This is a genomic window from Pseudomonas sp. HP_08, from assembly GCF_055284095.1.
The window spans coordinates 519,044-573,649 of record NZ_JBTOQC010000012.1; the positions used below are offsets into that span (position 1 = coordinate 519,044).

Annotated in this window: 48 protein-coding genes and 1 pseudogene (1 of these 49 running past the window's edge); 30 read left to right on the top strand and 19 right to left on the bottom strand. The window is 57.6% G+C overall.

The annotated features are described in order from the left end of the window. A protein-coding gene (locus ACYAS9_RS13910; protein WP_463568868.1) for an OprD family porin crosses the window boundary here: on the bottom strand, positions 1 to 261 show its 5' end (the start). It extends 996 nt beyond the left edge of the window; the window shows 261 of its 1,257 coding nt (coding positions 1–261); it begins with the start codon at positions 259 to 261; its stop codon lies off the left edge, out of view. A 388-nt stretch (positions 262 to 649) separates the two neighbouring features. On the opposite strand from ACYAS9_RS13910, the gene antA reads away from it, so the two are divergent. From antA to ACYAS9_RS13950, 8 genes are all read left to right on the top strand, one after another. Then, the gene (gene antA, locus ACYAS9_RS13915) at positions 650 to 2,053 is read left to right on the top strand and encodes an anthranilate 1,2-dioxygenase large subunit (protein WP_463568869.1); all 1,404 of its coding nucleotides are present in this window, start codon (positions 650 to 652) and stop codon (positions 2,051 to 2,053) included. 2 nt (positions 2,054 to 2,055) lie between these two features. Continuing rightward, positions 2,056 to 2,547 (top strand): anthranilate 1,2-dioxygenase small subunit, encoded by a 492-nt coding sequence (gene antB / locus ACYAS9_RS13920; protein ID WP_463568870.1) that lies wholly within the window; start codon positions 2,056 to 2,058, stop codon positions 2,545 to 2,547. Between the two features lie 18 nt (positions 2,548 to 2,565). Continuing rightward, positions 2,566 to 3,591 (top strand): anthranilate 1,2-dioxygenase electron transfer component AntC, encoded by a 1,026-nt coding sequence (gene antC / locus ACYAS9_RS13925; protein WP_463568871.1) that lies wholly within the window; start codon positions 2,566 to 2,568, stop codon positions 3,589 to 3,591. Between the two features lie 124 nt (positions 3,592 to 3,715). Continuing rightward, the gene (locus ACYAS9_RS13930; RefSeq protein ID WP_463568872.1) at positions 3,716 to 4,861 is read left to right on the top strand and encodes an ABC transporter substrate-binding protein; all 1,146 of its coding nucleotides are present in this window, start codon (positions 3,716 to 3,718) and stop codon (positions 4,859 to 4,861) included. A gap of 63 nt (positions 4,862 to 4,924) precedes the next feature. Next, on the top strand, positions 4,925 to 5,836 hold the full coding sequence (locus ACYAS9_RS13935) for a branched-chain amino acid ABC transporter permease (RefSeq protein ID WP_463568873.1): 912 nt from the start codon (positions 4,925 to 4,927) through the stop codon (positions 5,834 to 5,836). A gap of 9 nt (positions 5,837 to 5,845) precedes the next feature. Then, the gene (locus ACYAS9_RS13940; RefSeq protein WP_463568874.1) at positions 5,846 to 6,865 is read left to right on the top strand and encodes a branched-chain amino acid ABC transporter permease; all 1,020 of its coding nucleotides are present in this window, start codon (positions 5,846 to 5,848) and stop codon (positions 6,863 to 6,865) included. After that, positions 6,862 to 7,611 carry an ABC transporter ATP-binding protein gene (locus ACYAS9_RS13945; protein WP_463568875.1) on the top strand — a complete coding sequence of 250 codons (750 nt, stop codon included), beginning with the start codon at positions 6,862 to 6,864 and terminating at the stop codon, positions 7,609 to 7,611. The genes ACYAS9_RS13940 and ACYAS9_RS13945 overlap by 4 nt, the downstream gene beginning before the upstream one ends. Beyond that, the gene (locus ACYAS9_RS13950; protein ID WP_463568876.1) at positions 7,604 to 8,290 is read left to right on the top strand and encodes an ABC transporter ATP-binding protein; all 687 of its coding nucleotides are present in this window, start codon (positions 7,604 to 7,606) and stop codon (positions 8,288 to 8,290) included. The genes ACYAS9_RS13945 and ACYAS9_RS13950 overlap by 8 nt, the downstream gene beginning before the upstream one ends. Here the strand turns inward: ACYAS9_RS13950 and ACYAS9_RS13955 are convergent, their stop codons facing one another. The 4 genes from ACYAS9_RS13955 to ACYAS9_RS13970 form a co-directional block, all read right to left on the bottom strand. Continuing rightward, on the bottom strand, positions 8,291 to 9,571 hold the full coding sequence (locus ACYAS9_RS13955; protein WP_463568877.1) for a putative bifunctional diguanylate cyclase/phosphodiesterase: 1,281 nt from the start codon (positions 9,569 to 9,571) through the stop codon (positions 8,291 to 8,293). 397 nt (positions 9,572 to 9,968) lie between these two features. Continuing rightward, positions 9,969 to 10,916: a SphA family protein gene (locus ACYAS9_RS13960; protein WP_463568878.1), complete on the bottom strand. Its 948-nt coding sequence runs from the start codon at positions 10,914 to 10,916 to the stop codon at positions 9,969 to 9,971. Positions 10,917 to 10,962: 46 nt separating this feature from the next. Then, on the bottom strand, positions 10,963 to 11,730 hold the full coding sequence (locus ACYAS9_RS13965) for a coniferyl-alcohol dehydrogenase (protein ID WP_463568879.1): 768 nt from the start codon (positions 11,728 to 11,730) through the stop codon (positions 10,963 to 10,965). 56 nt (positions 11,731 to 11,786) lie between these two features. After that, the gene (locus tag ACYAS9_RS13970; protein ID WP_463568880.1) at positions 11,787 to 13,262 is read right to left on the bottom strand and encodes a benzaldehyde dehydrogenase; all 1,476 of its coding nucleotides are present in this window, start codon (positions 13,260 to 13,262) and stop codon (positions 11,787 to 11,789) included. Positions 13,263 to 13,545: 283 nt separating this feature from the next. Here ACYAS9_RS13970 and ACYAS9_RS13975 point away from each other — a divergent pair, with 283 nt between their 5' ends. After that, the gene (locus ACYAS9_RS13975) at positions 13,546 to 15,285 is read left to right on the top strand and encodes a sigma 54-interacting transcriptional regulator (RefSeq protein ID WP_463568881.1); all 1,740 of its coding nucleotides are present in this window, start codon (positions 13,546 to 13,548) and stop codon (positions 15,283 to 15,285) included. A 13-nt stretch (positions 15,286 to 15,298) separates the two neighbouring features. On the opposite strand, the gene ACYAS9_RS13980 is transcribed toward ACYAS9_RS13975, so the two are convergent. From ACYAS9_RS13980 to ACYAS9_RS14010, 7 genes are all read right to left on the bottom strand, one after another. Further along, complete coding sequence (locus tag ACYAS9_RS13980) at positions 15,299 to 18,958, bottom strand: hypothetical protein (protein ID WP_463568882.1); 3,660 nt, start codon at positions 18,956 to 18,958, stop codon at positions 15,299 to 15,301. A 60-nt stretch (positions 18,959 to 19,018) separates the two neighbouring features. Further along, entirely contained in the window at positions 19,019 to 20,851 is a 1,833-nt protein-coding gene (locus ACYAS9_RS13985; protein WP_463568883.1) for an ABC transporter ATP-binding protein, read from the bottom strand. Positions 20,852 to 20,957: 106 nt separating this feature from the next. Beyond that, positions 20,958 to 22,232, bottom strand: a complete 1,275-nt coding sequence (locus ACYAS9_RS13990) for a DegT/DnrJ/EryC1/StrS family aminotransferase (RefSeq protein WP_463568884.1) — start codon at positions 22,230 to 22,232, stop codon at positions 20,958 to 20,960. 94 nt (positions 22,233 to 22,326) lie between these two features. Beyond that, positions 22,327 to 23,058: a PIG-L deacetylase family protein gene (locus ACYAS9_RS13995; RefSeq protein ID WP_463568885.1), complete on the bottom strand. Its 732-nt coding sequence runs from the start codon at positions 23,056 to 23,058 to the stop codon at positions 22,327 to 22,329. Continuing rightward, on the bottom strand, positions 23,055 to 24,305 hold the full coding sequence (locus ACYAS9_RS14000; protein ID WP_463568886.1) for an aminotransferase class III-fold pyridoxal phosphate-dependent enzyme: 1,251 nt from the start codon (positions 24,303 to 24,305) through the stop codon (positions 23,055 to 23,057). Before ACYAS9_RS14000 ends, ACYAS9_RS13995 begins: the two co-directional genes overlap by 4 nt. A 1-nt stretch (position 24,306) precedes the next feature. Next, on the bottom strand, positions 24,307 to 26,106 hold the full coding sequence (locus ACYAS9_RS14005; RefSeq protein ID WP_463568887.1) for a hypothetical protein: 1,800 nt from the start codon (positions 26,104 to 26,106) through the stop codon (positions 24,307 to 24,309). A gap of 132 nt (positions 26,107 to 26,238) precedes the next feature. Beyond that, positions 26,239 to 27,390: a 2-deoxy-scyllo-inosose synthase gene (locus ACYAS9_RS14010; protein ID WP_463568889.1), complete on the bottom strand. Its 1,152-nt coding sequence runs from the start codon at positions 27,388 to 27,390 to the stop codon at positions 26,239 to 26,241. Between the two features lie 466 nt (positions 27,391 to 27,856). Between ACYAS9_RS14010 and ACYAS9_RS14015 the strand changes: the two genes are divergently transcribed. The 5 genes and pseudogenes from ACYAS9_RS14015 to ACYAS9_RS14035 all read left to right on the top strand — a co-directional run. Continuing rightward, a complete protein-coding gene (locus ACYAS9_RS14015) occupies positions 27,857 to 29,443 on the top strand; it encodes a GMC oxidoreductase (RefSeq protein WP_463568890.1) in 1,587 nt (528 codons plus the stop codon). A 35-nt stretch (positions 29,444 to 29,478) separates the two neighbouring features. After that, complete coding sequence (locus tag ACYAS9_RS14020; RefSeq protein WP_463568891.1) at positions 29,479 to 29,742, top strand: DUF6137 domain-containing protein; 264 nt, start codon at positions 29,479 to 29,481, stop codon at positions 29,740 to 29,742. Between the two features lie 95 nt (positions 29,743 to 29,837). Continuing rightward, positions 29,838 to 31,073 (top strand): glycosyltransferase, encoded by a 1,236-nt coding sequence (locus tag ACYAS9_RS14025; RefSeq protein ID WP_463568892.1) that lies wholly within the window; start codon positions 29,838 to 29,840, stop codon positions 31,071 to 31,073. 73 nt (positions 31,074 to 31,146) lie between these two features. After that, a complete protein-coding gene (locus ACYAS9_RS14030) occupies positions 31,147 to 32,037 on the top strand; it encodes a phytanoyl-CoA dioxygenase family protein (protein ID WP_463568893.1) in 891 nt (296 codons plus the stop codon). A 48-nt stretch (positions 32,038 to 32,085) separates the two neighbouring features. Further along, positions 32,086 to 32,271: pseudogene (locus ACYAS9_RS14035) on the top strand (helix-turn-helix domain-containing protein); the annotation flags it as partial. Positions 32,272 to 32,277: 6 nt separating this feature from the next. Here the strand turns inward: ACYAS9_RS14035 and ACYAS9_RS14040 are convergent. Continuing rightward, complete coding sequence (locus tag ACYAS9_RS14040; protein WP_463568894.1) at positions 32,278 to 33,213, bottom strand: AraC-like ligand-binding domain-containing protein; 936 nt, start codon at positions 33,211 to 33,213, stop codon at positions 32,278 to 32,280. Positions 33,214 to 33,522: 309 nt separating this feature from the next. Here ACYAS9_RS14040 and ACYAS9_RS14045 point away from each other — a divergent pair, with 309 nt between their 5' ends. From ACYAS9_RS14045 to ACYAS9_RS14080, 8 genes are all read left to right on the top strand, one after another. Then, positions 33,523 to 33,690: a hypothetical protein gene (locus ACYAS9_RS14045; RefSeq protein ID WP_463568895.1), complete on the top strand. Its 168-nt coding sequence runs from the start codon at positions 33,523 to 33,525 to the stop codon at positions 33,688 to 33,690. 40 nt (positions 33,691 to 33,730) lie between these two features. Next, positions 33,731 to 34,789 carry an aliphatic aldoxime dehydratase gene (gene oxdA, locus ACYAS9_RS14050; protein WP_463568896.1) on the top strand — a complete coding sequence of 353 codons (1,059 nt, stop codon included), beginning with the start codon at positions 33,731 to 33,733 and terminating at the stop codon, positions 34,787 to 34,789. A 65-nt stretch (positions 34,790 to 34,854) separates the two neighbouring features. After that, complete coding sequence (locus ACYAS9_RS14055) at positions 34,855 to 35,721, top strand: transporter (RefSeq protein WP_463568897.1); 867 nt, start codon at positions 34,855 to 34,857, stop codon at positions 35,719 to 35,721. Between the two features lie 57 nt (positions 35,722 to 35,778). Then, positions 35,779 to 37,293: an amidase gene (locus ACYAS9_RS14060; protein WP_463568898.1), complete on the top strand. Its 1,515-nt coding sequence runs from the start codon at positions 35,779 to 35,781 to the stop codon at positions 37,291 to 37,293. Between the two features lie 45 nt (positions 37,294 to 37,338). Further along, positions 37,339 to 37,938, top strand: coding sequence for a nitrile hydratase subunit alpha (gene nthA, locus ACYAS9_RS14065; protein ID WP_463568899.1), 600 nt, complete (start codon positions 37,339 to 37,341; stop codon positions 37,936 to 37,938). 42 nt (positions 37,939 to 37,980) lie between these two features. Then, positions 37,981 to 38,637: a nitrile hydratase subunit beta gene (nthB, locus tag ACYAS9_RS14070; protein WP_463568900.1), complete on the top strand. Its 657-nt coding sequence runs from the start codon at positions 37,981 to 37,983 to the stop codon at positions 38,635 to 38,637. Then, positions 38,634 to 39,857: a GTP-binding protein gene (locus tag ACYAS9_RS14075; RefSeq protein WP_463568901.1), complete on the top strand. Its 1,224-nt coding sequence runs from the start codon at positions 38,634 to 38,636 to the stop codon at positions 39,855 to 39,857. The genes nthB and ACYAS9_RS14075 overlap by 4 nt, the downstream gene beginning before the upstream one ends. Positions 39,858 to 39,866: 9 nt before the next feature. Continuing rightward, on the top strand, positions 39,867 to 41,093 hold the full coding sequence (locus ACYAS9_RS14080) for a methyl-accepting chemotaxis protein (RefSeq protein WP_463568902.1): 1,227 nt from the start codon (positions 39,867 to 39,869) through the stop codon (positions 41,091 to 41,093). An 8-nt stretch (positions 41,094 to 41,101) separates the two neighbouring features. On the opposite strand, the gene ACYAS9_RS14085 is transcribed toward ACYAS9_RS14080, so the two are convergent. After that, positions 41,102 to 42,013 (bottom strand): LysR family transcriptional regulator, encoded by a 912-nt coding sequence (locus tag ACYAS9_RS14085; RefSeq protein WP_463568903.1) that lies wholly within the window; start codon positions 42,011 to 42,013, stop codon positions 41,102 to 41,104. Between the two features lie 171 nt (positions 42,014 to 42,184). On the opposite strand from ACYAS9_RS14085, the gene ACYAS9_RS14090 reads away from it, so the two are divergent. Further along, positions 42,185 to 43,195, top strand: a complete 1,011-nt coding sequence (locus ACYAS9_RS14090) for a zinc-dependent alcohol dehydrogenase family protein (RefSeq protein WP_463568904.1) — start codon at positions 42,185 to 42,187, stop codon at positions 43,193 to 43,195. 215 nt (positions 43,196 to 43,410) lie between these two features. After that, positions 43,411 to 43,743 (top strand): hypothetical protein, encoded by a 333-nt coding sequence (locus ACYAS9_RS14095; RefSeq protein ID WP_463568905.1) that lies wholly within the window; start codon positions 43,411 to 43,413, stop codon positions 43,741 to 43,743. Here ACYAS9_RS14095 and ACYAS9_RS14100 read toward each other — a convergent pair. Further along, positions 43,737 to 45,356 (bottom strand): ATP-binding response regulator, encoded by a 1,620-nt coding sequence (locus ACYAS9_RS14100; RefSeq protein ID WP_463568906.1) that lies wholly within the window; start codon positions 45,354 to 45,356, stop codon positions 43,737 to 43,739. The two genes, ACYAS9_RS14095 and ACYAS9_RS14100, sit on opposite strands and share 7 nt — an antisense overlap. A gap of 130 nt (positions 45,357 to 45,486) precedes the next feature. On the opposite strand from ACYAS9_RS14100, the gene ACYAS9_RS14105 reads away from it, so the two are divergent. From ACYAS9_RS14105 to ACYAS9_RS14120, 4 genes are all read left to right on the top strand, one after another. Next, positions 45,487 to 46,089, top strand: coding sequence for a LuxR C-terminal-related transcriptional regulator (locus ACYAS9_RS14105; protein ID WP_463568907.1), 603 nt, complete (start codon positions 45,487 to 45,489; stop codon positions 46,087 to 46,089). A 99-nt stretch (positions 46,090 to 46,188) separates the two neighbouring features. Beyond that, a complete protein-coding gene (locus ACYAS9_RS14110) occupies positions 46,189 to 46,719 on the top strand; it encodes a sigma-70 family RNA polymerase sigma factor (RefSeq protein ID WP_463568908.1) in 531 nt (176 codons plus the stop codon). Beyond that, a complete protein-coding gene (locus ACYAS9_RS14115) occupies positions 46,716 to 47,660 on the top strand; it encodes a FecR family protein (protein ID WP_463568909.1) in 945 nt (314 codons plus the stop codon). The genes ACYAS9_RS14110 and ACYAS9_RS14115 overlap by 4 nt, the downstream gene beginning before the upstream one ends. 60 nt (positions 47,661 to 47,720) lie before the next feature. Next, positions 47,721 to 50,135, top strand: a complete 2,415-nt coding sequence (locus tag ACYAS9_RS14120) for a TonB-dependent siderophore receptor (protein WP_463568910.1) — start codon at positions 47,721 to 47,723, stop codon at positions 50,133 to 50,135. 288 nt (positions 50,136 to 50,423) lie between these two features. Here ACYAS9_RS14120 and ACYAS9_RS14125 read toward each other — a convergent pair whose 3' ends face one another. The 4 genes from ACYAS9_RS14125 to ACYAS9_RS14140 are packed head-to-tail and all read right to left on the bottom strand — an operon-like array spanning position 50,424 to position 53,435. After that, positions 50,424 to 51,323 (bottom strand): transporter substrate-binding domain-containing protein, encoded by a 900-nt coding sequence (locus ACYAS9_RS14125; RefSeq protein ID WP_463568911.1) that lies wholly within the window; start codon positions 51,321 to 51,323, stop codon positions 50,424 to 50,426. 27 nt (positions 51,324 to 51,350) lie between these two features. After that, positions 51,351 to 52,133 (bottom strand): amino acid ABC transporter ATP-binding protein, encoded by a 783-nt coding sequence (locus tag ACYAS9_RS14130; protein ID WP_463568912.1) that lies wholly within the window; start codon positions 52,131 to 52,133, stop codon positions 51,351 to 51,353. Further along, complete coding sequence (locus ACYAS9_RS14135) at positions 52,130 to 52,789, bottom strand: amino acid ABC transporter permease (RefSeq protein ID WP_463568913.1); 660 nt, start codon at positions 52,787 to 52,789, stop codon at positions 52,130 to 52,132. Before ACYAS9_RS14135 ends, ACYAS9_RS14130 begins: the two co-directional genes overlap by 4 nt. Next, a complete protein-coding gene (locus ACYAS9_RS14140; RefSeq protein ID WP_463568914.1) occupies positions 52,770 to 53,435 on the bottom strand; it encodes an amino acid ABC transporter permease in 666 nt (221 codons plus the stop codon). Before ACYAS9_RS14140 ends, ACYAS9_RS14135 begins: the two co-directional genes overlap by 20 nt. Positions 53,436 to 53,678: 243 nt before the next feature. Here ACYAS9_RS14140 and ACYAS9_RS14145 point away from each other — a divergent pair, with 243 nt between their 5' ends. Together ACYAS9_RS14145 and ACYAS9_RS14150 are read left to right on the top strand one after the other, a co-directional pair. After that, complete coding sequence (locus tag ACYAS9_RS14145) at positions 53,679 to 53,846, top strand: hypothetical protein (RefSeq protein WP_463568915.1); 168 nt, start codon at positions 53,679 to 53,681, stop codon at positions 53,844 to 53,846. Then, positions 53,843 to 54,481: a helix-turn-helix domain-containing protein gene (locus ACYAS9_RS14150; RefSeq protein WP_463568916.1), complete on the top strand. Its 639-nt coding sequence runs from the start codon at positions 53,843 to 53,845 to the stop codon at positions 54,479 to 54,481. Before ACYAS9_RS14145 ends, ACYAS9_RS14150 begins: the two co-directional genes overlap by 4 nt. The last annotated feature ends 125 nt before the right edge of the window (positions 54,482 to 54,606 follow it).

A 54,606-nucleotide genomic window follows, 5' to 3' on the forward strand; every position in this document is an offset into this window, starting at 1 on the left:
CTGCATCGAGGCATCAAGGCCAAATTGCAGCGGCCCCTCGGTGTAGCCCGAGATAAAGCGCAGGTCGAACCCCTGGCTCCAGCTACCCACGCGCGACCGGGTCGGGTTGTCCTCCTTGAAGTCGCGGTCGATATAAAAGTTGCGCAAGCCCAGCGCCAGATGGCTGTCTTCGGTGAAATCCGCCTGTGCCATCATCGGTGCAAACAGACCTGCCACACCGGCCGCTTGCACACAACGGGTTAACCAACTCGCTTGAAACATGACGTGTCCCTCTCGATTAATGTGCGGGCACATTAGGTACGGCGCAACCAAACCGGCTGCCCCAATCGTTGGCAGTTGCTTGTTTATTAAAATATTTAACGTCAGTCATTATTAGCCACCGTGCTGTTCGGCACGATGGCAGTGATTAAGCAGTATTAAGGCTCGCGCCTCTATCCCGTTATTTGCATATTCATATCCAGTTACTTGAAGTGGGTGCTGATATCGCTGAGGGCCCTGTACCACAGGCCCCGCGAAAAAAGGCAGCCAATTTTATGGACTGTGTTCGCCCACAAAGCGGATAGACCCGTCAGCGGGCGCCTTGTCTAATGCCAACACACAACAACTTGTTGACCCTACGCATTAGCCCGATGCAACGAGGTATCGTTTAATGAACAGTACAAAGAGCGTCGAACAGTGGAAAAGCTTTATTGAAGGCTGCCTGGACTTCCGCCCCGCCGATGGCGTTTACCGTATTGCCCGGGACATGTTTACCGAGCCGGATCTGTTTGATCTGGAAATGGAACTGATCTTCGAAAAGAACTGGATCTACGCTTGCCACGAAAGTGAAATCGCCAACAAGCACGACTTCATGACGATGCGTGCCGGGCGCCAGCCGCTGATCATCACCCGCGACGGCGAAGGCCGGCTCAATGCATTGATCAATGCCTGCCAGCATCGCGGCACCACCCTGACCCGCGTCGGCAAGGGCAACCAGTCGACCTTCACCTGCCCCTTCCATGCCTGGTGCTACAAGAGCGACGGGCGCCTGGTCAAGGTCAAGGCGCCGGGCGAATACTCCGAAGGCTTCGACAAAGCCACCCGCGGCCTGAAAAAAGCCCGCATCGAAAGCTACAAGGGTTTTGTCTTTGTCAGCCTCGATGTCGACGGCACCGACTCGCTGCAGGATTTCCTCGGCGACGCCAAAGTGTTTTTCGACATGATGGTCGCCCAGTCGCCTACCGGCCAGCTCGAAGTGCTGCCCGGCAAGTCGGCGTACACCTACGACGGCAACTGGAAACTGCAGAACGAAAATGGCCTGGACGGCTACCACGTCAGCACCGTGCACTACAACTACGTGGCCACCGTACAGCATCGCCAGCAGGTCAACGCCGAGAAAGGCGTGGCCGGCGCCGACACCCTGGACTACAGCAAGCTGGGCGCCGGCGACAAGGAAACCGATGACGGCTGGTTCGCGTTCAACAACGGCCACAGCGTGCTGTTCAGCGACATGCCCAACCCGGCGGTACGCCCCGGCTACAGCACCATCATGCCGCGCCTGCTCGAAGAGTACGGCCAGGGCAAGGCCGAGTGGATGATGCACCGGCTGCGCAACCTGAACATCTACCCGAGCATGTTTTTCCTCGACCAGATCAGCTCGCAGTTGCGCATCATTCGCCCGATTGCCTGGAACAAGACCGAGATCAACAGCTTCTGCCTGGGCGTGGTCGGCGAATCCGATGCGGACCGTGAAAACCGTATCCGGCAGTTCGAAGACTTCTTCAACGTCTCCGGCATGGGCACCCCCGATGACCTGGTGGAGTTTCGCGAGGCACAGCGCGGCTTTCAGGCGCGCCTGGAACGCTGGAGCGACATCTCTCGCGGTGAAGGCAAGTGGGTCGAGGGTGCCACGCCCAACAGCGAGACCATTGGCATCTCGCCTGCGCTGACCGGCACCGAGTTCACCCATGAAGGCCTTTACGTCAATCAGCACAGCAACTGGCAGCGCTTTCTGCTTGAAGGCCTGGCGCGCAAGGCCGCCGAAGAGCAACCGTTGAAACTGCGTGAGGTGTGACCATGGATTCGCAACTGCAATACCGTATCGAGCAATTTCTTTACCGCAATGCCCAGGCCTGCGACAGCCAGGACTGGGACGCCTACCTGGCCATGTTCAGCGAAGACAGTGAGTTTCACTTGCCGCAATGGGACTCGGAGCATGTCTACACCACCGACCCGAAAAAAGGCATGTCGCTGATCTACTACCCCAACCGTGGTGGTCTGGAAGACCGGGTGTTCCGCATTCGCACCGGCAAGGCCGCTTCGACCATTCCGATGCCGCGCACCCTGCACCTGATCAACAACGTGCGCATTGCCGCACTGGACGGTGGTGATCTGGAGGTGCGGGTCAACTGGCACACCCTGTACTACCGCCTGCAAAACGCCGAGAACTTTTTCGGCCACGCCACCTACCGTCTGCGGCCCGATGGCGAGAGCTGGAAAATCAGCCGCAAGCACGTGGTGCTGCTTAACGACACCATTAATTCGGTGCTCGATTTCTATCACCTCTGACTGACGGAAGTCTGGATCATGAGTCATAAGGTCGCGTTCAGCTTTGCCGATGGGAAAACCCTGTTTTTCCCGGTGCAATCCCATGAAATCCTGCTCGATGCGGCGTTGCGCAACGGCATCAATATTCCTCTCGATTGCCGCGAAGGCGTATGCGGCACCTGCCAGGGTCGCTGCGAGTCGGGCCAGTACAGCCAGGAGTATGTCGACGATGAGGCGCTGTCGGCCGAGGACCTGCGCCAGCGCAAGGTCCTGACCTGCCAGACCCGGGTCGAATCTGACGCGGCGTTTTACTTCGACTTTGATTCCAGCCTGTGCAATGCCGCAGGGCCGACCCGTCTCAAAAGCATCGTGCGTGCGGTCGAGCAGGTCTCGCCGAACACCGCCATCCTGCACCTGGATGCCGGCGTCGACGGTCAGAAGCTCGACTTTTTGCCCGGCCAGTACGCCAGGCTGCAAGTGCCGGGCGGTGAAGGCATGCGCTCCTATTCGTTTGCCAACCGGCCCAATGGCAGCAACCAGTTGCAGTTTCTGATCCGCTTGCTGCCTGACGGCTTGATGAGCAACTACATCCGCGAGCACGCCGTGATCGGCGATGAAATCTCGCTCGAAGCACCGCTCGGGGCGTTTTACCTGCGCCATGTCGACAAGCCGCTGGTACTGGTGGCCGGCGGCACCGGGCTCTCGGCCTTTCTCGGCATGCTCGACGAGATCGCAGAAAAAGGCGGTTGCGGGCATCCGGTGCAGCTCTTTTACGGCGTGCGCAGCGCGGCCGACCTGTGTGAAACGGCGCGCATCGCCGTCTACGCCGAACGCATTCCGGGCTTCAGCTTTACCCCGGTGATCAGCGACCCGACCCCGGACTGGGACGGCAAGCGCGGTTATATCACCGAGCATTTCGACCTCGCGCAATTCCGTGACCAGGACCTGGACATGTACCTGTGCGGCCCGCCGCCGATGGTCGAGTCGATCAAGCAATGGCTGGCCGATCAGTCGCTGGAACGCACGCGCCTGTACTACGAGAAATTCACCGAAAGCAACACCTGATGCCGCAAGCCCGCACTGGAAACAAACAACCAAAACGATGTTCCAGTGCGCCCCCGTGATTCGGACTTTTTTACTGCCCTCGACTAACAACACCATTAAAGGCGGCACTATGAAAAAACTATGGATGGCATCCCTTTTGGTAGCCAGCACGGTGACCAGCCTCGCGGCCTGGGCACAGGACCCGGTGCGCATCGGCTTCATCACCACCCTGTCGACACCGGCAGGCTACCTGGGCGAAGACTCGCGCGACGCTTTCCAGCTGGCCATCGACCAGGAAAACGGCACGCTTGGCGGTGTGCCGGTCAGTCTGGTGGTCGAGGACGACGGCCTGCAACCGGCACGCGCCAAGCAGATCATCGACCGCATGAGCCTGGATGGCATTTCTCTGTACACCGGGGTGATCTTCTCCAACGTACTGGCGGCCGTGGTCAATACGGCCACCAAGAACGGCTTCTACATCAGCAACAACACGGCCCCGTCGAACCTGGCCGGCAAGCAGTGCAAGCCCAACTATTTCGTCGCCTCCTACCAGAACGACACCCCGCACGAGATGGCCGGCGTTGCCGCCAACGAGCTGGGCTACAAGAAGATGGTGATTCTGGCGCCCAACTATCAGGGCGGCCGCGATGCGCTCGAAGGCTTCAAGCGCACCTTCAAGGGTGAAGTCACCGAGATCTACACCAAGCTCAACCAACTGGACTTCTCGGTCGAACTGGCGCGGGTACGCTCGCTGGCCCCGGACGCGATCTTCGAGTTCCATCCGGGCGGCGCCGGCATCAACTTCGCCAAGCAGTACGGCAGCTCGGGCCTGAGCAAAACCATTCCGATGGTGGTGCCGGTGTTCTCGATGGACGAGCGCATGCTCGCCGCCACCGGCGATGTGGCCAAAGGCACCAACATCGTCAGCCTGTGGAACCCGACCTCCGACAATCCGGCCAACCAGGCCTTCGTCAAGGCATTCACCGACAAATACAAGCGCGTGCCGACCGTCTATGCCGCGCAAACCTACGACACCGCACGCCTGATCGGTACCGCGCTGAAAAGCGTCAACGGCAACATCAAGGATCAGGATGCGTTTCGCAACGCGCTGCGCAACGTCAAGTTCGACTCGATTCGCGGCAACTTTGCCTTCGGCAAGAACCAGCACGCCGTCATCGACTGGTACTTGCTGCGCGTAGAAGCCGACGCCAACGGCAAGCTGGTGCAGGTGCCGGTGAAAACCCTCGCCACCTCGCAAGTGGACAGCTACGCCGCCGAATGCGCCCTGTGACCCGCACCTGGATCTCGTACCGGGCACCGTGCGTGCCCGGCACTTTGCGTAGGACTTCCCAGCATGCTGCTACTTGAACAAATCCTTAATGGCCTGCAGTACAGCGCCTTGCTGTTTCTGCTGGCGTCGGGCCTGACGCTGATCTTCGGCATCATGGGCGTCATCAACCTCGCCCACGGCGCCTTCTACATGGTCGGGGCCTTCTGCGCGGCCTATACCGCCTCGCTCACCGGCTCGTTCTGGCTGGCCGGGCTGGCCGCCATCGCAGGCTCTGCCCTGTACGGGCTGCTGATCGAAACCAGCATCATGCGCAAGCTGTACAGCCGCGATCACCTCGATCAGGTGCTCGCAACGCTGGCCGTGGTGTTTTTCACCAACGAGCTGATCACCGTGCTGTTCGGCCGCAGCCCGCCAGCCATGCCGACACCTGAATGGTATGGCGCCTTCGTCGAGGTGTTGCCGGGCCTGATGTACCCGGTCAGCCGCCTGCTGTTCATCGGCGCCGGTGTGCTGGTGGCGATTGCCATGTGGCTGCTGATCAACCATACCCGCCTGGGCATGCTGATTCGCGCCGGCGCCGACGACCATGAAATGGTCGGCGCGCTGGGGGTCAACATTGCGCGCCTGTACACCCTGGTGTTCGTGTTTGGCTGCGTGCTGTGCGGCGTTGCAGGTTTTATGGCAGCGCCGCTGCTGTCGGTGGAAATCGGCATGGGTGAAAAAGTCCTGATCACCACCTTCGTGGTCATCGTCGTCGGCGGTGTGGGTTCTGTGCGCGGCGCCCTGGCCGGTGCCCTGCTGATAGGCATGGTCGACGGACTGGGCCGAGCCTATATCCCGCAATTGCTTGACCAGCTATTTCCCGCCGAAGTCAGCGGCACCTTGAGTGGCGGGCTTATTTCCGCCAGCGCCTACATCGTCATGGCCGTTGTGTTGCTGGTCCGTCCACGCGGCCTGCTGCCTGCGCGCGCCTGAGGAGCAACCATGTCTCGTCGAATAGTGATTGATCTGTTGTGCCTGGCGACATTTGCCCTGCTGCCGCTGCTGGCCTCGTTTCTCAATGAGCCGTTTCTGGTCAGCCTGTTCACCCGCCTGGCGATCTACGGCATGGCCGCCGCCAGCCTTGACCTGTTGATCGGCTATGGCGCGATGGTCAGCTTCGGCCACGCGGCGTTCTTCGGCCTGGGTGGCTATGTGGTCGGCGTCATCGGCTTTCATACCTCCCAGGCGATGCCGCTGTGGGGCTGGGAAGGTTCGAGCAGCGCGCTGATTGTCTGGCCACTGTCGTTGCTGGTCTGCGCGCTGTTTGCCCTGGTGATCGGCTATCTGTCACTGCGCACCAGCGGGGTGCAGTTCATCATGATCACCCTGGCGTTCGGGCAGATGCTGTATTTCGTGCTCAGTTCGCTGTCGCTGTACGGCGGCGACGACGGCATCCTGCTCACCGAGCGCAATACCTTGCCGGGGCTGAACATGGACAGCCCGGTGCAGTTCTATTACCTGTGCCTGGGCTTGCTGGTCGCCTGGCTGTTGTTTTGCCGACGTCTGGTCAACTCGCGTTTCGGCTATGTGCTGCGCGGCCTCAAGCAAAGCGAGCGCCGCAGCATCAGCCTGGGCCTGCACCCGCTGCGCTACCGCTTGACCGCATTCGTGATCGCAGGCACCGGCGGCGGTCTGGCCGGCATCCTGTGGGCCAACTATGCGATGTTCGTCAGCCCCGACATGGGCGCCTGGCACAAGTCCGGTGAATTGATGGCGATGGTGATTCTGGGCGGCGTCGGCACCCTGCTCGGCCCGGTTCTGGGGGCGGCGGTGTACCTGGGCCTGGAGCAGGTTCTGAGCCTGTGGACCGAGCACTGGCTGCTGATCTTCGGCCCGGTGCTGCTGGCCGTGGTGCTGTTCGGCAAAAAAGGCCTGTACGGGCTGCTGCTCAGCCCGCTGCCCGCCTGGCGGCGCAAAGCGGCAGCGCCATCTGTCAGCGTCAATAGCGAGGTGCACCCATGAATGCGCAACTGTCGATCCAGAACCTGGAAAAAACCTTTGGCGCGGTCAAGGCCACCAACAACGCCAGCTTCGAGATCGCCCCCGGTGAACTGCACGCGATCATCGGCCCCAACGGTGCGGGCAAGTCGACCCTGATCGCGCAGATCGCCGGCGAGATCACCCCGGACAAGGGCCGGATTCTGCTCAAGGGTGAAGACATCACCCACGTGCCGGCCCACCGGCGTCCGGGCCTGGGCCTGGCACGGGCCTTCCAGGTCAGCCAGCTATACCCGGAATTCACCCTGCTGGAAAACGTCGCCATCGCCATCGCCGCCAGAGAGGGCAAGACCTTTGGCATGTGGAAGCCACTGGGCAGCGACCCGCACCTGATGCAGTCGGCCGCCGGCTACCTGCAACGAGTGGACCTTGGCCCCCGCAGTCAGTCACTGGTCAGCGAACTGTCGCACGGTGAGCGCCGGCAACTGGAGATTGCCCTGGCGCTGGCCCAGGAAGCCTCGGTGTTGCTGCTCGACGAACCGATGGCAGGCATGGGCGCCGAAGAGTCGGCGCGCATGACCCAACTGTTACTGGAGCTCAAAGGCCGTTATTCGATTCTGCTGGTCGAGCACGACATGGACGCGGTGTTTGCCCTGGCCGACCGCATCACGGTGCTGGTGTACGGCCAGACCATCCTGACCGGCAGCGTCGAGCAGATTCGCAACGACCCGCAAGTACGCGCCGCCTACCTGGGAGAAGAACATGCTTGAAGTCAGTGGATTGCAGGCCGGCTACGGCCTGAGCCAGGTGCTGTTCGACATGCACCTGAAGATTGAGCAAGGCCAGGTGGTGTCGCTGATCGGGCGCAACGGCATGGGCAAGACCACCACGGTCAAGTCGATCATGGGCCTGCTCAAACCCACGGCCGGCAGCATCCTGATTCATGGCCGGGAAATGCGCGGTGCAGCGCCCTATCGCATCGCCCAGGCCGGCCTGGGCCTGGTGCCCGAAGGCCGGCGCGGCTTTGGCAGCCTGAGCGTGCGCGAGAACCTGCTGGCCACCGCCACCAAGGGTAAATGGGACCTGGCACGCATCTACCAACTGTTCCCCCGGTTGCAGGAGCGCCAGGATCAACTGTCGAAAACCCTGTCCGGTGGCGAACAACAGATGATGGTGGTCGGTCGCGCACTGCTGACCAACCCGCAACTGCTGATTCTTGATGAAGCCACTGAAGGCCTGGCGCCGATCATTCGCGAAACGATCTGGAGCTGCCTGGCGAGCCTGAAACAGGAAGGCGAGACGATTCTGGTGATCGACAAGAACCTGAAAGAAATGGCCCGGGTTGTCGACTGCCATCACATCGTCGAAAAAGGCCGCCAGGTCTGGCACGGCACACCGGCGCAACTGGCCGAAACGCCAGAGTTGTCACAGCGGTATCTGGGTGTGTGATCAACCATAGTGGCGGGAGCGCGCTCCTGCCGTTCCGATGTTTGTCGTACGGCAATCATGCGCCTGGAAAAACTCGATAACCGGAACCGGGCGGCCGAACAGGTAGCCCTGGAACGCGCCGCAGCCCATCTCGGTCAGGCAGGCGCGTTGCTGCTCGGTTTCGACCCCTTCGGCAATAGTCGTCACGCCCAGAATGGCGGCTATTTCTATGATCTTTTTCACCAGTTGGCGTTTGCTGGCGTCACGCTCGATGTCGTGGACGAATAACTGGTCAATCTTCAGCTCATCCAGCGGCAGCGCTTGCAGCAATGACAGTGAAGAGAAGCCTGTACCGAAATCATCCAGCGACCAGGAAATGCCGTCATCGCGCAAGGCGTTCATTTTCGATGCAATCGAGGTCAGGTCACTGGCCAGCGATGACTCGGTAATTTCCAGGCGCAGCCTGTTCGGCGGCGCGCCGACTTTATGCAAAATCGCCCGCACATCCTCGACAAACGTGGGGGATGCGAGCTGCAACGGGCTGACATTGACCGACAGCACAAACTGGTCGAGCCCAGGCAGCCGGGACCAGGTTTTCAGGTGTACGCACGCCAGTTCCAGCACCATCAAGCCGATCTCGTGAATCAGGCCGGTTTCTTCTGCCAGGGGAATGAATTTTGCCGGGGACTGAATGCCATGGCCGGGTCGGTCCCAGCGCAGCAACACCTCGGCGCCAACCACCTTGCCATCGGTCGAAACCTGGGGCTGCAGGTACGCACACAGTTCCTGTTGAGCCAGCGCGCGGGCCAGTGCCGAATATTGCTCCACCTTGGTACTGAGATCCTCGCGAAAGATCGCCAGCACCCCGACGGTCAGCAGTATCGCGGTGATGCAGTTCAACCCGTGACCGAGCCCGCGTATATCGGCGGGCAATAGTTCCAGTTGCGCCCCGAAACTCAACGGGTTGATTGCCAGGAACACCATCGCGCCAAAACAGGCGACCGGCAATAACCAGCGCAGGTAAACACCCTCGCTGCGGAACAGGAAAAATGTCGCAATACCAATCGGCATCAGAAACAAGTGCGTTGACCTGGCCACTTGCGCCGTGGGTGTGTCCGCCAGGCTGGCAAATACGGTGAGCAACAGCAACACATGGGTGATCACGAACAACGAGACGCGCTTGAGCTCCCTTGACAAGTAAAGGCACCCGGCGCCAAGCAGCATCAGTGCGAACAGCACCAGGGCCAACACCGCCATGCCGTGCATGACGTAATAACTGCCCCACGCCAGACCATGCAACACGCAGACGCCGCCGCCAAAACGCAATAGCCGCTGAACGCGAGGCCACTGCGTATGATCCGGAAACTTGCGTACGACCCACTCCCTGCTCCAATTCGCTCCGACTTCTTTCACACCCGCCCCTTCATTGCTGTCTCGTTTCAGCCACTCGAAGCCATGGTAGAGCGTAGAGCATCTGAAGCAAGTTAGGAGTCGTTATTCTTGAATATGAAACGGCACCATAAAGATGCCGTTATTTGCAATATTTGTGTGCGTTGTCAGGGTCTGTACAAAAAGTCGGCGAGCGAAGGTCAGGCAAGGCAAAAACCGGCGAGGAAGCGGAGTTTACGTGTTGTAAATGAGCATTCCGAGCCGGTTTTTAACGCAGCATGACCGAGCGCAGCCACTTTATGTACAGAGCCTAAAACTTGTGCAGCCAATTAAGCACCATCTTGTTGCCCTCAGTACGGTTCTCGGCATCCTGTTCGAAGTACGCGTTCACCGACAGCACATTTTCCTTGCTGAACGCATAAACGAGCCCTGGCCCGATGGCCCAGACTTTTTCCTTGCGGCCGCTGACCGTGTCGCCATCCACTCGGGTGTCGGTGATCTGCTTCAACCAGTAGCCATTCAAGCCGACACTCAATGACTGGCTGAGGGCGTATTGCAAGGTCAGGTTGGCATGCAGCGCCTGGCCGGCCTGGGTATCGCTGACGTCACCGAAGCCTGCTTGCGGGTCGTCGTTCTTGCCGTTCCACAGGTACATGAAACGCCCGCTGGCCGACCATTTCGGGCTGAACCAGTAGGTGGCGGCGTAATACGGGTTGAACGACCAGAAGTTGCTGCCGGGGTTGATCGAACGCTGGCGATCGTAGCTGCCCACCGGAATCGACACATCGGCCTCGATACGCTGGGTCAGCAACGGACTGCCATCGGCACGGGTCAGGGTCGGCAATTGCACAAAGGCGCCGACAATCAGGTCGCCAAAGCCTGCGCGAGAACTGAGTGCGGCGTTATTCAGGCCATCGTCGACATCGACATGCGCCAGCGAGGTGTTGATCAGGGTAAAGCCGGGCATCGCGCCGTTGGCCCGTGGCTGGCCGACATAGATGATTTGCGTGGTGGGCGCCACGACCGTCAAATCCTGTTTGGGCAACGGCAGTTTATTGCCGTTGGCATCATTGAAGCGGCTGGCCCTGGAATAGGTCAGGTACTCCTCCAGATACCAGCCAGGCCCGGCCGGTGCCGGTGAGCCGTCATAGAAGCTGGTGCTGCCCAGATTGAGTCCAGGCAAGTCATAGGCCTGCGCCGCAGGTGACAGGGCGATAAAAGTCAGGGGCGCAACGATCCGCAAGAATGGCTTGAGCATCTTGTATGTCCTGTTTTTTTCTTGTTGTTGTTTTGCTGCGCAGTATTTACACGTAGGTGGCGGCCAGCCCGCCATCCACCGGCAGGTTCACGCCATTGATCCAGCGCGCCGCGTCCGAGCACAGAAAGGCGATCACCGCGGCCACCTCATCGGCCAGCGCCGGCCGGGTCATGCGCTGGCTGTCCTGCGCCACGCGCTCCGGCCCGAGCATGCTGACGAAATCGCCGAGAATGGGCGTGAACACCGGCCCCGGCGCCACGCAGTTGAGGCGCACCGAGTGGTCGCGGAACCAGGCTTGCGACTGCTGAAAGCTCCAGACGATCAGCGCCTCCTTGAAGTACTGGTAACAGCTGGCCTGCTCCACCGGGTTGGCGGCCAGCCACTGCTGCCCGGCGGCGTAGCTGTCGGTGGCGGCCAGGGCCTTGTGCTGCTCGAGCCGTTGCGGCCATTGCGCGCCCAGGACCGAGGCGACATTGACGATGCTGCCACCGGCCCGGATGCGCGGTAGCAACGACGCCGAGAGATGGCGCAAACCGAGGTAATTGACCTCGGCTACGCTCTTGACCGGCGCGGTGCCGGGCACGCCGGCGATATTGCACAGCGCATCGATCTGCGCCGGCAGGCGCGCTACCAGCGCATCGATACTGGCCGGGTCGCCCAGATCAGCCTGGAAAAAGCCATCCAGCGTCAATTGCGGTTCATGGCGATCCACGCCGATCACTTTGGCGCCTTGGAAACGCGCCAGCCGTGCGACTTCGGCACCAATGCCGGAGGCGACACCGGTCACGATCAGGGTTTTGTTGTTCAGGTTCATGTTCAAGCCCTCTTGGTTATTGTTTTAAGGCGTACAGAGCATTCAGAAGGGATGGCTCAGAAGGGATAGCGCGGCGGCGTGTTTTTCACGGTTACCCATTGCCACTGGCTGTATTCGTCCCAGTCGGCCGGCCCGCCGACGCTGCCGCCATTGCCCGAGGCGCCACGGCCACCGAAGGGGTTGGTGCAGTCGTCGGCCACCGTCTGGTCGTTGATGTGCAACAGCCCGCACTCAAGCCGGTCGCCGATGGCCATGGCGCGCCCGACCGAGGGTGAGATGATCGCCGCCGACAGACCGTATTCGGTGCGATTGGCCAATTCGATGGCCTCCTCGTCAGTCTTGAAACTGACCACCGTGGCCACCGGGCCGAACACTTCATTCTTGAAGGCACGCATGCCCGGACGCACCCCGCTGAGCACCGTCGGCTGATAGAACAGCCGCTCAAAGGTACCGCCCGCCTCCAGCCGGGCGCCGGCCTGCACGCTCTCGGTGACGATGTCGTGTACGCGCTGCAACTGGCGCTGGTTGATCAACGGGCCAAGCGCCGCTTCGCCTCGGGCGGCATTGCCAACGGTAAGTGCCTGGGCTTTTTCGACCAGCTTGCGGGTCAGCTTCTCGGCGATGGACTCATGCACCAGAATCAGGCCGGTGGCCATGCAGATCTGCCCCTGATGCAGCCAGGCGCCCCAGGCCGCGTTACTGGCGGCGAGGTCGAGGTCGGCGTCTTCCAGAATGATCAACGGGTTCTTGCCGCCCAGTTCCAGCGCGACTTTTTTCAACGTTTGCCCGGCCACTTCAGCGACCTTGCGCCCGGCAGCGGTGGAGCCGGTGAAGGCAATCATCTTCACATCGGCATCGCGGCACAGCGCCTCACCGGCCGCCGCAGCGCCAGGCAACACGTGCAGCAGGCCTTTGGGCAAGCCGGCGGCCTCGAACAGCCGGGCAATGATGAAGCCGCCACTGACCGGGGTTTGCGGGTCAGGCTTGAGCACCACCGCATTGCCGGCCGCCAGCGCCGGTGCCACCGAGCGCAGCGACAGGATCAACGGGAAATTGAACGGCGAGATCACCCCGACCACGCCATGCGGCTGGCGCCGCGCATACGACAAGCGCCCCGCCTCGCTGGGCAGCACCAGCCCGTGCGGTTGCGATAACAGGCCCGCGGCCTGGTGCAACAGGACAATGGCCTCGCGCACTTCATGCTCGCCCTTGAACAGCGCCCCGCCGGTTTCGCGGGCGATGTACAGCGCCAGCTCCGCGAACGACTGCTGGGCCACCGCTGCCGCCTTGCGAAACACCTCGGCACGCTCACGCGGGCCCAGCGCCGCCCACGCTGGCTGGGCCCGCGCCGCACTGCGGCAGGCGCTGGCAATGTCGTCGGCATCGGCCATCGCGCAGCGCATCAAGGGTTCGCCGGTGGCGGGTTCGATCACAGGCGTCACGGGCCCCGAGCCGGGTATCCAGTCGCCGTTGAACAGGCATTCGGACGCAAGCGCCCGCTGCAAAAAAGAGGTGGTTTCAGACACTGACATGGGCAACTCCGGTTCTTGTAATTGTCATCGCCTGTACAGCCACAGGAGCTGTGCAAACGCCGCATCAAGGCCTTGAGCAAAGGCTGTGCCGCTGACCGTAATGGACCGGGAGATAAATCATCGAACGCTCTGCTTCGGTACTTTCCGGCAGATCTACCGAGTCTGTGTACGGCCTGAATGCCTACGCGGCGCATGACGCACTTGTTCAATTGATAAGGTTATGTTTAATAACTATCTCGACCGTTGCTCATATCGTTAACTCACGCGTTGCAGGGGAATAACAATGACTCACCCCAATCCTGCCGATTACCATCCGCGCGGCGACAGCCGCCAACTGAGCGACAGCAGTTCGCCGACGCCCGCCGAATTGACCGATTGCCTGTTTTTCTCGCCCGAAGACGGGCGCATCTGGCTCAACGACCAGCGCATGCTGCTGTTGCACAGCTCTGCATTGGGCGCCCTGCGTGCAGAGATCATCGAGCGCCTGGGCCTGGAGCAGGCACGCGGCCTGTTTACCCGCACCGGTTATGCCTCCGGCGCCCGTGATGCGCGGCTGATCCGCGAACGCTGGCCCCACGCCGATGCCGCCGCCGTGTTTCGCGCGGGCACGCACTTGCACACGCTGGAAGGCATGACCAAGGTTGAACCCCTGCACTTCAAGTTCGACGCCGACTCGGGCTTTTATGAGGGCGAGTTTCTCTGGCACCACTCCTGTGAAGCCGACGAACACGTGGCCGCCTACGGCATCGGCCAGGACCCGGTGTGCTGGACCGAGACCGGCTACGCCATCGGCTTTGTCAGCGGCCTGTTCGGGCAGATGGTGATTTTCCGCGAGGTGCAGTGCCGTGGCATGGGCCACAGCTGCTGCCGGGTGATCGGCAAGACCGCCGAGCAATGGGGTGACGCCGAGCAAGACTTGAGCTACCTGAATGTCTCGCACACCGTCACCAGCCCCCCAGCCGCGACCGTGCCCGGCACACCGCTGAGCCGCAGCACCGGCGTCAGCCTGCAACAACCGTTGATTGGCGCCAGCGCCGCCTTCAACGCGGCGACCCAGGCACTGCAACGGGTGGCGCTGACGCCCGCCACGGTGTTGATCATGGGCGAGTCCGGCGTCGGCAAGGAACGCTTTGCCCGCCAGTTGCACCAGCTCAGCCATCGCCAGCAAAACCCGTTTGTGGCGCTCAATTGTGCGGCCATCCCGGACAACCTGATCGAAGCCGAACTGTTCGGTGTCGAGCGCGGTGCCTTTACCGGTGCCACCCACTCACGGCCTGGACGCTTCGAGCGGGCCCAGGGCGGCACGCTGTTTCTCGATGAAATCACCTGCCTCAGCCTGCCAGGACAAAGCAAACTGCTGCGCGCCTTGCAGGAACGCGAGATCGAGCGAGTCGGTGGCGTACGCGAGATAAAGGTCGATGTGCGCGTGGTCGCCGCCACCAACATTGACCTGCGCAAAGCGGTGGCCGATGGCACCTTCCGTGAAGACCTGTTCTACCGCCTGAATGTCTATCCGATCGCCCTGCCGCCGCTGCGTGAACGCCGCGACGACATTCCGTTGCTGATCGATGCCTTTCTCAAGCGCTTTTGCCAGGACTACGCACGCACGCCGGTGGGCCTGAGCATGCGCGCCCTGAAAGTGCTGCTGCGCTACGACTTTCCGGGCAATGTGCGCGAGCTGCAAAACCTGATCGAACGCGGCCTGATCGCCAGCGACGAAGGTCAGGTCATTGACCTTGTGCACCTGTTTCGCAACGAACCCATGCCGTCCGATCCCTATGGCGTGGACGACCACGGCAGCCTGTCGACCGCTCAAGGGCGTCAGGCCGCCTCTAAGACAGGCGCGGCCTTGCTGGAAACGCTGGGGCAACACGACCCCGGTTTCTCCATCGACGGTCTGGAATCGCGGCTGATCAATGAAGCGTTGCAGCAAAGCACCGGCAATCTGGCGGCAGCGGCCAGGTTATTGGGGCTTAGCCGTGCGCAGTTTGCCTATCGGTTGAAGAAGCATCAGCGCCAGTGAAGTGGCGTTGGGCTTACCTCTTGCCCAGCGCAGTCCAATCAATGCCTTTTTCCAACTCGAATCGACAAACTGGCTGATGCATCGATAGCTGCATCTGAATGGCCTGCTCAATATCGGCAGTTGCTCCCCACGGAACCGTGTCCAAGTCACCCAGTATTCCCGTCAATAATTCCGGGCCAAGATGATTGCCGAACCGAGCGACCAGAAAATGCTTGGCGCGGCGAAACCGGCCTCCTGTACCGATCAGTTGCGCAGCCAAAGGCGATGCGCCACAGCTTTGCACAGCCATTTCAGGCGCATGCCGCACGATCATCCAGAGCATGCCCGACAGCGTTGAAGATCCGGCCGTAGCCATCTGTCGAAGGTCATCCGCCAGATCAACACGTTTGAACAGGCACGCCGCGATCAAGTCATCACCGACATTGAAGGTAGCCCGCCCGGCGAGCTCCAAAAGCGCTTCTCTGGGCCACATGACTGCCAGGAAGAGGCTTGCCTGCCGAAGGTACTCGTAGCGATTCGACCACAGCGTGTTGTTCCCGGATGCGTCGTTCAGCCAGTATGAATACGTGTCAATCAAACCTCGGCAATACGCGAATCCTTTGCGAAAACAACGCAACAACAAACCACGAACAACTCGGCTGCGAGCAATTGCAGCGATTGTCGAAGACATCGGCAACGCATGCAGAGCAACGTATTGCGAGGCGTCTTCAATTAATGCCCGATGCCGTATCAGCGCGACGATTATCGCTTTCCATTCCAACCCATGAAAATGCTCAGCGAAATCATCGACAACTTCATTGGCGACATATGAAAAATCGTAAGAGGCGTCGAATAGTAATCGCGTGGCAACGACAAAGTGCCTGAGCTGATCATATTCCCAAGGGTCTGAGGTTGGTGGGCTGAGGCGGATGTTCAAAGTCCATGTTCCCAGCACATGTTCGCGTCGGAAAGTCAGGCCGGGAAACATCCAAGTGCGTAGTCGATCCAGAAGCACCTCAAATGCGAGAATTCGGGCTATTTCCGCACCAGAGCAATCTGGTGGCTCCGTCCACTCCACCGAGATGAGCCGTGGCGTGAATACATAGCTCACTTTGTGCGTTCCCATCGGAATTTGAATCTCAAGCAATGCCTGCTCGAAGCGTAGAACTTTCGTCGAGCGACTGCTGAAGGTTGAGCAGAAATGTTCAAGCGTCTGAATGCGTTTTGGGAGCAGCAACGTCTCAAGTTGCAGCTCTGCCAAGGCATATTGATGAAGGAGATTGTGCAGCACATGTGGATTTTCGTAACGCGGAGGTACCCCGCAGTGGGTGAACATGGAATCGAATTCAAAGCGCCAGTTTCGGTCCTGTATCTCGAATGAATCTACAATTGTTTCGTCGGCCCACTGACATAACCAGCGTTGAAAATACTCAAGTACAGTAGTATCACGCTCAGGAAGCTGTTTAAGTGCGATAAAACGGATCCATCCCTGCATGACCTTCAGATAGCAACGGTAGGTATCAAAGTGGCACTCATCTACCGTACGCGCCAGCAGCGCTTTCAAAGAGGCATCGTACGTTTCGATCAGCGACCCTTCAATTTGTGCCGCTATATGATCCAGTCCTCTGTCGCAGAGTGAGTTTCGCAGTACCAACCAAGCATCGTTAAGTTGAGCAGGAAGCTGTTCGCTCATATCCCCCCCCGACAAAATTCCTCGGAACGACGCTATCGTTTTACGGAATACATTGACCGACTCAAACATATCGGGGCTTTGGAGAGTTTGCCGCGCCAGCAACACCTCACTGGAGATTGGCAACTCCAGGGAGCGGATAGATCTCAACACATCCAATGACAAGCCACCGCCAAGATCGTGTGCCAAGGCATTAAGGTACGAGACTGTTTCGTCTGGCTCATAGATCGGCAACTGGGCACATTGCTTACTGACAAAAGCTATGCTTTCAAGAATCAGAACGGCATTGTCACATTGCTGTTTTGCCAACTGTAAAGCGGCTGAATCAATCAGTCGGCGCAACGTATGCGGCGGCACCCAAGATGCTGCAGAGCCACAATCGAGCAAAGCCATGACGATTCGCAGGTCTGCACTCCCAGCCAACCCGCGTGCCTGGAATGACAGCGCGATCAAAATGTGCGGCTCATGCTGGAGTAAAGATTTTGATATCTGAGTGGCCCGTTCATAATTCTTCGCAAACTCAGTAAGTTCAGGTCGTTTCGCGACAAACGCCAAGGTGTTTGAACGCAAGATGGCCCCCAGCAGAGAAGGTGACTCGACAACGTCATTTGCGCGCTGCAACCATCTCGTCGGTAGTGGCTGTTCGGTGTAAGCCATCAGCCGCTGCTTGTCTTCTCCCGCGATTGGCAAACGACGTAACCGAGACAATGCTTCAACACCGTATGGCAGCAGCTCGCCATCAGGTCCCAGCACCTCATCAGTGAAGACCAGCGCGCAGCCATCAGGCAAGACCAACTCTCGGCGAGGCTCACTCTTAACGGATCGCAACATCGTCGAATCCCCGAAAATACAGAGGCCTCGGTCGAATACAACGCAGTCCGCCGTAGCCGGTATGCGTCGTGTCTCCATAGAGATACAGGTGATGTTCTGTTGACGAAACATGATTCCTGCGTGTTCCTGCGCAGAGCCCTCGTCCACGATCACCACCGCGATATCAGCTTGCTCTCGCGTACTGAGTGCAAGATACCGACGCCAAGCGTTCATCAGATCAACAGCTACCAAGGCTCGCCCCGAGGTCTGCCCCCCTAACAGCAATAAACTGGCTTGCACAGCATCGTATTGCCCGACCAGTGCTTCACGACAGGCATCGGTCAACACTTCACGATCGCGAAAAGCATCATCGCAATACGCCGGCCTGACTTGCAGCAGATGTAACCGTTGCACCGTCGTCTCTCGCAAATGGCGTCCGCGCCAGAGCCTCAGGTCTGAGGATGCTGGACGTAAGGCAAGGGACGTCGACTGTGATCCGGTATTCTGCGCGCTAGAAAAACCGAAGCCGAGCGTGTGTGCCGTATTCATTTGCTGTGGGTTTACTGGCATCACGGTAGTCGCGGATACGAAACCAAGGCTTGTCTCAAGACCCCATTCACAATCGATTGCCACGAAATCAAACATCTGCATGAGTTCGCTACCTATCGCCTCCATGCGAGCCAGTACAGCTGCATCCAAGTATGGCGAGTGATCGTGACCGATCTTATTGAGCACATTAATATCAAGGAGCGGCTGAACGAAGCATGGAATGGGTTCCGGGTGATCGTAGCGTTCGGAAAGGGCCAACTGTCGGCGAGCATGTTCAGTCGACCCGCTTAGGGCTACAGCGGCCACGCATTGGATCAAAGCTTCCGGTTCGTAACAGATAAGACTTTCGTAACCGCCTGCATTGACTAGATCCGCCAGATCCTCATTGCCTGAGCTGCGCACGATCCAGGGTGCTGGACCGCATACCTCCTCTACAGATTTTTCCAATTGCGCAAAAGCTGCCTGCAAAGCAACTACGTAGTTCGACGCCGCATCGTCCCCCGGCTTCGTGCTGTAGGGAGGTGCAACTGACAATGGGGCAATTGGAAAGACAGGCAGGACAAGTTCGCGCAAGGATTCGATTCTGCGAATCTGCAGAAGGCGATCCGCCTTGAGTCCATAAAATTTTTCTTTGTGGGTTGTCATGAGTAGGGATGAGTCCGATGAGTGGCGTGATGCAGGATTTAGATATAACTGCGTCATTTTTTACTTAGGATCGCCTAGGAACCCTCCGCTTTGGTGTGCCCAAAGCTTTGCATAAAGACCTCCTTGGGCCAGGAGAGTCGAATGACTGCCCTGTTCAACAAGCTTCCCCCCATCAAGCACGATCAAGCGGTCCATTGCTGCGATGGTTGAGAGGCGATGCGCAATTGCGATAACAGTTTTATCTTTCATTAGCTGGTTAAGACTTTGCTGGATTACGACTTCAACTTCAGAATCGAGTGCACTGGTCGCTTCGTCGAGTAGCAAGATTGGTGCGTCCTTCAGCATCACACGTGCAATGGCTATACGCTGACGCTGACCACCAGAGAGCTTGGCACCACGCTCTCCAACATGTGCTTCGTATCCGGAGTGTTTGCCTACTTCGCCAAGCTCGTGAATAAATTCATTTGCCTCTGCACGCCGTGCAGCCGACTCAACCTCCATTAACGTCGCTTCAGGCCTACCATAGAGAATATTTTCATTTATGGATCGGTGTAATAACGATACATCCTGCGCAACCATGCCGATCAGACTACGCAACGAATCCTGTGTAACAGATGCTATGTTTTTTCCATCAATGAAAATTCGACCACCATCTAAATCATAAAATCGCAGTAACAAATTAAACAATGTTGATTTACCAGCCCCTGAGCGACCAATCAAACCAATTTTCTCACCTGGCTTTACGGTAATATTTAGACCATCGAGAATTCGACGACCGCTTTTGGAATAACTAAAGCTCACGTGTTCAAAGCAAATCTCCCCATGTGTCACTACGAGAGGGACGGCATCAGGTGCATCAATAACTGTAGGTGGGGTAGACAGCGTCTTGATACCATCCCGAACTGTGCCAACGTTTTCGAATAAACTAGCCATTTCCCACATCAACCATTGCGACATGCTTAGCAATTTCAATGCCATAGCAGTGCTGGCGGCAACAGCTCCAACCCCCACTGTACCTATCGAACACAACCATAACGCAGTAACCATTGTGCCAATCGTCAGCCCCACGCTTAAGAAATAATTGACTATCTCAAAGGCACTCACTAATCGCATCTCGCCATAGCCAGTACGTGTGAATTCGAGCATCGCCTTACGTATAAACCTTGCCTCATGTTGCGCATGCGCAAACAATTTGACAGTAGCAATATTGGTATAGGCGTCTGTTACACGTCCTGTTAACAAAGCTCGCTGATCAGCCTGTTGCTGACCTAACTGAGCAAGACGAGGCACAAAATATATCAATGCAGAGGTGTAGAGAAGTAGCCAGACCGCAAATGGCCATATTAATTTTTCCTCAATAACACCAAGCAGGATGACTATGGTAGTGAGGTATACACTCATCGCAACTATCACATCAGCTAAAACAAAAACAGTTTCACGCACCGCAATTGAGGTTTGCATAACCTTAGCCGTGACACGACTCGCAAATTCATTCTGATAGAAGGCCATACTTTGGCCTAACATTAATCGGTGAAAATTCCATCTCAGTCGCATGGGCAGATTCACAGTAATAGCCTGATGCTTAACGAGCGTCTGCAGAGCCACCACCCCGATGCTAACTATCATTACAGCACCCAGACATAACAGAAGCTTGCCTCGATCAACCCACAGACGTTCCGGTGGCTGAACACTAAGCCAGTCAATGACCCGTCCCAGCACGGCTATTACTATCACATCTAGAGCAGCCATAATCATAGTGAGTACTGCCAATGCGACGACCTTGCCACGAACGCCGTGCATGCACACCCACATAAAAGCAAAGAATCCGCGAGGGGGTAATGACGGATTAACCGTAGGAAACGGACAAAGCATTTTTTCAAAGAAACCAAACAAAATATAGCCTCACTGATATTTCATAATTCACGTAGAACGCCCTCCTCAATGGAGGGCAACACTATGAAAAACAAGCTGCAACAATATATTTCTATTATAACTCTGTTCAAGGACTTGTGTTATTAAGCAGTCGAGCTACCTTTTCGAAAGCAGCAGCTACGCACTCTATTGAGTTTTTATCAGCTAGCAACATACGATGAGGTAGGGCAATACATGACCTAGAAAAATCTTGCGCTATAGGCAAATGATAGCGGGCCGGATCGACCGCATCGGTAAACTCTTTGTCTAGCATAAAACGGTTTCGTGACAAAGGCTTGTAGAGACGACTTTGATTTAGCGCACTGTACATTGTCTTGCAGGGCAACCGAATTTCTGCCGAAAGCGCTGCTGCAAACTGTTCAGCACCATACTTTTCGACAATTGACTGCGGCAAGCGTACTACGTAAGAGTAATATGCACGCTCTGTGGTTCCGAGAGCAGTAGCCTGTGGGAAGAAACCGAGAGAGGTCAGAAAGCTGTCAAGCATAGCGGCATTACGATTTCGGCGCGCTGATTGATCATTCAAAATTTCGAGCTGCGCCACTAGAATGGCTGCATGGAATTCAGAGAGACAATAATTATTACCCATAATTTCGGCAGTCTCTATCAGCGCCATTTCGTCTATTCGAGGCGGTTTTGCAGAGACTGTCCGACCATCGGCTCGTAAATGTTCCAGGCGGCGTGCGAGTTTTAGATTATCAGTAATTACTGCTCCACCCTCACCACTTGTTAGCAGCTTACTGTGCTGCATCGAGAAAGTTCCTGCAACACCGAAACGCCCTACATGTTGACCATTATAACGAGCACCATGTGCCTGAGCACAATCCTCAATCAATGGTATTGAGTGCGCCTGAGCAATGGCTACCAATCGGTCTAAATCAGCCACCGCTGACCCAAGATGTACTACAGTAATAGCTCTCGTACGCGAAGTGATTGCACCTTCGAGTGCCACTGGATCAAGGCAACCGGTTTTGGGATCAACATCGGTAAGTACAGGAATGGCATTAACCCCAAGAACCGCAGATGCTGATGCAATCCAGCTCATACCTGGTACGATAACTTCATCATATGCCCCAACCTCGCAGGCTTCTAAAGCCATGCTTAAACTGGCGGTGCCCGTTGAAGAGGGCACGCAACGTTTAGCGCCAGTGTAGCTCGAAAAGGCCAACCCGAAACGCTCTTCCCAAGACAACTCACCACGGTATTGCCCACTAACCGACCATCGATGACTGTCCAGTACAGCATCGATATTACGCTTTGTATTTTCAGTACTTTGCGGCCAATTAGGCCATGTACCATCATGCACTGCAGCACCGCCACAAATAGCTAATTTCTCTAACATAAACACTTCCTTCAATAAGGGATAATCAAAATAAAATAAAATAAAAACTCAGAAAACATAAATTCTTTCATACTGCTAATTTTAATTTAAACCACTAGCCTGCCCGACACCACAGACGCTCAACACATCCTTCCAAATCATTGCCAATACGTCTAGCATGAAACAACATCCCCGAAACATCAGATATACTGACTTGAGAAGTGTAACCACACATATCCTTGTACTTCTTTCCTAACACTGCATCAATACCAACTTTCATGTATAGTCTTAGACCTCGAAAGGCAAGCTGCGCTTCAAGTTCTGTAAGCGACAAATACGAGCAGTAAGGAATATCTTCATAATAGATAACCTGAAAACCATCCAACGTATCAGCGGCGTACCTAACTATCTGATGATCCACGTGCCCGCCAAGACCGCATGGTGCAAACACCACTTGCGGTGTCCAAGAAAGTACAGCGCTCCGGATCAAACTTACAACTTTCTCAAGCCTGGGATCATCGACAGCGGTACTGCTCAGCTCGGCCGCATCGTCGTACCCCATAATAAAGCTATCAGCACAAGATAAAGCACCGTAAAGAATATTTCGCCGGACACAATATGCGCGATCCTCCTGCTCACGCTGTGCAGATATTACGTCTATTGAATTTTTACGCATCGACTCAGACAGCATCCATCCACTACGACCAAAAATAGTTAATAGATGTAAATCCGCTCGCATTGAAAGGCGTGCAACAGTACCCCCTATCGAATAGGCGATATCATCCGCATGTGGTGATAAAAATAAAATTCGCTTTCCAAACATTGGCTCTAAACATTCCGTGCTCATCGCTCTTCCTTTATCCATCTAATCGCTTTATCAACAGAAACGAAATCGCCAGCTCCATCCATCATTTTAAAAGCTGCTTGGAAACGTCTCTTCTGGCTAACGGTAGTGGGATAAAAATTTTCTCCTAACTGCTTCGAAGTATTAGTTAGCGCCACCTCGAAACGTTCAAGCAACTCGTCAAATACATTGATAGTAGCAAGCGAGACCGCTTGATTATCTCCTTCATAGAGAAGCAGGCCTGCCATAGCACAATTTGCATATAGGGTTTGATCAAGAGCGTGAGTCGCACCTACGATCTGCAAAAGCGGGCCGTCACCATAGATTTGGATTGGTAACTCTAAGTACTGAATGATACGACGTAGCTCCACAGCCAAAGTTATTCCGCACCTGACCAAGCGTTGATAACCATTATGGCTATCCATGAATTTTAGAGTAGCCAAAGCCGCTACTATTGGAGTAGTGTCGAAATAAGCCGTATAGGTGAACTCTTTACCACTCGCCATAACGTCGCTTTTACCCAACAAACAAGACAATCGATAACCATTTGCTAGTCCCTTAGCGAAAACATATAGGTCCGCATCGAAGCCGACAGCTAGTGAAAATTGAGAGCCACATGTTGATCGATACCCTTGCTTGACGTCATCGCAACAAAGCAGTACACCTTCGCTCCTCGCCATCTCCGCTAGCCGACGAACCGTATCCGACTGCAAGTGCACATAGTCAGGCGACAAAATCATTAGTGCTATTTTTCCACGGTAACGTTCAAGAACCTGCTCAAGTAATTGAGGCACAAAGTAGAAGTCGACGATCCCACTTCCATTAATCTCTAGTAGATCATCACTTCTGTCCCAGTAATCTCCCCATCCGTGATAACCAGCACTCACAACGATGTGGCGACCCGTGAATTTCCGAGCAACCTGAACAGCCGCACGGCAGGCCTCCGTCCCCGTACTGAATAGAGCAACCTGTGTATCTTTGATTCCGAGGTTGCTAATAATCCGATTGGTTAGTTCCTCATGCACATTGCTCCAGCAAGTTGCAGATGCAGCATTACTATGCAAATGATGAGTTAACGCACCATTTACTGCTGGATGATGATGTCCGAGCGTAACGCTACCCTTGCCATTCATCAAATCAATATATTGCTTACCATCTGATAGCAGTACTTTGGCATCTTTTGAACTGACAGCCCGCAGCTTGGGTAGCGCCGTGTAAATATCAGTAACAATGCTATGAGGTCTGTCCATATTATTCCCACAATGGGATGAGGCTCCCAGACAAGTTAGATACAGTCCGAATTAACAGATTAAAATCTTTGCAAAAGGAAATTCGCCCAGTGTTACTCAGCTTCCTTACACCGTGCACCCTTGATTCCAGAATCGTCAGCACTGCTAAAGACAAACTACTCTGAATGCTCGACCAACTGAGATTGCAAAAAAATGCGAGCCGCTCGGCATGTTCAATATTCAAATTATTGTCGAGAATAAAAACCGCCACTTCCAACTCAGAAAAGCTGATCCCTCCCCAGTTTGCATCCAACTGAAAGCGGTGAAGCCTTCCATATAAATCAACTTGCCAATGCCATCCACCACAACTGTATGGCAATGAAGAACGAAACATAATCCCTTCGCGACCTGGCCAAGAGACTGGCATCAACATAAACACACTCAATGGACCTGAAACTTCAAACAGAGAATCACAACTGCAACGTTCGCGCATGACATGTGCCAATCTAGACCAACGCCGCTCAAGAGAAAACACTAAAGGGCTATCGTATGTATGAGCGATAGGTTTCGATGCAGGAACCATTAACCAGTTCGCTGCCTGGCGTAACAAATCAGTCCGCTCTTCGCACTTCGCCAAATAAAACTTCGCGCTAAATGATTGCGCGAACCCAATATCTACAGTAATTAAATATCCATCAACTAGCCAGTTCATACCTACTGGGTTCATTTCCCGCACGCGTTCAAACTCAGCACGACCAAATACGCCTTCACCGATAAAATGTAAGTGCAATAGTATTCTATTATCAGACCCTAAGATCTCGACCGGCGTCTTGCGTGGGTTAACCAAGGACCGATGTTTGTTTATAATCTCTGGATCATTCCAAGGAAGCCAAGCTCGACCGAAGCCGTAACGTACTTCATTTTGCGAGCATCGGAAGTTTAGCCGGGCCTGGACCGGCATCGGCGGTATGCCAGGGATGGCTCTGAGTCTAGCCATAAACTTGGAATGTTTATCTGGTAGTAAGCACTCCCAAAGCCGCAAAACTCGTGGTTCGTGTGTCACACATGCTGGCGTTGACAAGGTGATTGGAGGCGCGGCCAAACTACGCCAAAGATTTCCGATACTAGAGAACCACAGATCCACATGGAAATTAAACAGGCGCTTTGCTACGCGCATCATAGTTATCCCGGTATCAGGACGATCATCAACTACTACCACAACTGGAGCATACCACTGTTTCAACCAAGCCAGACCTGAGTTCAAGCTATCCGATATTGTATTATCTTCGGTCGGTCGTGTCGTACACCAATGCACATTGGTAACGCCTAGGTTTCCTAAAGCTGCCTTCCAAAAGGGAGCAAGATATACTCCACCGGTACGAATCCCAACAATTAGAAATGCTCGACCAAGGCCCACCTGCAAAGAAAGTTTTTTAGCATCGTAGGCAATCAACTCCAGATCAGCAAGATCATAACCACAGCATTCAGGCATTGGAAGATGGAGTACTTTACTCAACACATCAGGCAATATATTTTTATTCAGCGTGAAACTTATTGAGCACTCACGCCTAATACCTTTTGATGTCAGCACTGTACGATCCAACAAAGCATGTGCAGCATGATCGGCGTCAGATTCAGAAAGACAAAGTTGCTCTTCAAATACTTTAATTTTTTTAGCGACGAAATTTTTGTCTTTTTTAATAGCAGCGATCAGATCAGCCCAAAACTGCACACTGGCGCATGCGACTAGATATTTATCCATAGGCTCCGCTGAAGAAACCTCATAAAGATGATTAAGCGCTGATCCTATTTCAATACGCATATTTCTGGCAGCCCCACTTTAGCAGACATATTAAGCTCCAATTCTTAGCCACAATACAAAACCATGACATATAAACTACAAAGCTTCAAATCGACCACAAGTGAAATCTTCGACATTTCAACTTATATAACTCTAAACCCAATTAACACCCTCACACAGGCCACCCCTCACGACCTTAACCAAACAACACTCAATACAAGCTTGAATAAGCGAAGATTCAACCAACACCAAAGGCCTTTCAATCGGTCCAGCCGGAAATCCTATACGCTCCAAAAGAATCATAGCAATTTGGTTTGGGCGAGCGCGGATATAACCTCGCTTATTATCATTAGACAATAAGGCCATAACCTCTGAGACAGTAACCTTAAGCGGCAAACTTACCGAAAGCCCATTACACTGGAGCAGATGATAATGAAGCTCTAGGTCTTTATTACTTAACATTCCAAGTCTATTTGAGATTTCTGCTGCCACAATCATTCCTAGACCAACAGCATCTCCATGAGGCAATCGACCTTCTGCTGAAAGTTCGATTGCGTGACCAACAGTGTGCCCATACTCAAATACTAACGCTTCCTTTCGCTCAAACCTATCAAACCTCATTACTTTCTGTTTCGCTAGTAAACCTGCTTCGACAATCAGCATGAGTTCCGAATCAGAATAATTAGCGTCTAACCTCAAGCCTCTTTCGAGCAGTGGAATATTCTCCACAGCGACAGTAAGTGCATTTTTTATAATCTCACTCATACCAGATCGAATTTGCGCTGCTGGTAGCGTTCGAAGATAGCTAATATCGATCAGAACGACTGTAGGTTTATGAAAACACCCCAACAGATTTTTCCCTTCAGGAAGATTTACAGCCTGTTTAAGCGAGGCGACAGAGTCCGCCGCTGCTATTAATGTCGTCGGTACATGTACAAAGCGAACTCCACGAAAAAATAAGCCAGCAACTAATCCAGCAAGGTTTCCTATGACCCCCCCCCCAACAGCGATAATCACACCGCTGCGATCAAACCCCGCCTGTATCATTCGACGAGCTATCCCTTCCACTGCCTCCAGCGTTTTTGAGACCTCACCATCCTCAACTACCCACAAGCTGGCACGATTTTTATCTGAAAGCTGCTCATACAAAATTTTTGTATGTAGTTCATTAACGGTTTTATCAGTAATGAAATGATAGCTTGAAGCGCCTATCTCGTGCAGTCTAGATACGACTTCATCTAGGCACTTAACACCAATCCATATCGGGTAGCAATCATCTTCAAACTGAAGCTGTAAATTGCGCATAAAAGCCCCTTAACTATTTAAAAGCCGCATTCGAGAAATCAACATCCAAAGCTAACTCAGCCGACAATCAATAATTGCAACCACGCAACGTGAACAATTTTTTCCCCAAGCAATACCTCTATAAAACAGAGAACACTCTTAGAGCACCAGCCAGTAAACTCACAAGTCAGAAAACCATGAATATCAAACTAAAACCAAAATCATTACGTCGTCAATACTTAATTCAGCGCACATTACAAAAAGGGAAAATATCGGAAGATTCCTACAATTATAGAATATAGAAAAATCCTACAGATATGGAAAAGTCCTACAAACTAGAAGCCCCCTACAAACTCAACAGAGGAATACCACACAATCTGTCAACATTAAATAATTATAAGACTTCAAACCTACTGCTAGGATTACTTTACTGCTTGAGGCAGGCACATAATCCGCCTTCATAAAGCCAAGCCAAAGGATATTAAAAATGTTCTATTTGCCGAAGTCTCATGTCGAAGAATCACCGCTTGGCGCTTCCCATATACATGGCCTGCAGTCAAAGGGTTTAGTAGATGATTTTTTCGATGTAATTGTTATAGGTAGCGGAGCAGCTGGTGCAGTTGCTGCTGATACTTTTGTTCAGGCAGGGCTTCACACGCTTTTGCTAGAGGAAGGTGCGAGACTTAATGCCAACACAAAGAATTCAGAAGTCGACGCGCAAACCGAACATGCTTGGGCTGGAAACTCTACACTTGGCTGGTCTAAAGAAGGCTGGCCTTGGAGTACCCGCAATCTTGGGGGGGGTACCGTTTTCTACGGTGGTGCTTCATTCAGATACACGGACTTCGATTTTGACCCCAGTGATCGCATTCGTGTTGATGGACTACCCGTAAAATGGCCTATTAATGCTGCCGATCTCGCCCCTTATTATTTAGAGATCGAGTCACGCTTATGCGTAGACCATGCTGGATTTGAGCGCAAACTTATACAGCCACCTCATACGTTAAGCCTACCTGCTGAATATCTTTGGGCAGGTGCCATCCGCTTGGGATTATCTCCTCGCTCAACTCCTGTAGCAATTGATCGTAGACTCTGCGACAACTGCTCTTTATGTATTACAGAGCAGTGCACTCGCGGAGCCAAACGTGATGTGGTGAGCACATTATTAAGCCCCTTGGCCAATATGGCCAACTTTGTTCTACTCACCGGAGTCAAGGCATTAGCACTGAAACAAAAAAAATCCAGCCATGCGAGCGCTATCGAATGTACAGATACTGAGACTGGACAGACCCGATTGCTCCATGGGCATCGATTCGTACTGGCGTGCAATGCAATTCAAACCGCAGCATTACTACTACGCTCTATTACACCTTACGCCCCAAACGGTCTTGGCAATGATTACGACTTAGTCGGCAGAGGTCTTTGTATGAAACTCAGCGAGTACTCACAAGGCATGGTAAAAATTGATCGACAAAAAATTAATGATCACCCTATAGGCTATAGAGGACCGTTCTCGACAGTGTGTACGCTTGATCACTATCTGGATGAACGCTGCCCGACCGGAGTAGGCGGACTGATTTACGAAGCCAAGCACGATGACATTCTTTATTTACAGGATGATGATTTGGTAGTTCGCGTGGAAACCATCTTAGCGGATCATCCATCTCTCGGTAACCGAATCCGTCTCTCACATAAAAAGGATACTTCAGGCCTTCCGCAGATAATGATCGATTATACAACTAGCCCAACAGATCTTGCGCGCTTAGCTTATATGGTAGATCGCTCATCTGATTGGCTCATAGCCGCTGGAGCAAAGAACATACAACATGAGGCCTCAGCCTTCAGAATGGGTAGCACTCACCTACACGGTACTTGCAGAGCTGGTGATGATCCGCGCACATCCGTAGTAGATAAAGATGGAAAGCTCCATTCACTTGAAAATGTTTATGTCGCAGACGGCAGCTACATGCCGTACCCAGGCGGGCTAAATCCTACCTTAACTATCCAAGCCAACGCCCTGAGAATTTCTTGCAATATTGTCCGCCTTACAAAAAACAGGACGAGCCAGGCCTGAGCACAGATACTTTTACAATCATGGAAAATCACGCAATGGACATACTAATACCTGACCACTTCATAAAAAAACTTATTATTCACACCATATGTAATGTAACTGGTGAAATTGAAAAAAATACAGAACCCCCTAATACAATCAAACTAAACACACGTGACCGAGAGCAAATATTCAGCCGCCTTGAAGCAACGCTTGACATCCAGACAGGTATATTGGCATCAGCCAATCAATCATTCTCCATCGACACACTGACGCTTTTATTACACACGAAATTAACAAACAACCTCAAGGAATTTTAACCCCTTAGAGCCGCAACACTCTTCGATCCAAACCATTACCACAACATACCCTCTAATTCCGCGTTAATTTTTATTTCACTAGAGATATAACTCAGATGAAAGTCTTAAAGCTTACTCCTTTCTTCCACCACCCGGATGTTGTCTCGTGGCCAGTGGCATACGACTCGGTAGGAGGTATGCAGGTTCAAACATGGCGACAAGCAGTTTGGCTTGCTGAGCAGGGTGTTTCTCAGTATGTCATGACCATCGGTTTCCCAGGCCTGCCCAAGCTAAGACAATTACATCCGCTTCTCTGGATAGAACGTAGGCTATTACCAATGCCACGGATACGGTCTGAGTTTAGCGGTTTGATAGGACTGACACAGTCATGGGCGTTGTCAACATTGGCTGCATTATTTAAAATAAGAAACAATCATGACTTTGACATTATCCACATACACCTCGACGGCCAAATCCCCGCACTTATAATTGCTTGTTTAGCACCTAGAATGCTATGTCGACCTGCTATTTTGACGGTACACTGCTCTCGACTTGCAGTTTATACCCCACACTCTTGGACAGACAAGATTCAGCACCGCCTCGCTTGCTGGCTAGAGCGCAAAGCAGCACGTACGGCTTTCACCGTAGTCACACTCACCCAACAAACCGCCTCAAAATTTATACATCATTCTCGTCATGTTGCGATCATACCAGACGTGGTCGATACAAACCAATTCTCCCCACCCATACAAGAAAAAGTAGTCGAGTTCCGTGTTCAGTACAATTTAAAACGCCAAACAGTAGGTTTTATCGGTCGAATCGCGAAAGAAAAGGGGTGGCATCACCTCATCCCTATTGCGCAGATGCTTCGCAAACAAGAATGTGAATTATTAATTGTTGGCGACGGACCACAACGCTCTCGACTACAGCAAGCAATTGACCAAGCTGGTTTGCAAGACTGGGTCTCCATTACCGGTTTTATCTCAAATCATGAGGTGCCATTGGCAATAGCTGCATGCAGTTTAATCGTGATGCCATCAATGTATGAAGAGTTCGGAGGGGTCAGCATTGAAGCTCTGGCCATCGGTATTCCGGTCGTAGCATTTGCAGTTGGTGGACTCCCGGAAATCCTTTACGACATTACTCCTGAACTGCTTGTAGCACCAGAGAACACTTTCGAGCTAATCGAGAGAATCAAGGCAGTACTATCTGGACAACATTCAAAAATCACCAACCCAACTCGACTGCGCGCCTATATAGAGCAACACTATTCTACATCTGCTATTGGCGATAAAATATTAGACTTATACAACTTAACCGAAAGCCGCCACAAAACTTCTTCCCGCATATAAAAACACAGTTTAGGCTCACAAAGAAACAATAAGCCTCACACTGTAAAAATCCATATCATCTAGAGGATTGCTCATGTCACTGATCCACCTTAAAAACACTTCCTCTGCCACAGAGGTCCTGCAGTGCTTGCAAGAGCACGGATATGCCATTATTGACAACTTGGTATCCAGCACGACTATGGACCGTATTTCTGAAGAACTAAAATCGCACACTATGGCGACGCCTTTTGGACCTGATAATATACTCGGTAGAAAAACTAAGCGCACAGGAGGCCTGATTGCAAGATCCAGAGGAGCACGTGAACTGATCCTCAACCCGACTATTCTTGAAACGACCCGCCGCTTTCTTTCTCACGCGACAACATTTCAGATCCATTGCACACAACTCATATCTATATATCCAGGCGCCAGGGCGCAAACTCTGCACCAGGATGAAGTCGCTTGGGATATGTTTCCTTTTGCTAATGACTACCACGTCCAATGCAACACTTTGTGGGCCATGACCGATTTTTCTGAAAAAATGGGGGCAACTAGGATCGTGCCTGGTAGCCATCGTGCTGGGCGCAGTGTCGAATATGATTTGACGGCCAGCTTCCCAGCAGAGATGGAAAAAGGATCAGTGCTTGTCTATGACGGTAAGGTGTATCACGGCGGCGGAGCCAACCGTTCAGATCAAGTCAGATCAGCCATTAACCTAACATATGCGCTTGGTTGGCTTCGGCAAGAGGAAAACCAGTATCTGTCTTGCTCACTAGAAATTGCCCGTACGCTGCCAGACGAATTGCTACGCCTCATGGGCTATCAATGTGGAGCCTTCGCTTTAGGCTATGTTCATGGATTTGAGGATCCAATGACGGTGTTAGGCCGTGGTCAACCTAACAAATTAATGGGCGCTGAGTTGATGCAAAAATCAGAACAAAATGAAGATCGTAAGTCGTTCCTCCGTGAAGAAAAATTTGATTAGTAACCACGGCAGCCTGTTAACCAGCGCCAGACCGCCTCGCTGGTAAGTCCTGCATTGCTGGAAACGCTGGGGCAACACGACCCCGGTTTCTCCATCGACGGGCTGGAATCGCGGCTGATCAACGAAGCGTTGCAGCAAAGCACCGGCAATCTGGCGGCAGCGGCCAGGTTATTGGGGCTTAGCCGTGCGCAGTTTGCCTATCGGTTGAAGAAGCATCAGCGCCAGCAGGATTGAGATTCGTCAGTCACGCCGCAACAACGTCTGCGGCGTGACCCCGAAGGCTTTCTTGAACGCATGGCTGTAATGCGAGAAATCCGAAAAGCCGAAATCCAGCGCGGCCTGTGAAATGCTCCTCACCCGTCCGCGCTCGATGGCGTCGCGGCTGGCGTTGAGGCGTTCTTTCCAGATCTCGGCCACCGGCGTCTTCTGATAGCGCGCAAACGCCCGGGTCACGGTGCGGGTCGACACATGATGGACCTGGGCCAGACGCTCGATGCTCAGGTCTGAATCGCTCAGGTGCTGGCGAATGTAATTCATGCTGCGGCCGTACAGGTCCAGCTCGACGTGGGTGGTTTTCAGGTCCTGAAGTTCCAGGCTGATCACCAGCAAGTCGAGCAGCGTTTCGGCGTAGCGGCTGCCCAGGCCGTCGTCCTTGAGTATCGCCGGCGTGCTGGCGGCCTGACGGAGCATTTCACGCAGCGGGATGACGCCGGGACGGCGGTCATTCAAGACCATCGCGGTGCTCTCGGCAACCCTTGGCAGGCGCTGGCTGAGCAGCTCGCGCGGGATGCGCAGCAGGTGGTTTTCGCTGCCGCCCAGGCTGAAGCGGAACGCCTGCGTGGCGTCGTACAGAAACAGATTGTCGGCCGTCAACGTGGTCTTGCGCCCGCCCTGCTCCAGTTCGCCAAAGCCGCGCTGGGTAAAGCCCAGCCACAGGTCATCGTTGGGCCCGCTGCGCAGGTGGCGCTCGGAGCGTTCCCAGTAATGCAGCGGCGACGACATCGTATAAATGTCCAGCGCACCGATGCCATTGACGTCCAGCGCACCGTCGAAATCGCTCTGCGCCAAGGGCTTGCTGTCGGCCAGCAGGCAATGTTGGCACACCACTTCTTTCCAGTATTCAAAACGGCGAGGTGGCGAAACGGCAAGGGTCGAGTACTGGCTGGCGGCGGTCATGGCATTCACCTCACAACGGTGGAACGGGGGCACTTTGATCTGCGCTCAAGCAATTAGCAGGCCACTGCCTGAAGCCCGGTGCGGCGCGCAACAGCGCTTCGAACGCAACGGAAAACGCCATATTTCAAGGCACGAAACGCCCTGTTTTCGGGGCCTCGCACCATGACGGATCACCGCTGCAGGCCTGCGTTTACGTGCTGTCCTTTCCAGCCAAAAGGTTGTCCCGGCCAACAAAGCGACCTGCCCCGCGACTGCATAACTTCTACCTCACGGCAGCCAACCGGCCAGCCCCCGCTGATGAGGTTCTCCATGCACTCACAAAAAAAACAGCCCCTGAACGACGCCCATTGGTTGTTGCACAGACGCGACCTGGCGCCTGAGGAGTTCGCGGTTTACCGCATCGAGTGGAGCGCCCTGATGCTGCGCCAGCGCCTCAACGGTTTGCACAGCACCGCACCTGTTGCGTCGACACGCTGACCCTCAACCACAGCCTGAATCTGAAAAAAAGGAGCCACCCATGGAATCCGCGATCGACAAGCACCTCAAGTGCCCCAGAACACTGTCCCGCCGCGTGCCCGACGAATACCAGCCGCCATTCCCCATGTGGGTCGCCCGCGCCGATGAACAGGTCCAACAGGTGGTGATGGGCTATCTGGGCGTGCAGTATCGCGGCGAGTCGCAAAAGGCGGCGGCGTTGCAGGCCATGCGGCACATCGTCGACAGTTTCAGCCTGGCCGATGGCCCGCTCAGCCATGACCTGACCCACCACACCGACAACAGCGGCTACGACAACCTGATCATCGTCGGCTACTGGAAAGACCCGGCCGCGCACTGTCGCTGGCTGCGTTCACCCGAGGTCAACGGCTGGTGGACTTCAGATGACCGGCTTGCCGACGGCCTGGGTTATTTCCGCGAAATCATTGCGCCACGCGCCGAACAGTTCGAGACCCTGTACGCCTTTCGCGACCAGTTGCCGGGCGTCGGCGCGATCATGGACAGCACCAGCGGCGAAATTGAAGAACACGGCTACTGGGGCTCGATGCGCGACCGCTTCCCGGTTTCGCAAACCGACTGGATGCTGCCCACCGGCGAGCTGCAAATCGTCTCTGGCGACCCGGCCAAAGGTGGTCGGGTGGTGGTGCTCGGTCACGACAATATTGCGCTGATCCGTTCGGGCCAGGACTGGGCCGACGCCGAGGCGGAAGAACGTTCGCTGTACCTGGATGAAATCCTGCCGACGCTGCAGGACGGCATGGACTTTCTGCGCGACAACGGCCAGCCGCTGGGCTGCTACAGCAACCGCTTTGTGCGCAACATCGACCTTGAAGGCAACTTCCTCGACCTGAGCTACAACATCGGCCACTGGCGCTCGGTCGAGAAGCTGGAGCGCTGGGCCGAGTCGCACCCGACCCACTTGCGCATCTTCGTCACCTTCTTTCGCGTGGCGGCGGGCCTGGCCAAGTTGCGCCTTTACCACGAAGTGTCGGTGTCGGACGCCAAGAGCCAGGTGTTCGAGTACATCAACTGCCATGCGCAGACCGGGATGCTGCGCGACGCCCAGCCCGCGCAGGGCTGAGCGCCGCCCCCGTAACGAAGCCCATTCGCCGAGCCTTACAGCCTTCCGTTCAAGGAACATCCGTCATGCACAAGATTCGCCCGTTGCTGCTCACCGCCCTGCTGCCCGCCCTGCCTGCGCACGCGGTGGAAGTCGCCCCCGGTGATTACGAACAATACCCGGTGGGCGCGACCATCGGCGCGCTCTACTACCAGCATTCCACCACCGGCTCTGCGTACGCCAACGGCCACAAGGTCAGCTCCGATTTCAACCTCAAGTCGGACGTCGGCATCCTGCGTCTGCTGCACGTTTACGCCTTGAGCGACACGCTGACCATCGACCCGCAATTTCTGTTGCCCTTCGGTCATGTGTCCAGCGGCGGCGATGCCTCGGCACTGGGCAGCACCCGCGGCATCGGCGACCTGATTCTTACCGCGCCGCTCAAGCTGCGCCTCAATGAGGCCCGCGACACCTTGAGCATTGCACCGTATGTGTTCGTGCCCACCGGCACCTATGACAAGGACGACCCACTGAACATCGGCGAGAACCGCTGGAAGTTCGAGCTGCAAGGCGCCTACGTCAAGCACTTCACCGAAAAATGGGCGATGGACCTGGTCGGCGGCGCCACCTGGTACGGCGACAACGACGACTACACCAGCGCCGGCAACCGCATGGAGCAAGACGTCTCGTATGCAGCGCAATTGATGGGCCGCTACATGCCTGACCCGACCACCACCTTCGGCATCGGCTTCGGGCATACCTGGGGCGGGGAAACCAACGTCGAGAGGGTCAATCAGGACAACGAAGCCGGTACCACCAACTTTCGCCTGACCGCCACCAAATTCGTTACCGCCCAGGACCAGATCCAGTTGCAACTGGGCAAGGACCTGACCGTGGACAACGGCCCCAAGGAAGACTTCCGCATGAACCTGCGCTACGCCCGGGTGTTTTAAAGCGTTTTCCGCCCGGCGCTGGACCCCTTATTTTTCATTCAAAGGACATCCCTTTTCATGGCCATTGTTCGCCCCACCGTTGACAACCTGATCGAAATCGCCAAGCGCTTGCACATGGACCTGAGCCACGAGCAGGCCAGCGAATACCTGGCGCTGATGCAGGGCAGCTTCGACGCCTATGACCTGGTCGATGAGTTGCCGGACTTTATTCCGCAGGTGCGCTATCAGCGCAGTGCCGGTTATCGCCCAGCCAGAACTGAAAACCCGCTGAATGCCTGGTACTACAAGACCGAAGTCAACGGCGCGCTGCACGGCAAGCTGGCGGGCCGGACCATTGCCCTCAAGGACAATGTGTCGCTGGCCGGCGTGCCGATGATGAACGGCGCGTCGCCGCTGGAAGGCTTTGTGCCGTCGTTCGACGCCACGGTGGTCAGCCGCTTGCTGGACGCCGGTGCCACGATTCTGGGCAAGGCCACGTGCGAGCACTATTGCCTGTCGGGTGGCAGCCACACCTCCGACCCGGCCCCGGTACACAACCCGTATCGTCACGGCTATGCCGCAGGCGGATCGTCATCGGGCAGCGCCGCGCTGGTGGCCGCCGGTGACGTGGACATGGCGGTGGGCGGCGATCAGGGCGGCTCGATTCGCATCCCTTCGGCGTTCTGCGGCACCTACGGCATGAAACCCACCCACGGCCTGGTGCCTTACACCGGGATCATGGCCATCGAGGCAACCATCGATCACGCCGGCCCCATCACCGGCAACGTGCGCGATAACGCGCTGATGCTCGAAGTCATGGCCGGCAGCGACGGCCTCGACCCGCGCCAGGCCGCGCCCAGGGTCGAGGTGTACAGCGACTACCTGCAACGCGGCGTCAGCGGGCTGAAAATCGGCATCCTCAAAGAGGGTTTCGCGCTGGGCAACCAGGACCCGCGCGTGACCGACAAGGTCAACAACGCCATCGCCCGTCTGCAGGCGCTCGGCGCGCAGGTCGAAGAAGTCTCGGTGCCTGAACACGGCCTGGCCGGTGCGCTGTGGCACCCCATCGGCTGCGAGGGCCTGACCGCACAAATGATGCACGGCAACGGCGCAGGCTTTAACTGGAAGGGCCTGTACGACGTCGCCCTGCTGGACAAGCAGGTCGGCTGGCGCGATCAGGCCGATGCGCTGTCGGCCTCGCTCAAGCTGTGCATGTTCGTCGGTCAGTACGGCATCGAGCGCTACAACGGCCGCTTCTATGCCAAGGCCCAGAACATCGCGCGCCTGGCCCGCAGCGCCTACGACGCCGCCTTGCAGCGTTACGACCTGCTGGTCATGCCGACTGTACCGATCGTTGCCCAGCCGCACCCGGCACCGGGTTGCTCGATCACCGAATACGTGGCCAGGGCCCTGGAAATGATCGGCAACACCGCACCGCAGGACATCACCGGCCACCCGGCCATGTCGATCCCGTGCGGGCTGGTCGACGGCTTGCCCGTGGGCCTGATGCTGGTCGGCGCGCACTACGCAGAAGGCACGATCTACCAGGCCGCCGCCGCCTTTGAAGCCAGCGCCGACTGGCGTGATCTGTAATCCACCGTCTTGCCCGATACCGCATTGCCCTGAGAGGAAACGACCATGAGCACATCCGTGCCGAAACCATCCACTTCAACCCCTGGCGAGCGTGCACGTGCCTTGTTTCAGGTACTGAAGAATAAAGACCTGATTCCCGAGGGCTACATCGAACAGCTCACCGACCTGATGGAGAACAAATGGGACCCGGCCAACGGCGCCCGCGTGGTGGCCAAGGCCTGGGTCGATCCTGAGTACCGCGAGTTGCTGCTCAATGACGGCACCGCCGCCTGCGCGCAGTTCGGCTACACCGGCCCACAAGGCGAATACATCGTGGCCGTGGAAGACACGCCCACGCTGAAAAACGTCATCGTTTGCAGCCTGTGTTCGTGCACCAACTGGCCGGTGCTGGGGCTGCCGCCGGAGTGGTACAAGGGCTTCGAGTTCCGCGCCCGGCTGGTGCGCGAAGGTCGCACGGTGCTGCGCGAACTGGGCACCGAACTGCCCGCCGATATGCTCGTCAAGGTCTGGGACACCAGCGCCGAAAGCCGCTATCTGGTACTGCCGCAACGCCCGGCCGGCAGCGAGCACATGGACGAGCAAGCCCTGCAAAAACTGATCACCAAAGACGTACTGATCGGTGTAGCCCTGCCTCAGGTGCGCTAAAACCAGCCCCTTACCTCTTCAACTCAAACAAGGTAATTCACAATGGATGGCTTTCACGACCTGGGTGGCTTTCAAGGCTTCGGCAAAGTGCCGCACACCATCAACAGCCTCAGCTACAAGCCTGTGTTCAAAGAGGACTGGGAGCATCTGGCCTACAGCCTGATGTTCATCGCCGCCGACCACTTGAAGCAGTTCAGCATCGACGAGGCGCGCCACGCTGTGGAGCGTCTGGATGTGCGCCAGCACGTCGGCACCACCTATTACGAACGCTATGTCATCGCCACCGCCTCGCTGCTGGTCGAAGGCGGCGTGATTACCCAGCAGGAACTCGACGAGGCGCTGGGTTCGCACTTCAAGCTGGCCAACCCGCCGCACTCCAAAGGCCGCCCGGCCATTTCCGACCGTCCGCCGTTCGAGGTCGGCGACCGCGTGGTGGTACGCGATGAATACGTCGCCGGGCACATTCGCATGCCGGCGTATGTGCGCGGCAAACAGGGCGTTGTGTTGCACCGTACCCGCGAAAAATGGCCGTTCCCCGACACCATCGGCCACGGCGATAAAACGGCGGTGCTGCAACCGACCTATCACGTCGAGTTCCGGGTCAAGGACCTTTGGGGCGACGCGACCGATGACGGCTTTGTGGTCGTCGACCTGTTCGAGAGCTATCTGGACAAGGCTGAAGCGCCGGTGCAGCCATGACAGAAATCAGCCCGTCGAGCCGGCTGCCGGTCACCGTACTTTCGGGCTTTCTGGGCGCGGGCAAGACCACCCTGCTCAACCACATCCTGCGCAACCGCGCAGGCTTGAAAGTGGCCGTCATCGTCAATGACATGAGCGAGGTCAATATCGATGCCCAGGACGTCGAGCGCACGGTGTCGTTGCACCGTGGCAGCGACGAACTGGTCGAAATGAGCAACGGCTGCATCTGCTGCACCCTGCGCGCCGACCTGCTTGAACAGATCAGTGTGCTCGCCCGCCAGCAACGTTTCGATTACCTGCTGATCGAGTCCACCGGCATCTCCGAACCGATGCCGGTGGCCGAGACCTTCGCCTTTCTCGACACCGAAGGCTTTTGCCTGAGCGAACTGGCGCGGCTCGACACGCTGGTGACCGTGGTCGACGGCAGCCAGTTCGAGGCGCTGCTGGACTCGACCGGGCACGTGGGTGGCGAAGCCGAAGACGGCACGCCGCTGCGCGCGCTGGCGGATTTGCTGATCGAGCAGGTCGAGTACGCCAACGTCATTCTGGTCAACAAACTGGATGTGATCGGCGAGGCGCGTTTCGAGGAATTGCGCGCCCTGCTGGCCGGCCTGAACCCCGGCGCAGAGATTCTGCCGATGACCCACGGCGTGATTGCGCTGGAGAAGATTCTCGGCACGCAGCGCTTCGACCTGCCGAGCCTGGCGCACTCGCCCGGCTGGATGAAACAACTGGATGCTGTCGAGGCACACGCCGCCGAGTCCGACGCCTACGGCATTGCCTCCTGGGTGTACCGCGAGCGCGCGCCGTTTCATCCGCAGCGGCTGCTGGAATTTCTCGGCAAGCCGTGGCGCAACGGGCGACTGCTGCGCAGCAAGGGCTATTTCTGGGTGGCCAGCCGTTACCTGGAGATCGGCATGCTGGCGCAGAGTGCCGGGCAATTTCGCTGGGAACATGTGGGCCGCTGGTGGCAGTTCATCGACCAGGCGCAATGGCCGCAGGACGACTATCGCCGCGAAGGGATCCTGAGCAAATGGGACCCGATTGCCGGCGACTGCCGCCAGGAGATCGTGTTTATCGGTCAGGGACTGGACCTGCAAGCGTTGCAGCATGAACTGAACGCCTGCCTGCTGACCCCGGACGAGATCCTCGCCGGCCCGCAATACTGGCAGGCGTTACCCGGCGCCCCCGCTTTCAGCACACCTGTGCAATCCCTTTAGAGGTGCCGCATGCTTTTACTCAGCAAAACCCACCATCGCGCCATGGCCGCACTCAGCGACCAGTTGCAACAACAAACAGCCGCGCAGCAGGCGTTGCAAGCCCAGGTGGCCGCCCTGAACCTTGAGCTGGAGCGCAAGGCTGCGCAACTGGCGCAACTGGCGCAACGCGAAGACCAGCTGAAAAGCCTCTCGCAACGCTGGGAACTGGTGGCGCAAGGTACAGGCGATCTGTTCTGGGAACTGCAACTGGACGGCACCGCGCAGGCTGTTGCCACCAGCGCCTTGTGGTGGTCGACACCGTTGAACCGCCAGCCCTGGCTGCCGGAGCGGTTCGAGCTGTGGAACGAACGATTGCACCCAGGCGACCGCCAGGCGCATCTGGATGGCCTGGCCCGCCACCTCGCCGACCGCAGCGGCCGCACGCCCTACACGCTGGAGGTGCGCATGGACCTGGGTTCCGGTTATCGCTGGTGCCACATCAGCGCCCACTCACGCCGTGATGCACAGGGTTTGCCGGTGGTCGTTGCTGGCGTGCTGCGCGATATCCACGTGCAGCGTCAGCACGAAGAAGCGCTGAACCTGGCCGCCACCCGCTTTGAAATCTCGCGGGAAATGCTCCACGACGGCCTCTGGGATATCGAGGTCGTGGCCGGCGACCCGGCCAACCCGAACAACGCCATCTGGTGGTCTTCGCAAATGCGCCGACTGCTGGGTTACACCACCCCCGAAGAGTTTCCCAACACCCTGGAAAGCTGGTCGTCGCGCCTGCACCCCGATGACAGCCAGCGGGCTATAGAAGCCTTTGTCGCCCATGTGAACGACCGCTCCGGCAACACGCCGTTCGATGTGGCCTACCGGCTGCAGCACAAGAACGGCGAGTACCGCTGGTTTCGAGGCCGCGGTCAGACCCGGCGCGCCGCCGATGGCTCACCGTTGCGCGTGGTCGGCGCGATCACCGACATCCATGCCAGCCACGAAGAAAACCAGATGCGCGAAACCCAGCAGCATCAACACCAGGCCATGCAGGACAACCTGCTGAAACTGACGCACATCGTGGCGGCCATTCAGGGCATAGCCAAACAGACCAACCTGCTGGCGCTCAACGCCGCCATCGAAGCCGCCCGCGCGGGGTCGGCGGGTCGGGGCTTTGCCGTGGTCGCCGATGAGGTGCGCAAGCTGGCGACCCGCACCAGTCAGGCGACCCAGCAGGCAGCGGACATGATTGAGGCCTATTGAAAGACCGGCTATTCCAGCCACTGCGGATAAAGCTCTGGAAACCGCAGCCCGATCCAGTCGACGAAGGCCTGCACCTGCGGGGCCAGGTGCGAGCGGCTCGGGTACAACACCGACACCGGGCGAGGCCGTGGCCGGTAGCGCTTGAGGATCTCGACCAGCGAACCCTCGGTCAGGTGTTGGTCCAGGGCGATGCCCGGCGCCTGAAGAATGCCGAAGCCTGCGACCCCGCATTGCACATAGGCGCTGGACTCATTGACGACGATACCGCGCCGGCTGATGTAACGCCTGTCGGTGCCATTTTCGGAGAATTGCCACGGCAGCGGCCGCTGGTTTTGCCCGGAGATGAAACTGACGCCGCGATGATCATCCAGATCGTCCAGCGTCTCTGGCGCGCCATGAGTGTCGAGATAACCGGGTGCAGCGCAGGTCACCATGGTTGCCATGCCAATGGGTCGGGCGACCAGGCTGGAGTCGGGCAGTTCGCCGATGCGCAGCACGCAATCCACGCCTTCTGCGACCAGGTCCACCGTGCGATCGGTGACCCCCAGCGCCATTTCGATCTCAGGATGACTGTCGGCAAATTCGCGCAGGCTGTCGATCAATAGCGGCTGGGAAAACGCGCTGGGAATGTCCACCCGCAACTTACCGCGCAACGATGCGCCACGCACATCGAACATCGCCTGGGCCCCGGCAACGCTGCCCAAAATATCCTTGACCCGCTGGTAAAACTGCTCGCCTTCGCTGGTCAGCCGGACCTGGCGGGTGGTGCGCTGAAACAGTCGCACGCCCAAGGATGACTCCAGCGCCTGAATGGCGCGGGTGACCTGAGGGCGTCCTGTTTCAAGGGCATCCGCCGCGCGGGTAAAACTGCCCAGCTCGGCGACACGGGCAAACACCTGCATTGACTGAAGCAGCTCCATAGCGTCCTCGAACGGGATAGTCCGTTGCTTTTTATCATCAGCAACCCCTGATGATTGTTGCTGCAAAGAGTAACAGTGCTGTTATGCCCTGCGCATTTATTGCCACTCGCCTGAAAGCAACAATGGCCGCATCCCACCAGAAATCACTGGTGCCCCTGACGGAGAACAGCCATGAAAGCCTGGCAACTGCACGATTTTGGCCTCGACAACCTGCACCTCGGCGAAACGCAAACCCCACAGCCCAAGGCGGGCGAACTGCTGGTCAAGGTCGGCGCGGTGTCGCTCAATTTTCGCGACAAGGCCATCGTCGATGGCATTTATGAGCCGCACAAAGTGCCGCCCTTGCTGATTCCGGTCAGTGATGCCGCCGGCACCGTGGTGGCGGTTGGCGAAGGCGTGAGCCGATTCAAGGTAGGCGACCGGGTCAACTCGCACCTGTATTCGCGCTGGATCGACGGCGCCCCAAGCCATGATGAACCCGAATACTGCTTCGGCTCGCCCCTGCCCGGTGGCCTGGCCGAGTACATGATCATTCACGAGCAAAGCGCAGTGCGCGTACCGGATAACCTGTCCGATGAAGAAGCGGCGACCTTGCCCATCGCCGCCCTCACCGCCTGGTATTCACTGGTGGACTACGGCGACATCCAGCCCGGCGAAACCGTGCTGGTGCAGGGCACCGGTGGCGTGTCGATCTTCGCCGTGCAACTGGCAACCGCGCTGGGGGCCAGGGTTATCGTGACCTCCAGCAGCGACGAGAATCTGCAGGCGGTGAAAAAGCTCGGCGCGGTCGCGGGCATCAACTACCGGACTCACCCGCAATGGCAGGACGAAGTCCTGAAACTCACCGACGGTAAAGGCGTAGACCTGCTGCTGGACGTGGCCGGCGGTGAAGGCGTCAACCAGTCGATCGCCGCCACCAAAGCTGCCGGCAAGATCGCCCAGATCGGCTTTCTGACCGGGCAGACCACACAACTGAGCCTGATGCCGCTGATCTTCCGGCAAACCACGATCAGGGGCATTGCCGTGGCACCGCGCTCCTCGTTTGACCGGATGAATGCGTTCCTGGACAAGAACCGGATCCGCCCGGTGATCGACAAGGTCTACCCGTTCGAGGCGGCGCGGCAGGCGTATGAGCACCTGGCCAAGGGCGCGTTTGGCAAGGTGGTGATCACGGTCTCCTGACCGGGACTGGGGCACGTGGGCCGCTGCACGATGGCAGGTGTTCGATGCAGCGGCCGCATGACCTCAACAGGCCATTAGTACATCTGTGCTAATCGACCCCTTCAACCGTCGGCGCTATATTCCTCGGCACCCTCAATGCTCACTCAAACACGGCCCTTTTGCCGTGCAGGGCATCGTTGCGCCTCGAAAATATAACGGCCCAAGGAAGAAGTACGATGAAACTGCACTCCCCCGTCACTCGTCTCGCGCTGTTGAGCGCCTTGATCATCGGCGTCGCCGGTTGCAGCAACATAAAGCCCTCTGAAGACCACCTCAAGACACTCGCCGAAACCAATACCGGCGAGTCGGTCAAGCGTGTGTCCAATGTCCGCAGCGACTCCATGCAGACCTATTTCACCGCCAGCACCAGCGCCGGCGACTACAACTGCTCGGTGCCCAGTGGCGCCAGCGGCGGCATGTTTGCAGTGGCAAGCTTCGGCATCATGAAGCCCAGCGCCGTGTGCCAGCTCAAGGGCACTCGCGGCAACCAGTTGCAGCCTTTTCAGTAAACCTCGACGTCAGTAAACCTTGAGAGGTCGCGCAAGGTGGCGCGCAGTTCGCTCGGGCGCACGGGTTTGGAGAGGATCGAGATCTGGCGATCATGCAGGGTGGCCTGGATTCTCTCCACATCGTGCCCGGTCAGAATCAGCGCCGGCACCTGCTCACCGCGCCGTGCGCGCAATTGCTCGATGCATTCGATGCCGGTGGCGTGAGGCCCCAGGTCATAGTCGGCGACGATGATGTCGCAGTCGCTGACCACATCCTGCCCGGACAACTCGGCCTGCACTTCACAGCCCCAGCGTTCCAGCAAAGCCTGGGTGGCGCGCAGCACGTTGGGGTCATCCTCCACCAGGCACACTTTCAGCCCCGTCAGCAGGCCCGCCTGGCGCATCTCATCGCGCAGTGCCGGTTGCCGGGGCGCCGCTGTCAGTGACAGGCCGCGCAGGCTGACCGAAGTGCCCTGGCCCACGCGAGAGCGAAGCACGACGTCGATGCCCATCAGCAGCCCGAGGCGCTTGACGATGGACAGGCCCAGACCGACGCCTTCGACGTCCTTGTCGCGCAAGTGCCGCACGCGATAGAACTCCTCGAAGACCTTGCCCAGGTGTTCCTGGGCAATCCCGCGCCCCTGATCATGAATCTGCACCACCACGGTGTTTGCGCGTTTGCGCACGCCGATCAGCACCGGGCGCTGGGCGCCGTATTTGAAGCAGTTGGAAAGCACATTCTGCAGCATGGTCGTCAACAGCGCAGGGTCGACCTGTACCCAATGGGCGCAGGGCCGCAGGCGTAGCTCTACGCCGGCCCAGCGTGCAGCTTCGGCATTCTGGCGCACCAGGTCGGCGAGCAATTGCCCCAGATCCACAGCCTGGTATCTGGGCAGCAACTGGCCGTTGTCCAGGGTGTACAGATCGAGAATCGAGCGAAACAGCTGCGAGACATTCAGCAGCGAGCGGTCGATATTGTCGACCAGACGTCGCTCTTCATCACCCAGCCGCGCTTCGCGCAGGCACGCGGTGAACAGGCCGATGGAGTGGATGGGCTGGCGCAAATCATGGCTGGCCTGAGCCAGGAAACGCGATTTCTCAAGGTTGGCGGCGATGGCTTGTTCCGAAGCCTTGCGGGTGCGTTCCAGCAACAAGTGCGCGTACACCGGGATCACGGTACTGGTGATCATCAGCGTCAGAAACATGAACGGATTCGCCTGCCACAGCGGCGTCAACCGGTACACGATCAGCAAGGCCAGCAGCGCCAGGGCGGTCGCAATGGCCAGGTAACGCGACCCATAGCGCATGCCATTGCCAAGATTGACCCAGACCATCACCGCATACAGCGGCAACGCCGCCTCACCGCCGACCACCAGACCAAACGAAGTGCCGGTGTAGTCGTTGATCATCCCCAGAATACGCCGCGTCGGGTAATGGCCAGGCCAGCGTGCAATCACCTGACGCAGGACGATCGAGGCCAGGAAGAACACGACGATGTAGACAATGACAGGCAGGTAGCGCTCCATCGAATGCCCCGGCAAAAACCCCAGCACGCTCATGTAGGCAATGGTACAGGCGGACACCACCATGCGCAGGTTGGCTTGGTCGAGCTCGGCATCTTTCTCGAACTTCATGGCAACATCCTTGTAGGGCAGAGGTCTCAGGCTCTGTACGTAAAGTGGCTGCGCTCGGTCGGTACGCGGCCTGCAAACGGGCACTAATTTAACACGCGACGCTAGGCACAGGCCCAGGGAGGCGCCCTTCATGACATGCCGGATCATTATCGCCGACGATCACCCCATGTTTCGCGAAGGCATGCTGCGCACCGTACAGCGTTTGCTTCCTGAGGCCTGCGTGGAACAGGCCGGTGACCTGGGCACGGTGCTGGAACTGATTGCAACCGGCGCCGAGGTCGACACCCTGATTCTCGACCTGCGTTTTCCGGGCCTGACCTGCATCAGCCAGTTGGCGCAACTGCGCCAGCAACTGCGGCGTACGACCTTGATCGTGGTGTCGATGGTCGATGATGCGGACCTGATCAATCAGATCATGGAAATCGGCGTCGATGGTTTCATCGGTAAAAACATCGCCCCGGCTGAAATCGGCCAGGCATTGCTGGCGATTCGTCAGGGCGAAGTGCTGGTCAGGTTCGCGCCTTCGGGCCTGCTGCCGCTGGAGACAAACGCCCTCACCGGTCGCCAGCAGGACGTCTTGCGTCTGATTGCCCAAGGCAAGACCAACAAGGAAATTGCCAAGGCGCTGGATATCTCACCGTTTACCGTGCGCATTCATGTTTCGTCGCTGCTGCGCAGTCTGAACGTGCCATCGCGGGCAGCGGCGGCGGTGAAGTATTCGGGGGAGAACTGAACGCTGCGCTCACCAGCGCGCCCCAGGCAAACACACCGTGTTGCATCTGCTGCGGCTTAACGGCATCATTTGATAACAATTGTCATTACCTTTTAAGCCATGCTGCCACTTGCCCCCGCTGCAACGCGCCTCAGCGCCCGTAATCATGTGCTGCATCAGTTATTCGGCGACCACCATGGCTGGTTGCTGGGGCGTTTGCGTGCGCGGCTGGGCTGCTGCGAAGAGGCGGCAGACATGGCCGCCGAAACCTTTGCCCAAGTGGTCGCTGCGCCTGACCCGCTGGCCATCCGCGAGCCACGCGCCTTGCTGACGATCATCGCCAAGCGGCTGGTGTTTGCCTCGTGGCGACGCCGCGATCTGGAGCGCGCCTACCTCGAAACCCTGGCGCAACAGCCTTTCGCCTATGAGCCCTCGGCCGAAGAACAAGCCCAGGCCTTGCAGGCACTCAGCGCGCTGGACAGTTTGCTGCAAGGTCTGTCGCCCATGGGCCGCAGTGCATTTCTGTACAGCCAGCTGGACGGCCTGACCTATGCCGAGATCGGCCAGCGCCTGGGCATTTCCGCCCCACGGGTACACAAGTACGTGGTCAAGGCCTTGGGCCTTTGCTATCTGGCGCTGGAGCCGGCATGAGCGCCCCACGTTTGCCTGCGGCAGTTGCCGAAGCCATCGAGTGGCTGGCCTTGCAGCGTTCGGGCGCGATGACCGGTGCCGAGCAACAACGCTTCGAGCTGTGGTTGCACGCCAGCCCCGACAACACTGTGGCCTGGCAACGTCTGCAGCAGCGGCTTGGCCAGGCGTTCAGTGAGGTGCCGGAGCGCTCGCGCGACATGCTCCACCGCGCCGGTGCCAGCCGCCGTCACCTGTTGCGCGGCGCGTTAGGCATCACCGGCCTGGGCGTGAGCGCCTGGTGGCTGCAACGCCAGGGTTTATTACCGATGGCAGGCTCAGACCTGCAGACCGGTGTCGCGCAGCGCCGGCCGTTCACCCTCGCCGACGGCAGCCGGGTGCTGCTCAATGCACGCAGCCGCGTCGACCTGGCGTTCGATGCGCAGCAACGCACGCTGATCCTGCACGAAGGCGCCTTGAACGTTGAGGTGGCCGCCGACCCGGGCCGGCCGCTGGTGGTGCGCACGCCCTTCGGCGAAGCGCGGGCACTGGGCACGCGCTTCAGCGTCACGCTGGCTGAACGCGGCGCGCAGGTGTGGGTGCAGTCGTCCCGCGTGCAGGCATCGATGGCCGGCGCCGCACCGCTGGAACTGCGTGCCGGTCAAGGCGCGTGGCTCGACGGCCGCAGCGTGCAACGGCTGGACCCGGCCCAAGCGCGCGCGGCCGCCTGGGAAGACGGCGTGCTGGAGGTGCATGACCGCGCCCTGGGCGAGGTGATCCAGGCGTTGCGCCCTTACCGTCACGGCTGGCTGCGCATCACTGACGACGCCGCCGCATTGCGGGTGTCCGGGGTTTTTCCGCTGGATGACAGCGAGCAGGCGCTGCGCTCGTTGCAGGAAGTGCTGCCGATTCGTGTGCAGCAGCCCTTCGGCTGGTGGACGCAATTGAGCCTGCGCGAAAAATAATATTCGCCCCCCGTTAATAAATACCCCGCTCGCATCACATGGCTGGTATCGACTGACCCAATGAAGACTGCCGCCATGTACCGTCCCTTGCGCTTGACCCTCTCACCTTTTGCTTTTGCCTTGAGCCTGACCGCGCTCGACAGCGTGGCAGAACCGGCCGCCTCCTCCGCCAGCCGTCAGCAACTGATCGACTTCGACCTGCCGGCCGGCTCGCTGGACGCGACCCTGACGGCGATTGCCCGGCAAAGCGGTCGCGGCATCGCCTTCAGTGCGGCCTTGACCCGTGGCCTGAATGCTCAGGCTTTGCGCGGGCGCTACAGCGCCGAGCAGGCGGTGAATCAGGCGCTGTCGGGCTTGCCCTTGCAACTGAACATCACCCCCAGCGGCACCTTGAGCATCGAGCCGCGCAGCGACGCCACCGTACACCTGGCGCAGACCGATATCGATGGCGCAGGTTTTACGCAAAACGCCTGGGGCCCGGCCTACAGCCGCGTGGCCACCCGCAGCGCCAGCGCGACCAAGACCGACACGCCGCTGCTGGAAACACCGCAGTCGATCTCGGTGATCACCCGCGAAGAGCTGATCGAGCGTCCGCACGCCAGCCTCGCCGATGTGCTCAATTACACCCCCGGCGTGATCGCCCAGCCCAACGGCTACAGCCGTGTGGCCGATGACTACCGCATGCGCGGCTTCGATATCGGCCCACGCACGGGTGGTGTACTGCGCGATGGCATGAAGATGCAAAGCACCCAGTTCGAGGGCGGCCAGGAGCCTTACGGGCTGGAACGGGTCGAGGTGCTCAAGGGCGCCTCGTCGGTGCTGTACGGCCAACTGGCGCCGGGCGGGCTGGTAAACACCGTGAGCAAGCGCCCGACCCTTGACCCGCTGCATGAAATCAACCTGGAATACGGCAATCACCAGCGCCGCCAACTGTCCACCGACCACAGCGGCGCGCTCGACGACGAAGGCCGCTTCAGCTATCGCCTGACCGCGCTCAAGCGTGACAGCGGCACCGAGTACGACGCCATCGACGACGACAAGACCTACATCGCCCCGGCGCTGGCCTGGCAGATCGACGACGACACGCGCCTGACCCTGCTGGCGACCCGGCAACAGACCCAGACCACGCTGACGCCGCCGATCCGCTATGACCTGACGGTCTACAGCCCGGGCCCCGGCTACAAGGTGCCGTACAGCCTGTTCCCCGGCGAGCCGGATTACGACGACTACGACGGCACGCTGCACACCGCCGGCTACCTGTTCGAGCACCGTTTCAACGACCACCTGCAACTGCGCCAGGCCGTGCGTTATTTCGAATCGCGCGTCGACTATGACTACATCACCCTCAACACCAGCCGCATTACCGGGCCCAACCTCTCGCAACTGTCGCGCAGCTATAACAGCCGCGAAGACATCGCCACCGGCTGGACCAGCGACAACAGCCTGCAACTGGACCTTGAGGCCGGCCGCTGGCAGCACACCGTGCTGGCGGGCCTTGATTACTACCGCAAGACCTACGACAGCCATCGCTTCAGCGGCAATGCCCCGGCGCTGAACCTCGCCAACCCGGTATACGGTAACTTGCCGCAGGTCGACCGCTCGATTGATCGCGGCTCCGACCTGCACGCGCGCCAACTGGGCCTGTACCTGCAAGAACAGGCCAGGTTCGACCAGCACTGGGTGGCTCTTTTGGGCCTGCGCCAGGACTGGGCCGACAGCACCACGCGCACCTATCGCGACCGCGCGCAAACGACGACTGATGACAGCAAACTCACCGGCCGCGTGGGCCTTGTGTACCTGGCCGACAACGGCGTCGCGGCCTATGTCAGCTACAGCCAGTCGTTCTTGCCCGCTACCGGCAGCGGCAGCGATGGCAAACCGTTCAAGCCCACCGAGGGCGAACAGTACGAGATCGGCCTGCGCTACCAGCCGGCCGACCGTGAGCTGCTGATCAGCGCGGCGGTGTATCAACTGACGCAAAGCAACGTGACCAGCTCGATTCCAGGCTCGGACTTCGACGAACAGACCGGCAAGGAACGCAGCACCGGCCTGGAAATCGAGGCCAAGGGGCAACTGACTGAAAACCTGGGGCTCAGCGCCGGTTATGCCTACACCGATGCGCACGTGATTGCCGACAACGACGCGCAACTGCAAGGCTCGCGCATCGAAGGCACGCCCTATCACAGCGCCTCGCTGTGGCTGGACTACCGCCTGGCAGCGCTGGGCCTGCGCGACATCACGATCGGCGCCGGCGCCCGCTACAACGGCACCACCCACACCCTGCCGAGCATCAGCGACCGCAAGATTGCCGCCTACACACTGTTCGATGCGCGCATCAGCTACGTGCTGAATGACAACTGGCAACTCAGCGCCCGGGCGCAGAACCTGACCAACGAGCGCTATATGTACTGCGCCAATTCGTGCCGTTATGGCGATGAGCGCAGCGTGGTGGGATCGGTCAGTTATAGCTGGTAGCACATCACCCGGCGCCACAGGAGCGAGCGCAGCTCGCGAAAGGGCCAGTGAAATCAGCGCATTTGCGGTGGTTACACCTTCGCCTTCGCGAGCTGGCGCTCGCTCCCACGGATTTAGGCAGGCCTTGATACTGAGTACGACACAAATTGTGATCTGACCCCATTGCGTAGGAGCGAGCGCAGCTCGCGAAAGGGCCAGTGAAATCAGCACATTTGTGGTGACTGCACCTTCGCCTTCGCGAGCTGGCGCTCGCTCCCACGGATGCGATTAATCGGATAGTTCTGCCGATCAGCCTTTCCAGTTACCGCCTTCGACAATCACGTCTTCAGGCTTGGTGTCTGCAGCCAGTTCCTTGCGCACGTACTGGTCGTAGAGCTTGAGCAGGTATTTGTCCTGGCCGAGCCTGGCCAGTTCAGTGTTGACCCAGTCACGCAGTTCGATGTTGCCCTTCTTCACCGCCGGGGCAATCGGGGCTTCGCCGCCGAGTTTTTCCGGCAGGGTGCGGTAGCCGGGGTTTTGCTTGGCCCAGCTGAACAGCACCAGGTTGTCTTGCGCGTAGGCATCGCCGCGACCGTTGGCCAGGGCTTGCAGGGATTCCGAGTTTTTCTCGAACTTGAGCAGTTTCCAGTCCGGGTGGTTCTTGGTCAGCCAGACATCGGCGGTGGTGCCGGTGGTGACGATGATGGTCTTGTCGGCCAGGTCATCGAGCTTCTGCACCGGGCTGTTGTCCGGCACCAGCGCCTGGACCGCGACTTTCAGGTTCGGGTTGGTGAATTCCACCGCTTCCTTGCGTTCCGGCGTCACGGTCATGTTGGCCAGAATGATGTCGACCTTGTCGCTTTGCAGGAACGGAATACGGCTGGCCGGCTCCACGGCAACGAACTCGACCTTGTTCTCATCGCCCAGCAGCGACTTGGCAAACTGGCGGCCGATGTCGGTATCGAAGCCGACGTATTTGCCCTTCTCGTCAACGAAACCGAACGGCGGCTTGTCGGTGAACACGCCGACGATCAGCTTGTCGCGGGCCTTGATCTTGTCCAGGTAGCTGGCCGGCGCCGCAGCGGCGGTCGGTGCAGCGGCAGCCGGTTTGGCAGGCTGGTCGCCGTTGCCGCAGCCGGCCAGCAGACCGAGCCCCAGCAAAGGCAGTAAAAACAGGGATCGAGCAGTTTTAAACGAGGCAGTAGTCATGTGATTTCCTAAAGGGCTCTATGGCTTTTAGATAACAGCGGCCTTGGGCACGGTGTGCTTGCCCGGCAGGCTTTCTACATAAGAGAACTTCTCCAGAAACTGCTGCGCGCGTGCGCTCGAAGGGTCGTTGAAGAAAGACTCGGGGTCACGCTGTTCAAGGATGCTTCCGGCTTCCATGAACACGATGCGGTCGGCCACGGCGCGGGCAAAGCCCATTTCGTGGGTGACGATGAGCATGGTCATGCCGCCACGGGCCAGATCGAGGATCACTTCCAGCACTTCCTTGACCATTTCCGGGTCCAGGGCGGCGGTGACTTCATCGAAGAGCATGACTTTTGGGTTCATGCACAACGAGCGGACGATGGCGATGCGTTGCTGCTGGCCACCGGAAAGCTGGCGCGGAAAAGCATCACGCTTGTCCGCCAGGCCGACCCGTTCCAGCAGCGCTTCGGCCTGGGCCAGGGCTTCCTTGCGCGGGCGGCGCTGGACTTTCAGCGGCCCGAGCAGAATGTTGTCGAGCACGGTCATGTGCGGGAACAGGTGGTAACTCTGAAACACCATGCCGATGTCCTGGCGCACCTTGCGCCAGTCGGTGCCCGGCGCCAGCAATTGCTGACCGTCAAAGTGCAGCTCGCCACCTTGCGCCTGCTCCAGGCCATTGAGGCAGCGCAGCAAGGTGCTTTTGCCACAACCGCTGGGGCCGAGCACCACGATGACTTCGCCAGCCTGGACCTGCAGGTCGATGGCCTTGAGCACCTGGTTGCTGCCGAAAAACTTGTTGAAGCCCTTGAACTCGATCAATGCACTCATGCTTGTGTCCAGCGCCGCTCCAGCACCCGCGAGGCGAGTGACAGCGGGTAGCAGATGAAGAAGAAAAACAGGAACAGGGCGCCGTAGATCAGCACCGATTCGTAGGTGCGCTCGATGATCTGCTGGCCGACCTTGATCACATCGACCACGCCGATCAGCACCGCCAGCGAGCTGGTCTTGATGATCCGCGTGTAGATATTGATGGTCGGCGGCGTCATGCGCTTGAGCGCCTGCGGCACCAGCACATAGCCGTACAGCTGCAGCGCCGACAGGCCGATCGACAGCCCGGCCTCACGCTGGCCACGCGGCAGCGATTTCAGTGCGCCACGGGCCACCTCGCCCACTTCGCTGGCGCCCCACAGGCTCAACACCAGGACCGCGCACCAGAAGCTGGGCAGGCTCAGGCCAAAGAAGATCGGCAGGCCGAAAAACAGCAGGTACAGCCAGACCAGCACCGGGATCGCCCGGAACAGTTCGAGGTAAACCCGCAGCACGACGTTGAGCCAGGTAATGCCCAACGTGCTCAGCGAGCCATACAACAGACCGCCTGCGGTACTGAACAGGATGCCCAGCGCTGAAATCGACAAGGTCCGGGCAGCGCCTTCGCCAAACAGCGGCAGCGACACCCAGAGCAGTTCAAGACCCGAACTGGCCATGTTGCAGCCTCCTTTCCAGACGGCTGAGCAGCAGCGACAACGGCAGGAACAGCAACACGCAGATCAGGGTCAGCACCGTGAGCATCTCGTAGGTCTTGTAGTACAGGGCGATGTAGCTCTTGGTGGTGTAGAGAATCTCGGGCACCGCCACGGCCGACACCACCGTGGTTTCCTTGAGCAGGAAGATGAAGTTGGCGAACAGCGCCGGCAAACTGAGGATGCCCGCTTGCGGCAGGATCACATGGCGCAGCAGTTGCCAGTCCGACAGGCCGATGGAGCGCCCCGATTCAAGCTGCGCGCTCGGCACCGCCTCGATGCCGGCCCGCAGCACTTCGGTCAGGTAGGCGCCGCCGAGAAAGGTCATGGTGATGATCGCGGCGCTGAAGCCCGAGACCTTGATGCCCAGGGTCGGCAGCGCGAAATAGATGAAGAACAGCTGGATCAGCAACGGCGTGTTGCGCGCCAGCTCGACATACAGGCCGATCAGGCGATACAGCACCGGGGTGCGGAACATCAGGATGACGTTATTGACCAGCGCCACCAGTAACGAGGTGCAGATCGCGATCAGGCCCACCTGCAAGGTGACGCCAACCGCCTTGAGAAACGCCGGCAGGGTTGTAAGGATGAATGCGTAGTCGAGGGTCATTGCGAGGACTTAATAAGGCATGCGGTATTGGCTTGTGGCCTGTTCGATATATCCTAATTGAGCTAAGCAGCCGTCAATAAATAACCTTATTGAATAAGCATAGTGTTTTTCGCATAAAACGCCCTGAAATGGGGCAGTGGTTTTTAAGCTCGAAATGGAATTACCAAATGTCAATTCAGTATTTCCAGGTCTATCAGGAACTCACTACTGTAGGCGCCACGAACCTTGTACCGAGAGCCTGCCATGCAAGCCACTGCCCGAATCCTCGACCTCACCCGCTTTCGCAAACGCCGTGAAGCACAGCGCCAGGCCGAGCTGATGTGGGCGATGTACAGCGCCCGGGCGAACCTCACCACCTGGTCGTTGTTACAGGCCGAGAACAACCCGGATTTCGCCAAGGCCCGCCCATGAGCCTGTTGCGTACCGCGGCGGCGGCACAGGATGTGCTGCCCCCGGCGACCGAGTGCGCAACCGCTGATGACGACCTGATTGGTGAACGCGTCGCCCAGAACCTGCAACGCCTGCGCAGTAAACGCTACTTGTCGCTCGATGCCCTCGCCCGTTTGAGCGGCGTCAGCCGGGCGATGCTGGCGCAGATCGAGTCCGGGCGCAGCGTGCCGTCGATCAAGGTGCTGTGCAAGATCGCCAAAGGCCTGAAAGTCTCGGTGGCCGCCTTTCTGGAAACCCGCGCCTTTGAAGGCGTCGAACTGCTGCCGGCGCAGCAGAGCAAGCGCCTGGTCAGCCCGGACGGCAGCTTTACCAGCCGCGCGCTGTTTCCGTTCGACCGCTCGCGACAAACCGAATTCTACGAAATCCGCCTGAGCCCCTTGGGCGAAGAGCAATCCCAGGGCCATGCCGCTGGCGTCCAGGAAAACCTGGTGGTGGCGCAAGGCGTACTGGAAATCAGCGTCAACGAAGAGCGCTATCTGCTCTCCCCCGGAGACTCGATCCTGTTCTACGCCGACCAGCCGCACCGCTACCGCAACCCGGCCGACAGCGACGCGGTGGCGTATCTGGTGATTACCCATCCTGAACGGCTGGACTGATTACCTGACCTGACAGACCCCGTAGGAGCGGGGGGGGGGGGGGGGGGGGGGGGGGGGGGGGGGGGGGGGGGGGGGTGGGGGGGGGGGGGGGGGGGGGGGGGGGGGGGGGCGGGGGGGGGGGGGGG

Coding starts and splice junctions, on each gene's coding strand:
- antA (WP_463568869.1), top strand. CDS start 650: ATGAACAGTACAAAGAGCGTCGAACAGTGGAAAAGCTTTATTGAAGGC.
- antB (WP_463568870.1), top strand. CDS start 2,056: ATGGATTCGCAACTGCAATACCGTATCGAGCAATTTCTTTACCGCAAT.
- antC (WP_463568871.1), top strand. CDS start 2,566: ATGAGTCATAAGGTCGCGTTCAGCTTTGCCGATGGGAAAACCCTGTTT.
- ACYAS9_RS13930 (WP_463568872.1), top strand. CDS start 3,716: ATGGCATCCCTTTTGGTAGCCAGCACGGTGACCAGCCTCGCGGCCTGG.
- ACYAS9_RS13935 (WP_463568873.1), top strand. CDS start 4,925: ATGCTGCTACTTGAACAAATCCTTAATGGCCTGCAGTACAGCGCCTTG.
- ACYAS9_RS13940 (WP_463568874.1), top strand. CDS start 5,846: ATGTCTCGTCGAATAGTGATTGATCTGTTGTGCCTGGCGACATTTGCC.
- ACYAS9_RS13945 (WP_463568875.1), top strand. CDS start 6,862: ATGAATGCGCAACTGTCGATCCAGAACCTGGAAAAAACCTTTGGCGCG.
- ACYAS9_RS13950 (WP_463568876.1), top strand. CDS start 7,604: ATGCTTGAAGTCAGTGGATTGCAGGCCGGCTACGGCCTGAGCCAGGTG.
- ACYAS9_RS13960 (WP_463568878.1), bottom strand. CDS start 10,916: ATGCTCAAGCCATTCTTGCGGATCGTTGCGCCCCTGACTTTTATCGCC.
- ACYAS9_RS13965 (WP_463568879.1), bottom strand. CDS start 11,730: ATGAACCTGAACAACAAAACCCTGATCGTGACCGGTGTCGCCTCCGGC.
- ACYAS9_RS13970 (WP_463568880.1), bottom strand. CDS start 13,262: ATGTCAGTGTCTGAAACCACCTCTTTTTTGCAGCGGGCGCTTGCGTCC.
- ACYAS9_RS13975 (WP_463568881.1), top strand. CDS start 13,546: ATGACTCACCCCAATCCTGCCGATTACCATCCGCGCGGCGACAGCCGC.
- ACYAS9_RS13980 (WP_463568882.1), bottom strand. CDS start 18,958: ATGACAACCCACAAAGAAAAATTTTATGGACTCAAGGCGGATCGCCTT.
- ACYAS9_RS13990 (WP_463568884.1), bottom strand. CDS start 22,232: ATGTTAGAGAAATTAGCTATTTGTGGCGGTGCTGCAGTGCATGATGGT.
- ACYAS9_RS13995 (WP_463568885.1), bottom strand. CDS start 23,058: ATGAGCACGGAATGTTTAGAGCCAATGTTTGGAAAGCGAATTTTATTT.
- ACYAS9_RS14000 (WP_463568886.1), bottom strand. CDS start 24,305: ATGGACAGACCTCATAGCATTGTTACTGATATTTACACGGCGCTACCC.
- ACYAS9_RS14005 (WP_463568887.1), bottom strand. CDS start 26,106: ATGCGTATTGAAATAGGATCAGCGCTTAATCATCTTTATGAGGTTTCT.
- ACYAS9_RS14010 (WP_463568889.1), bottom strand. CDS start 27,390: ATGCGCAATTTACAGCTTCAGTTTGAAGATGATTGCTACCCGATATGG.
- ACYAS9_RS14015 (WP_463568890.1), top strand. CDS start 27,857: ATGTTCTATTTGCCGAAGTCTCATGTCGAAGAATCACCGCTTGGCGCT.
- ACYAS9_RS14020 (WP_463568891.1), top strand. CDS start 29,479: ATGGACATACTAATACCTGACCACTTCATAAAAAAACTTATTATTCAC.
- ACYAS9_RS14025 (WP_463568892.1), top strand. CDS start 29,838: ATGAAAGTCTTAAAGCTTACTCCTTTCTTCCACCACCCGGATGTTGTC.
- ACYAS9_RS14030 (WP_463568893.1), top strand. CDS start 31,147: ATGTCACTGATCCACCTTAAAAACACTTCCTCTGCCACAGAGGTCCTG.
- ACYAS9_RS14040 (WP_463568894.1), bottom strand. CDS start 33,213: ATGACCGCCGCCAGCCAGTACTCGACCCTTGCCGTTTCGCCACCTCGC.
- ACYAS9_RS14045 (WP_463568895.1), top strand. CDS start 33,523: ATGCACTCACAAAAAAAACAGCCCCTGAACGACGCCCATTGGTTGTTG.
- oxdA (WP_463568896.1), top strand. CDS start 33,731: ATGGAATCCGCGATCGACAAGCACCTCAAGTGCCCCAGAACACTGTCC.
- ACYAS9_RS14055 (WP_463568897.1), top strand. CDS start 34,855: ATGCACAAGATTCGCCCGTTGCTGCTCACCGCCCTGCTGCCCGCCCTG.
- ACYAS9_RS14060 (WP_463568898.1), top strand. CDS start 35,779: ATGGCCATTGTTCGCCCCACCGTTGACAACCTGATCGAAATCGCCAAG.
- nthA (WP_463568899.1), top strand. CDS start 37,339: ATGAGCACATCCGTGCCGAAACCATCCACTTCAACCCCTGGCGAGCGT.
- nthB (WP_463568900.1), top strand. CDS start 37,981: ATGGATGGCTTTCACGACCTGGGTGGCTTTCAAGGCTTCGGCAAAGTG.
- ACYAS9_RS14075 (WP_463568901.1), top strand. CDS start 38,634: ATGACAGAAATCAGCCCGTCGAGCCGGCTGCCGGTCACCGTACTTTCG.
- ACYAS9_RS14080 (WP_463568902.1), top strand. CDS start 39,867: ATGCTTTTACTCAGCAAAACCCACCATCGCGCCATGGCCGCACTCAGC.
- ACYAS9_RS14085 (WP_463568903.1), bottom strand. CDS start 42,013: ATGGAGCTGCTTCAGTCAATGCAGGTGTTTGCCCGTGTCGCCGAGCTG.
- ACYAS9_RS14090 (WP_463568904.1), top strand. CDS start 42,185: ATGAAAGCCTGGCAACTGCACGATTTTGGCCTCGACAACCTGCACCTC.
- ACYAS9_RS14095 (WP_463568905.1), top strand. CDS start 43,411: ATGAAACTGCACTCCCCCGTCACTCGTCTCGCGCTGTTGAGCGCCTTG.
- ACYAS9_RS14100 (WP_463568906.1), bottom strand. CDS start 45,356: ATGAAGTTCGAGAAAGATGCCGAGCTCGACCAAGCCAACCTGCGCATG.
- ACYAS9_RS14105 (WP_463568907.1), top strand. CDS start 45,487: ATGACATGCCGGATCATTATCGCCGACGATCACCCCATGTTTCGCGAA.
- ACYAS9_RS14110 (WP_463568908.1), top strand. CDS start 46,189: ATGCTGCCACTTGCCCCCGCTGCAACGCGCCTCAGCGCCCGTAATCAT.
- ACYAS9_RS14115 (WP_463568909.1), top strand. CDS start 46,716: ATGAGCGCCCCACGTTTGCCTGCGGCAGTTGCCGAAGCCATCGAGTGG.
- ACYAS9_RS14120 (WP_463568910.1), top strand. CDS start 47,721: ATGAAGACTGCCGCCATGTACCGTCCCTTGCGCTTGACCCTCTCACCT.
- ACYAS9_RS14125 (WP_463568911.1), bottom strand. CDS start 51,323: ATGACTACTGCCTCGTTTAAAACTGCTCGATCCCTGTTTTTACTGCCT.
- ACYAS9_RS14130 (WP_463568912.1), bottom strand. CDS start 52,133: ATGAGTGCATTGATCGAGTTCAAGGGCTTCAACAAGTTTTTCGGCAGC.
- ACYAS9_RS14135 (WP_463568913.1), bottom strand. CDS start 52,789: ATGGCCAGTTCGGGTCTTGAACTGCTCTGGGTGTCGCTGCCGCTGTTT.
- ACYAS9_RS14140 (WP_463568914.1), bottom strand. CDS start 53,435: ATGACCCTCGACTACGCATTCATCCTTACAACCCTGCCGGCGTTTCTC.
- ACYAS9_RS14145 (WP_463568915.1), top strand. CDS start 53,679: ATGCAAGCCACTGCCCGAATCCTCGACCTCACCCGCTTTCGCAAACGC.
- ACYAS9_RS14150 (WP_463568916.1), top strand. CDS start 53,843: ATGAGCCTGTTGCGTACCGCGGCGGCGGCACAGGATGTGCTGCCCCCG.